The following is a 54293-nucleotide window of genomic DNA, read 5'->3' as shown; positions in this document are numbered from 1 at the left end:
GGACGCCAGCCATCGGAAGCCACATCTTTCGAACTGTAAAAACCTCGCAGGGGCCATGTTTGAGCGCGAAGGGCGGCCGTCGTTCTGATGCGCCCTGACAGCTTTCGCCCCCTTCAGCAAAGACTAGATCGGGCAGGACCACTTCACATTCATCGTGGCGAAGACCTGATGGCCTGCTGCGCAGCGATGCTGGAGTGCTGCTTCTAAGCAGCCTTCGGTGAAACGAGACGGTGCGCCAGCCCTGCGGGGCTGGCATTTTTCATTGGAAGAGGAGATCGAACGACACGCTGTCTGCGCAGCGGAACATCGCGCTCGTTTTCAGGCAATGCGGTAGACCCTTCCGCGACCCTCCTCCTTGGCGGAGGTCACCACCAGCCCCAGCTTTTTGCCCAAGGCCCCGGACATCGCTCCCCTCGCGGTGTGTGCCAACCATTGCGTCGCAGCGGTGACCTCCTCCATCGTTGCACCCTCGGGCGCCCGAAGCATCGTGATCAGCATCGCCTGCTTGGTGCCCGCTCGCGGGGTCGGCTTCGTCGCCTCTGCCGCGTCGGCCGCGTGCTGACGGATTGCTGCTACGGTCTTCACCAATACCGGTTCAATCCCGATGGCCAAAAGCCCGGCATCGGTGACGACCAGCGTCGTGCCGTGCCCATCGCCGGTCTCGCGCCAGAGCGGTTCATTGCGGCGCAGGTTGGCGTCGACCTCTTGCAGCCAGCCGTGTTCGATCATCTTCGACACAGCCATCTTGGCCGCCGCACCGGCCAGCCCCTTGGGCAGCGGCAGGGCGATGTTTTCAGGGCGCTGGGCTCCGGCGATGAGGATGATGGTCTGGGTTTCGGTCAGCTTTGTCATCTTTGGTTCCTCCTAATGGTCGTTGGCGGCAAGGAAGGCAGTGATGCGCGACATCAGGTCGTTGTGGCCGTCGGCATCTGTGCCGACAATTGCGTTGCCATCGTCGTCGCATTCCAGATCAGTGACCTCGCGCAGGAGGGCGATGGCATCATCGCAGGCGGCGAGACGTTCGGCTTCCCATGCGGCGGTGATGGCGTCCTGCTCGATCTGGTGGCGCTGGGCGGGATCAAGCGGCATGTTCACCCTCCTTAAAGGCGGCGTCGGTGATCTGGCGCAGCAGGCTGGCGTAGTGATTGAGGGTGCCCACATCGCCCCAGTTGATCTCGTCGGGGTGGGTCTCGAAGTGGTCGTCGCTGAGGGCTTTCAGGCGCTCCAGCATCGCGTCGATCTGGAACTTGGTGGTCATGAAGGCATCGAGGGCTTTAGCATTGTCGGTGGCGCGGCGGGTGGTCATGGCGTGGTCTCCGGGGGTGAGTTGCATCGTTCTGGTGTAATCACCATCGCTCTGGCAGGGCGGCTAGTGTAGGCAAATCCGAGCAATATCAGTGCTTTCTGATTGCACTCCGGGCGCATCGGCCCTTAGCACCACATGCACCCACTGGCATCCGATCCACATGCAGAGATGCGCAAACTCCCGCGTCGGGCGCGGCAGGATGCGCGGTGCACGCGGCGGGCTGAAGCAATCCAGCGCCTCGGGCGTGACCTGCCGGATTTCCCGGGCGACTAGGATGCCTCGGGCCCAGCGTGGATGACGATTTGAGCAAGGGTGCTCATGGGGATGCCTCAGATGAACTTCAGATCGACCAGCACGGCGCTGGCGGCAGCCAGTTGTGCGGTCGGCAGGTCGATCTTCAGGTGCGAGAAGAGGTCCGAGCAGTTTGCCTCGATCCCATCCTGGCAGAGTGCTGCCTCGATGGCCTCGGCTACGAAATTGGGGCGGCTGCGGTCGACGTGTTCCGGCAGCGTGTCGATGTCGATGCGTATGATGGTGGTGGTCATGGTCATGATCTGGATCTCCGGTCCAGGGTGGTGCCATGATCCGAGACTCGCACTTGTGGCAAGTATGATCAACCGAGATTGACCGATTTATCCCTTTACTTCCAATATCTTGAGGCTATCGAAATCGCAACGGAAAGCCAGCTGGAACGCCAGTATTACGGCCACTCCGGCTTGTAGCGCGGCGCGATCCAGAAGGCGTGGCGCACCACTCGGCTGGTCGTGTATGGCGACGGGTCGTGACCTTCACCATCGGACCCTCCGCTGCAGCCTCAAGGCACCGCCATTCACGCCGCGTGCACGCAGGAACAGCCAAGACCTACAACCCAATCTGCCAGGGCTGAGATCTCACAAGGCAAGCATCTTCCAAGGCCCTCAGAGAATTCTTCAAATGCGGGCAGGTTCAGCGCATTCACACCGACAACGACGGGAATGCCCTTGGAAAGCGCCTCCGCGATCACTGCCCGGAAACCGCGCCCCTCGGCCTCGTGTTTGCCGAATTTGTTCACGATCAACACGTCTGCACCTAGTACGAGGCTGCTAGAGACCAGAGCGACTGCCGCCTCAAGTGCGGCGGGGTCAAGTCTACAGCCGCGCGCAGACCGACCAAGGTCCTGGCTGATGCGCAGCACGGGGCCGTCAGGAAGGACCCGAACATCCATGTCACAGGGCCCCGTATCGCCACGCTCGGAGTTTATCTGGACCGTGCCACAGCAGCGAAGGCCACGCGCTGCCAGTGCGTTCGCCAGCTTGAACAGGATCAGGTCGGTATCGCCGCGTCCTGGCGCCATTGTGTAAGCGAGGTTCATTCTGGGCCTCCTCAGGTCCTGCAGAAGGGTTGGAATTCGACGAGCGCGCCTGCGGGCAGGAAATCGCAGTCAGCGGGCAGAAAGATCAGACCGTCCCTGTCAGGTAACGCACAGACATGGGCGGAATGGGTTTCAGCATCAACCGTCACGAACTCGCGCCCGTGGCCATCAAAGCCCGTGCAGGTGGCCGGGCGCAATTCGCAGCGACCTGCCTTTCGTGAAATTGCAGCGCTCGTGACGACATGGCGCCTTGCGCACTGTCCTGCCTCGCCGGTCAATCTGGCGACCAACGCCGTTCCGAAAAGCTGCCAAGTCACGAAGGCAGACAATGGATTGCCCGGTAGGCCCAGCCAAGTCGAGCCCCGGACGCAACCAAAGGACACCGGCTTACCTGGTTTGAGTGCAACGCCGCTGAAGTAGATGTCACCGCCCAGGGCAAGCAGCGCTGGTTTGACGTGGTCCTCTTCGCCGACCGATATGCCGCCGGTGGTGATGACAAGGTCGGCACAGGCAGCCATCTCTGCCAATTGCAGAAACAACCCGTCACGGCTGTCGAGACCCTGTTCGACGGCAACAAGATCAAGGTGGGGTTGCGTGAGGGCGGCGGACAACATTGGGGTGTTTATGTCCCAGATCTGAGCGTCGGCACGCCTCGCACCGGCCGCGCGGATTTCATCACCGGTCACCAGAAGCGCCACCCGCAATCGCCTGCGCGCTTGGATCGATCCTGCCCCGGCGGCAGCACAGGCGGCAATCGCGCGCGCGTCAAGGCGCCGACCCTGATCCAGAACCGTGCCCCCTGCCCCCATCTCGCTGCCCGCGCGGCGGATGTTGAGGCCGGGCGTCGGTCGCCGATCGATGCGGATGGTGCTGCCGGTCCGCTTGACATCTTCCTGCATCACAACGGCATCCGCACCTTCGGGGACTTTCGCCCCGGTAAAGATGCGCGCGGCCTGCAGGCCGACAAGCGGCACTGTAGAGGACTGCCCCGCCGGAACCCTTGCGACAACGTCAAGTATCCACGGTCCGTCGCCCGGCAGCGCCGCAGAGGCAAAAGCAAAGCCATCCATCGCGGCATTGTCGAAAGGCGGGGACATGACGCGTGACGTCACGGGGCTTGCGAGAATGCGACCAGGTGCCCGGTCAAGCGGAATGTTTTCCGTTCCATCGACGGCGGCTGTGCGATCTGCGATCAGTGCCAGCGCCGCATCGATGGTGATCAACTTCTTTACGACATCATGCCCGTCGCAGCCACAGCTGGACCGCGCTACTGGCTGCAGGATCGTCATTGCGCCACCTCCTCATTGAAATGCCCGGGGCCGATGCTGCAATCAAGGTCGCGCAAGAGGCCGTCCTTCAGCCCATAGATCAGCCCATGCACCCGGCAGTTCGCCCCCCGCGCCCAGGCCCGTTGCAGGATCGGCGTCTCGCCCACGCGGCGGACTCCCTCAACCACATTGAATTCGGCAAGACGGTCGCGCCGCCCTTCCATGTCTGGCTCGCGCCCCAGATCGACGGCATAGGCCCGCGCAAGCCGCCGGATCGGCTCCAGCCAGTGGTCGGTAAGTCCCTGCGGCAGACCTTCCGTCGCGGCCTTGACGCCGCCACAGCCGTAATGACCGCAGACGATAATCTCGCGCACGGCCAGCACCTCGACCGCGAATTCCAGCGCCGACAGAAGGTTCATGTCCGACGAATGGACGATGTTTGCCACGTTGCGATGGACAAACACCTCGCCCGGATCAAGGCCCGCCACCACGTTGGCCGGAACCCGGCTGTCCGAACAGCCGATCCAGAAGAATTCGGGCGCCTGCAGGGCTGCAAGACGGGTGAAATAGCCCGGCTCCTGCGCCTGCCGCTTGGCCGACCAGTCCCGGTTGCGCTGCAGAACATCATTCAGCATTCGGGGTCTCCGCAAGGTGGGTCAGCCCCCGTCGCGCCCGCATATGTGCGGACAGCCTTGCCAGATCGGTCCGGGTCAGACGGGCGCGCGCGATAGGCAACAGGATTGCGTTTTCGGCGACAAGATGACGGCGCACATGCCCCGCGAAGCTCGTCAGCATCGGACGCCCCTCGGCCGAAAGATCGGACCCGGCATCAAGGCAGCCGGCAAGCGTTGCCCGAACGTCGGGCAAGAGGCGCAGAGCTTCATTCTGATCGATCCTGATCCGGTTGATTGCGCTTTCGATGCAGTCCTCGGCCGTGCAGCGTTTCGCAAGAAGCGGAAACAGGTCCTCGGCTTCGTCGCGCAGATGCACATTCAGCTCTTCGTTCAGAAAGCGCAGCACGGTCAGCGCGGACAGTCGGTCGAGGTGCGCGGCCAGTGCAATTGCGTCAATCACCGCGCAAATCTGGCGTTCGCGCAGATGATCTTCGCTGATGAAGTCGAGAGGCCGACCAAGAAGGCCGGGATGCGTGGGCGCATCCCCGCTGCCGCGTCGCACTGGCTCTGCCGTCTTCATGATGCGCCCTTTCGCGTGGCTCAGATCGGGGCGAGGCTTGCGCCGGTAATCGTCGCCCCTTTGGCAAGCGTCTCGACGAATCCCCGTGATGCGCGCGCCCAGGCGGCCTTTTCCAATGCCTGTGCGATCTTTGGACGGACCGTTTCATAGGGCAGAACCTGCCCCTGGGCGGTAGCGTTCAGGCGGATGATGTGCCAGCCGTGCCGCGACAGGACCGGGGCGGGTGTCATGCCGCCTTCGGTCAGGGTGCGCAGCGCCAACTCGAATTCGGGCACGGTATCGCCGGGGCCAAGCTGGCCAAGATGCCCGCCCGCTGCCTTTGATCCGCAATCGCTTTCGCGGGCGGCGGAGGCAAAGCCTTTGGCGTCGCCCTTCAGCCGCGCAAGGATAGCCTGCGCGCGGGCGCCTGCCATGGCAGACTCGGCGTCGTCACGCGGATCGCAGGCGCACAGGATGTGCGAAACGTCCCACAACGGGGCCGAGCGATAGCGGCCAGGGTCGCGCGCCCATTCGGCGCGGATGGCTTCCTCCGTCACAGGCGCAATCGTAAGCGCCTCGTCCAGCAGGGCGCGGATCAGGGCTTCGTCTTCCGTCTCGACCCGGCCGGGGGACAGTTCCTCGGGGTCGGCCGCCAGCCCGCGCGCCCGCGCCTCTTGCAAGAGCAGCGCGCGGATCGCCAATGCCTGCGCCGCCTTTCGCCAGGCGATACCGGGCTTGTCCTTGGGCGCGGTGTGGTTTTGCGCCTCGGCGGCGATGGCGGCCTGCGGGATGGTTTCACTGTTCACGGTGACATCTGGAAAAAGGGCGATGTTCATGGCAGTTACTCCGCCGGAGTGGTGGCTGAAGGGCCGGGCTTGGCCTGCCGTGCGTCAAAGGCACGGCGGCGTTCTTCCAGCGGGCGGCGGCGGCGCGACCGCACGATCTGATAGCCGGGCCGCGTGAGCAGATAGCGGAAAGGAGCCGCGAAGCCGGACCAGATGTGGACCAGCCGGGTGAAGGGAAAGAGCATGGTGATGATCAGGCCAAGGAAGATGTGCAGCTTGAACAGCCAATGCACGTCCACCACCGTGACCCAGGCGTTCACGTTCCAGGTGACCACGCTTTGCGACCATTCCATGAAACGGATCATCTCGGCCCCGTCCATGTGCTGAAGCGACTGGGTGATCGTCAGCAGGCCGATGGCAAGCTGCAACCAGATCAGGATCATGATGAGGATATCCAGCGTGGTCGATGTGGCGCGGATGCGCGGATCGGTCAACCGCCGGTGGATCAGCAACGTGCCACCGATCAATGCAGCAAGCCCTGCCGGGCCACCGATCAGCACGGCCATCCACTGCTTCAGTCCATAGGGAACCCCTAACGCATCCAGCACCCAGACCGGCGTGAACAGCCCCACAAGGTGGCCGAAGAACACCGTCAGGATACCGACGTGGAACAGGATTGACCCCCAGATCAGCTGCTTGCGCCGCAGAAGCTGACTGGAGGAGCTTTTCCAGGTGAAGGGGTCGCGTTCATAGCGCGCGATGGACCCGACAAGGAACACCGTCAGCGCGACATAGGGCATGACCCCGAAGATGATGAAGTTGATGTCGAAACCTTCGAACATGTCATGCGCTCCTGTTCATTGGGGCGGGGGCCGGTTTCAGAGAGGGTGCGGGTGTGTCCATCAGTGCCAGCATATCGCGGACCTGTGGGCATCCCGCGTTCGGGTCGGGACCGAAGGTGACTTCGGTCTCTTCCCAAACGGCGTCCAGCGCTTCGAGGTCGGTGGGATCATCGTCCGGTTGCGCCAGCATTCCGGCCAGCGCGTCGGCATTCACCTGCACGTTGGCCAGCTGGGACAAAGCGGCGAACGCGGCGTCATACCTGCTGGTCCGCCGCACCAGACGGGTGCCAAGCGCGTCGAAGATATGGGCCGCGTCCGCCAAGGTTTCCTGCACTTCTGCGAAGGGACGCGTCGACAGGAATTCCAGCAAGACCGGCAGATGGTCGGGCAGTTCGGTGGTGGCGGGCTCAAACCCCGCCGCCCGGTAGGTCTCGATCAGGCTGACCATTGCCCCACCCCGATCCCGGCTTTCGCCGTGGACATGCTCGAAGAGGTTCAGCGACAGGGTGCGCGAGCGGTCGAACAGCATGACGTAGCTTTCCTGGACATCAAACAGGTCGCCTTGCCCGAGGTCATGGCTCAGCCGTTGCAGCGCCGCGCGGGTTGCGGCGGTCAGGCGGGGATCGGCGGCCAGAATGGCCCCGATTTCAGGCATGGCCGCTTGCAGTTCTGCTGTCGGATAGCTGAGCGTCAGCGACAGCGCCTTGAGTGTGCGGTCCATCATCAGAATGACTCCAACGGAAGGGCAAAAGACTTCTTCTTGCCGCCGAACATGGTGGTCTTGCCGGTGTCGCCGGAGGAACAGCCGTTGCCGTCAGTGAAGCCGCAGCCGCCACGGATGTCGGCCCCCGCCTCGTTCTGTTCGCGGTGCGCGGTGGGGATGGCGAAACGGTCTTCGTAGTCGGCGATGGCCATGATCTTGTACATGTCCTCGATCATCCGGCCCGACATGCCGACGCGGGCAGCGATGCCTTCGTCGCGCACGCCGTCCACGGTCAGGGCACGCATGTAGAGACGCATGGCCGACATCCGTTCCAGAGCGTGAACGATAGGTTCTTCATCCCCCGCCGTCAGCATGTTGGCCAGATACTGCACGGGAATGCGCAAGCTGCGCACGTCGGGCATCTGGTCGCTCATCGCGATCTGCCCGGCCTGGGCGGCGTTCTGGATCGGCGACAGCGGCGGAATATACCAGACCATAGGCAGGGTCCGGTATTCGGGATGGAGCGGGAAGGCGACCTTCCACTCCATCGCCATCTTCCAGATCGGGCTGATCTTGGCAGATTCGATCCAGTCCTCGGGCACGCCGTCGCGGCGCGCGGCGGCGATCACTTCAGGATCGTTCGGGTCCAGGAACACATCCAGTTGCGCGCCGTAAAGGTCGGTTTCGCGCTCGGCACTGGCCGCCGCCTCGATCTTGTCGGCGTCATAGAGGATTACGCCCAGATAGCGGATGCGCCCAACGCAGGTTTCCGAACAGACGGTGGGCTGACCGCTTTCGATGCGCGGATAGCAGAAGGTGCATTTTTCGGATTTGCCGGTATCCCAGTTGTAATAGACTTTCTTGTAAGGGCAGCCGGAAATGCACATCCGCCAGCCCCGGCATTTCTCCTGGTCGATCAGGACGATGCCGTCTTCCTCACGCTTGTAGATCGCGCCAGAGGGGCAGGAAGCGGAACAGGTCGGGTTCAGGCAATGCTCGCACAGGCGGGGCAGATACATCATGAAAGTATTCTCATACTCTCCATAGATCTGCTTCTGGATGTTCTCGAAGTTGTAGTCCTTGGACCGCTTCGAGAATTCGCCCCCGAGGATTTCCTCCCAGTTCGGGCCCTTTTCGATCTTCTCCATCCGCTCGCCGGTGATCTTGGACCGGGGGCGCGCGGTGGGAAAGGCGTTCATGTCGGGCGCGGATTTCAGGTGGTCATAGTCGAAATCGAACGGCTCATAATAATCGTCGATTTCCGGCATGTCGGGGTTGGCGAAGATGTTAGCCAGAATCCGCCACTTGCTGCCTTGCTTGGGGTGCAGTTTGCCCGATTTCGACCGCGCCCAGCCGCCGTTCCAGCGCTTCTGGTTTTCCCAGTCCGTCGGATAGCCGGTGCCGGGTTTGGTTTCGACGTTGTTGAACCAGGCGTATTCAACACCTTCGCGGCTGGTCCAGACGTTCTTGCAGGTGACCGAACAAGTGTGACACCCAATGCATTTATCAAGGTTCAGAACCTTGCCGATTTGCGCGCGAACTTTCATTCTCCGGCCTCCACATGCTTGGTTGCGGGCGTGTCCAGCCAGTCAACCTTTTTCATTTTGCGCACGATGACGAATTCGTCGCGGTTGCTGCCAACGGTGCCGTAGTAGTTGAAACCATAGGACAATTGCGCATAACCCCCGATCATGTGGGTGGGTTTCAGCGTGGCCCGCGTCACCGAGTTGTGGATGCCGCCGCGATTGCCGGTCTTTTCCGAACCGGGCGTGTTCACGATCTTTTCCTGCGCGTGATACATGAACAGGGTGCCCTGTTTGATCCGCTGGGACACCACCACCCGCGCGGTCAGCGCGCCGTTGATGTTGTAGGCCTCGACCCAGTCGTTATCGACGAGGCCTGCCTTCTGGGCGTCCACTTCGGACATCCAGACCACCGGCCCGCCCCGGTTCAGCGTCAGCATCAAGAGGTTGTCGGTATAGGTGCTGTGGATGCCCCACTTCTGGTGCGGCGTGATGAAGTTCAGCACGACATGCGGATTGCCCTCGGCGGCGTCGTTGTTGACGGCCTTGGTGATGGTCTTCAGGTCCACCGGCGGGCGATAGCTGACGAAGCCCTCACCAAAGGCCCGCATCCAGAGGTGATCCTGATAGAGCTGCTGGCGGCCTGTCAGGGTGCGCCACGGGATCAGCTCATGCACGTTGGTGTAGCCCGCATTGTAGCAGACCGTTTCGCTCTCGATCCCTGACCACGTGGGACTGGAGATGATCTTGCGCGGCTGTGCCGCGATATCGCGGAAGCGGATCTTGGTGTGGTGCGCGCCTTCGGCCAGGTGGGCATGGTGGCGGCCGGTAGGTTTTTCCAACTCCTCCCAAGCCTTTACTGCCACTTCGCCGTTGGTTTCCGGGGCCAGCATCAGGATCATCTCGGCCGCGTCGATGGCGGTGTCCAGCTTGGCCATGCCTTTCGACACGCCTTCATCCAGCACGACCCCGTTCAGATCGCGCAGATGCCCGACCTCGACCTTGGTGTCCCAGTTGATCCCCTTGCCGCCGTTGCCCAGCTTTTCCAGCAGCGGGCCGACCGAGGTGAACTTCCTGTAAAGATTGGGATAGTCCCGTTCCACCGCGACATAGTTCGGCGCGGTCTTGCCGGGGATCAGGTCGCATTCGCCCTTTTTCCAGTCGCGCACATGCGCCTGCGCCAGCTCGCCGGGGGTGTCGTGCAGCAGCGGAAGCTGAACGATGTCGGTTTCCACGCCCAGCACCTCGGGGGCGACTTCGCTGAACTTCTTCGCAATCGACTTGAAGATTTCCCAGTCGGATTTCGACTCATACGCCGGGTCCACCGCCGCCTGCAGCGGGTGGATGAAGGGGTGCATGTCGGAGGTGTTCAGGTCGTCCTTTTCGTACCAGCTGGCGGTCGGAAGCACGATGTCGGAATAGACGCAGGTGGTGGACATTCGGAAGTCGATGGTCACCAGAAGGTCAAGTTTCCCCTTGGGCGCGTCCTTGTGCCAGACGGCCTCCTTCGGCATCACGCCGCCTTCCTCGCCAAGGTCCTTGCCCATGACGCCGTGATCGGTGCCCAGAAGGTGCTTGAGGAAGTATTCGTGGCCCTTGCCGGATGAACCCAAGAGGTTCGAGCGCCAGACAAAGAGGTTGCGCGGCCAGTTTTCTGGGGCGTCCGGGTCTTCGCAGGACATCTGCAAAGCACCGGATTTCAATTGTTCGGCCACAAAGGCCGGAATGGCCTTGCCTGCGGCCTTGGCCGCCTTCGACACCTCCAGCGGGTTGGTCTTCAGTTGCGGGGCCGATGGCAGCCAGCCCATGCGTTCCGCGCGGATGTTGTAGTCGATCAGGGAAATGTCCCAGTCACCCTTGGGTGCTGTGGGCGACAGGATCTCGCCCGCGCGCAGGGTTTCATAGCGCCACTGGTCGGTATGGGCGTACCAGCAGGACGTCGAGTTCATCTGCCGCGGCGGGCGGTTCCAGTCCAGCGCGAAGGCCAGAGGTGCCCAACCGGTCTGCGGGCGCAGTTTCTCTTGCCCCACGTAGTGCGACCAGCCGCCGCCCTCTTGTCCGATGCAGCCGCACATCACCAGCATGTTGATGATGCCGCGGTAGTTCATGTCCATGTGGTACCAGTGGTTCAGACCGGCCCCCAGGATGACCATCGACTTGCCACGGGTCTTTTCGGCATTGCCCGCGAATTCCCGCGCCACGGCGATGATCTTTTCGCGCGCGACGCCGGTGATCTTTTCGGCCCAGGCGGGGGTGTAGGGGCTGTCGTCGTTGAAGTCCTTGGACACCCATTTGCCGCCAAGGCCCCGGTCCAGACCGTAGTTGGCGCAGAACAGGTCGAACACCGTGGCGACCAGCGCCTGTGATCCATCCGCCAGTGTAACGCGGCGGGCGGGAATGTTGCGGGTCAGGACCTCGGGGTGGTCGCATTTCACAAAGTCACCGGTGGCGACGCCGCCGAAATAAGGGAAATCAACGCCCACGACTTCGTCGTGGTGACCGTCAAGGATCTGGCTCAGGCGCAGTTGGGCCTCGACCCCCTTGGCGCGCTGTTCCAGGTTCCACTTGCCTTCCTCACCCCAGCGGAACCCGATAGACCCGTTGGGTGCCACGATCTGGCCGCTGGCTTCGTCATAGGCGACAGTTTTCCAGTCGGGGTTGTTGGTTTCGCCCAGCTTTCCGTCGAAATCATCTGCGCGCAGCATGCGACCGGGGACGAGGTGACCGTCGCGGTCCTCAAGCCGGACGAGCATCGGCATGTCGGTGTATTTGCGGGCGTAATCCTCGAAGTATTCGGCCTGCCGGTCCAGATGGAATTCGCGCAGGATCACATGGCCCATGGCCATCGCCAGTGCGGCATCAGTGCCAGCCTGAGGATTCAGCCAGATGTCACCGAACTTGGCGGCTTCGGAATAGTCGGGGCTGACCACGGCGGATTTGGTGCCACGATACCGCACTTCGGTATAGAAATGCGCGTCGGGCGTGCGGGTCTGCGGCACATTCGACCCCCACAGCATCAGGAAGCCCGCGTTGTACCAGTCGGCCGATTCCGGCACGTCGGTCTGTTCGCCCCAGGTCTGGGGGCTGGCAGGCGGCAGGTCGCAATACCAGTCGTAGAACGACATGCAGGTGCCGCCCAGCAGCGACAGATACCGCGACCCGGCGGCATAGCTGACCATCGACATGGCCGGGATGGGCGAGAAACCGAACACCCGGTCGGGGCCATAGGTCTTGGCGGTGTAGGCGTTGGCCGCCGCGATGATCTCGGTCGCCTCATCCCAGGTGGCGCGCACGAAACCGCCCTTGCCGCGCGTCTTGGTATAGCTTGCGCGCAGCACCGGATCGTTCTGGATCGCGGCCCAGGCGGCGACCGGCGTCATCGTGGGGCGCATCTTGCGCCAGGCCCGCATCAGAGCGCCACGGATCAGCGGGTTCTTCACCCGGTTGGCCGAGTAAAGGTACCAGCTGTAGGACGCGCCCCGCGCACAGCCGCGCGGTTCGTGGTTGGGCAGGCCCGCCCGGGTGCGGGGATAGTCGGTCTGCTGCGTCTCCCACGTCACGATGCCGGATTTGACGTAGATTTTCCACGAACAGGACCCGGTGCAGTTCACCCCGTGGGTCGAGCGGACGATCTTGTCGTGCCGCCAGCGGTTTCTGTAGACGTCTTCCCAATCCCGGTTTTCGCGTGTGGTCTGGCCCCAGCCGTCCGAGAATTGCTCAAGCTCTTTGCTTTGGAAGAAGTTCAATCTGTCGAGAAGGTGGCTCATCTGGGCGTCCTTTCGTTATTCTGCGGGATGCGCGGCGGCGGGGGTCACACGGCCGCGCTCGATGTCATGGAGAAGCCCGCCGGGGCGCGTGTAGACGGCCCAGGTGATGGCAAGGCACAGCACATAGAAGATCAGGAACAGCCACAGCGCGCCGATCGGGCTGCCGGTCATGGCGATCGACGACCCATAGGCCTTGGGGATGAAGAACCCGCCATAGGCCCCGATGGCGCTGGTGAAAGCGACGATTCCACCCGACTCCATGGCGATCTGGCGGGCACGGTCGACACCAGTCAGTTGTGGCATCAGGCGCGGCACTTCACGGCCCATGATGACCGGGATCATCTGGAAGGTGGAGGCGTTGCCCACGCCGGTGAAGAAGAACAGCGCCATAAAGCCCGCGAAGAACCCGGCGAAGGACCCGGCCTGCAGTGACAGGATCACGGCCAGAACACTGACGATCATCCCCACGAAGACCCAGAAGGTGACGCGCCCGCCGCCGAACTTGTCAGACACCCAGCCCGTGCCTGCACGCGACAGCGCGCCAACCAGCGGACCAAGGAAGACGTATTGCAGGGCGTTGATATCGGGGAAGGCGATCCGGCTGAGCAGCGGGAAGCCCGCCGAATAGCCAATGAAGCTGCCAAAGGTGCCGATGTAGAGAACGCACATCAGCCAGTTATGGGTGCGACCGAAGATCACCGACTGCTGGGCAAAGCTGGCCTTGGCATCGGCGATGTCGTTCATGCCCAGCCAGGCGGCGACGGTCGAGATCAGGATGAACGGCACCCAGATGAAGCCCGCGTTCTGCATCCACAGGCTGGCGCCGGTTTCCGCCACAGTTTGCGGCGCACCACCCACGGTGCCGAACACGCCCACAGTGATAACCAGCGGCACAAGGAACTGCATGACGCTGACGCCGAGGTTCCCCAGCCCAGCGTTCAGGGCCAGCGCATTTCCCTTTTCGGCCTTGGGAAAGAAGTAACCGATGTTAGCCATGCTCGAGGCGAAGTTGGCACCGCCCAGACCGCAAAGCAGCGCCAGCACCAGGAAGATGAAGTAGGGGGTTTCGGGATTCTGCACTGCATAGCCGATGCCGATGGCAGGCAGCATCAGCGAGGCGGTGGACAGCGTTGTCCAAAGCCTGCCGCCGAAGATCGGCACCATGAAGCCGTAGAAGATGCGCAGCGTGGCACCCGACAGGGCGGGAAGGGCCGCCAGCCAGAACAGCTGTTCCGGGGTGAAGGCAAAGCCGATCAGCGGCAGCTTGGCCACGACCATCGACCACACCATCCAGACCGAGAAAGCCAGAAGCAGCGCCGGGATCGAGATCCAGAGGTTGCGGCGCGCGACGACACGTCCCTTCTCGGCCCAGAAGGCCTGATCTTCGGGGCGCCAATCCTCCAACACGCGGGGCATGGTGGTGCGTTCGGGCGAGTGGATCGACTGCATCTCAGGGAGTTGCGGCAGGCGGTCCAGAACCTCGCCATGGGCGGCGCGTTCCATCGCACGGATCGACAGGTGCATCCAAGTCAGCGCGATGGCGACCAGAATGAAAAGCAGCGCAAAGCATGAGGTGTAGATGCCGGTCAGGTCCAGCAGAGCGCCGAAAGCGATGGGCAGGACAAAGCCGCCAAGGCCGCCGATCATGCCAACAAGCCCGCCAACCGCGCCCACGTTGTTGGGATAGTAGACGGGGATGTGCTTGAACACCGCCGCCTTGCCCAAGCTCATGAAGAAGCCAAGCGCAAACAGCGTGGCGATGAAGGGCCAGAGCCCCATGCTGGTCGAGAAGGCGATGACGCCGTCCTTGCCCTGAATGACATAGTCGGTCGGCGGATAGGACAGCATGAACAGGAACAGCATGGAAAAGCCAAAGGTCCAGTACATGACTGACCGTGCGCCGAACTTGTCGGACAGATGCCCGCCATAGGCGCGGAACAGCGAGGCCGAGAGGCTAAACGAGGCTGCCGCCATGCCCGCCGTGCGCACGTCAACGCCATAAACGTCGATCAGGTAGTGCGGCAGCCACAGCGCCAGCGCCACGAAGGCGCCAAAGACGAAGAAATAGTACATCGAGAAGCGCCAGACCTGCAGGTTCTTCAATGGCGCGAACTGCTGGGCAAAACCGGGCGCCTGGGCACCGGTCCGGCGCCGTTCGACCAGCGCCGGGTCGTCCTTGGCGAAGACGAAGAAGATCACGCCCATCAGCGCAAGTGCGGCCGCCCAGACGTTGGCCACACCTTGCCAGCCGTAGGCCACCATCACGAAAGGCGCCACGAACTTGGTCACCGCCGCGCCGATGTTGCCAGCGCCGAAGATGCCGAGCGCCGTGCCCTGATGGCCCGCGTCGTACCAGCGGCTGACATAGGCGACGCCGATGATGAAAGACCCGCCAGCAAGGCCGACGCCCAGTGCCGCGACCAGATACATGATGTAGGTGTCGGCGAACGTCAGGGCCCATGTGGCCAAAGCCGCAAGGATCATCTGCGCTGAGAACACCAGCCGTCCGCCGTATTTCTCGGTCCAGACGCCGAGGAAGATGCGAGTCAGTGACCCTGTCAGGATCGGCGTGGCGACCAGCAGGCCGAACTGGGTGTCGTTCAGGCCCAGTTCGCCCTTGATGGCGACGCCGATGATGGAAAAAATCGTCCAGACCGCGAAACAGGCAGTAAAGGCGATGGTACTCAGGCCCAAAGCGCGGTTCTGATCGGCGCGCGAGGCGGTGGCGTGGGACTGCATGGCAGGGGCCTCCGGCGGAATGGCGTGGTCACCCCGAGGCGGGGATTGGCACCAGACCTGCGGGCAAGGCGGCCCAAAGAGTTTGATCTAGATCACATCTCACAAAATGTGCTGCGAAATAAATGAGTTATCGGAAATTGTCATCTGCGCGCGCAGGCTTGGTCAAGTATAATTCTGCGCTGGTCAATTCATCTCTTGACAAATATCAAGCGCCGAATGGATGCTGGCGTCGTTCGACAGGGGAGTGCAGCCATGCCAAAACAGCATTACCCCGAAGTTCGGGCACTTGGCCTGTTTTCAGGAATGACCGATGAGAATTTCTTTGCGCTGATGCGGGGCGCTTACGTGCAGAACTTCCCCCCGCAGATCGAATTGATCAGCGAGGGCGAGCCAAGTGATTTCCTGCATGTCGTCCTGTCGGGATCGGTCGATCTGTTCTCGCAATGGAACGGGCGCGACACCAGCCTTGCCACTGTGCGGCCGATTTCGACCTTTATCCTTGCGGCCACGATCAAGAACGCCCCCTATCTGATGTCGGCGCGAACACTGGAGAAAAGCCGAATTGTCCTGATCCCCAGTCAGGATGTGCGTTCCATATTCGACGTCGACGGCAACTTTGCACGTGCGATCGTGACAGAGCTTGCACAATGCTATCGCTCGGTCATCAAGTCGCAAAAGGACCTCAAGCTGCGAACCTCGCTTGAACGGTTGGCGAACTATCTTTTGCGGCAGCAGAAGCGCGCCGGTGGCGGTGCGGCGTTTGATCTGGACTTCGAAAAGCGCAGACTGGCTTCCGTACTTGGGATGACGCCCGAAAACCTGAGCCGCGCGTTCAAGGGGTTGCTGCCTTATGGTGTGTCAGTCGAGGGCACGCGGATCACCATAAATGATCAGGCGGATCTCGAACGATTTGCCAGGCCCAACCCGCTGATTGACGATTTTTCGACCTGACGCTCAGGGCAAGGGACTGACGCCGATCACAGCCGGATGCAGCCAGATCAGCGCGGCATAAAGGACAAGGCCCGCAACCAGTCGCAATGCATCGTCGCCGGTCAGGGATGTCGGCCAAAGTGGTGTGCTGGCGACTTCGCGGCCCAGCTTTTGCCACGTGTCTCCCATCTCGCGCTGCCGCCTGCGGTCGACGAGGCGCGTGCCGAGGGTGGCAAAGACGGCAAAGGTGCCGAACAGGATAAGGTGCGCCAGATCACCATTCGGAACGGCATGGGCGGTTGCCCAGAGCACGAGGGCCAGAAGCAGGGGGTGGCGGTGCAAACGGACGATGCCAGGACGGGCGGGGTCGAACAGATCGTTTCGCGCGCCGCCAAAGGAAAACGGGTTGGGTCGCGCGATGGCCAAGGCAAGGATCAGGCAGACCGGCAGCATGGCAATTAGTGGCACATGCACCTGCCACGGCGCCCAGTCCCATAGCGGCACAAAAGGCGCCCGGCCCGCTGCGATTATCAGCCAAGCCAGGGCGACCAGAGACAGCGCAGAATAGCCCAGCGTAAAGCCGCGCCGTCCAAGCGCTGTCTGCAACAGCGGTCGCAAGGGGGCCCGCACCGGCACAGAATGTGTTATGAAGAACGCGGCATAGGCAGCGGCAAATTCCAGCCAGCCCACGATCCCTATATCCGCTTGGTTGCAGGAAGGCGCAGCAACAGGGGGCCATAGATCAGGGCAAAGCTGCCGAAGGCAAAGATCCACCCCGCCCCTGCAACCATGTGCAGCAGATGCGCCTGATCCGGCCAGATGCCCGCCGCCAGCCTGGCCAGCACTGCCCCGACAAGAGCGGCATAGATGCCCACCGTCCCCGGCCCGGCGGTCAACGCCTGCCCGGTATGGCCCAGCGTGGCCCGCGTCATCACCGCCAGCGTCATCAGACATGCCGCCCCACTCATCCACAGATGCTGTGCGGATGCCATCCCAAGAGGCCCGGGCATCAGGATTTCGGCTGCAATCGCCACGGCCCCCAGCGGAAGGAAGACATAGCCCAGATGCAGGACGGCGACCAAGGGCTCGGCAAGGGTCCGATCGCCCGCCCAACGGGCCAGCCGGACAAGGTGCAGCCCGCCCGCCAGAAGCAACAGGATTGCCGTCACGGGATGGTCTGGCAAGGCAATCCAAGCCAGCAGTCCCAGCAAGAGAACCATGAGCGCCACCTTATCGAACCGTTGCATCGGCGGCACCGGCAGACGCCCGGGGGCGCGCTTTGCCAGCCAGTTGCGGGTGAAGGACGGCACGATCCGCCCCCCGATCACTGCGATCATCATGATCACGGCTCCAAGGCCGATGCGCAGGCCGTAGCCCCCCGCCGCATAGTCGCCCCGCGCTGCCTCCCAATGAAAGACGGCGTTGCCGAGGGTCAGCACGCCCAGCATCGCCAGCACGATCAGGTTGCGCCAGTTCTTACCCGCCACGATTTCCCGGCCGATCACGGCGGCAAGCGCTAGGGGCAAGGCTAGGTCAGCCAGGGCCACGCCAAGCGGCGGCAGATACAGCGACACCGCCACCGCCGCCCGACCGATCAGCCACAGAGCAAACAGCCCGCCCAGTGGCCAACCGACAATCGGCAGCCGTCCGGTCCAGTTCGGCACGGCGGTCAGCAGGAATCCCGCGATGACGGCCCCCAGATAGCCGAACAGGAATTCATGCGCATGCCATGACACAGGGTCAAAGGCGGTGGGCAAGGTCAGATCGCCCGACAGCATCGGCACCCAAAGCACCATTGCCAAGGCGGCCCAGACCCCAGCCCCAAAGAAAAAGGGCCGAAAGCCATAGGTCAGGATCGCGGGCCCTGTCCAGGCGCGCATCTGTTCGGTGGATGTGGTCATGGCCCCTCGCGGTGGAACTGAACCCCGGCCTCGGTCAGGATGACGTCCATCGCGATGTCGTGGGGTTGGGGAAAGATCGTGGCAAGGCGCGCGGATTGCAGGCCAATGCCTATGGTGAACGGGCGCGGCGACAGCGCAGCAAGTGTCCTGTCAAAGTAGCCCCCGCCATAGCCCAGCCGAAAGCCCGCCCCGTCCCATCCGACCAACGGGGAAAGGGCGATGTCGGGCGTCAGTGTTTCGGCATCGGGCGATGGCACGGGGATGTTCCAGTCGCCCCGCACCATGGCCATGCCGGGCATCCAACGGCGAAAGACCATCGGGGCGGCCTTTAGCTCGACCACCGGCAGCGCGAGGGTCACACCCCTGCCGTGCAAATCCGCCATGAGGTCGCGCAGATCGGGTTCGCACTTGATCGGCCAGTAGGCAGACAGGGTCAGTCCCACCGCCCCGGAAAGCTGCTGGGCCAGAAAGTGACGCAAATGCGCGGATAGAGCGACACCTGCCGCTTGCCGGTCTGCTACGCTCAGCGCGTCCCGTGACGCACGCAGGCGGGTGCGTTCCGCATGGCGCCAGCGCGCAACATCCCGGGCCTGTTCGGGGTCCACCGCCAGCGGGTCGAACCCATCTGGGGCGATTTCGTCGGCCAGACAGGGGGACGAGGCGAGCCTGCGTCCCTCAGGCATCGGCCCGCCCAGCGGGTTCAAACTGCGGGAACAGCACGTCGTTTTCCAGCCGCATATGCTCGGTCAGGTCGGCGGTGAACTCTGCCAGACCCCGGTAAAGCGTGGTCCAGGTGCCACAGGCCCCATCTGGCAACGACAGGTTCCCGGTCAAGCGGCGAATTTCGGCCACCTCGCAGTCATGCCCTGCATGATCGGCGCGCATCACCGCGATCGGGTTTTCGATCCCGGGCATTCCGCCTCGACGGATGGCCGGAAACAGGATCAGCTCTTCCTTCTTCATATGCACCTCCATCTCGCCGATCATCCGACGCAACAGGATGGACAGGCCCTCAGGGACACCGTCATCGCCGAAATGCACATCTTCGACCCGCTCGGCCATGTCGGCCAGCACCGGCAATTGTTCCCGGTGGCGGGCGTGATAGCGGGTCTCGATGTGACGGGTCAGGGCGGTGGCGTCTGTCGGGGCGACATCTTCGGTCATGCTGGGTCTCCTCTCATCAGAACAGCCGTGGTGGGGCCGCAGGTTCGGCTTGTGCGGTTGCCACGGCGATGTGCAGCGATCTGGCGATGCGTTCGGCGCGTTCGATGACATGGGTCGCGCCCGCAGGGGTGCAGGTGTCAGTTGCAGTGGCGCGGAACAGCGCAAGCCAGCGGTCGAAGTGGGCGGCGTTGATCGGCAACGGCGTGTGTGCGGGCACCGGGCGGCCATGATACTGCCCGGTCATCAACGCGACCGAGCACCAGAAGTCCACCATGCGGTCCAGATGCGGGGCCCAATCGGTGATCCGCGCGGCAAAGATCGGCCCCAGAACCGCATCGGCACGGACGCGGCCGTAGAACCGATGCACCAGATCGCGCAGCACGTCGGCGTTCAGCCCGGTTTCCGCCACCAGTGCTGCCGTGATTTCGGGCCGGGCCGAGGGCGGCGGGGTCTTGATTGCACCCATTTCCATCTGAGTCTCCGTCTTGCAGTCTGGCTTAGACCTGCTAATAGGTATTGTAAATACCCATTCCAGGATTGCGACTGACATGCGCCTCACCTCCTTCACCGACTTTGGCTTGCGGATGCTGATGCGGATGGCGGGCGATCCATCCCGCGCCTTTTCCAGCGCCGAACTGGCAGCGGATCTCGGCCTGTCGCGCAACCATTTGGCAAAGATCATCCAGCATCTGGCGCGCGCCGGTCTGATCGACACATGGCGCGGCGGTGGCGGCGGGGCCATGCTGGCCCGCTCTGCGGCCGAGATCCGGCTGGGCCAGATCATCCGGCTTCTGGAGGAAGGCCAGCCGCTGGTGGAGTGTTTCGGGACAGAGGGCGGCACCTGTTCCATCGAGGCCCGCTGCCGCCTGAAAACCCGCCTGCGATCGGCCGAAGCCGCGTTCCTGGCCGATCTGGATCGCTCAACCCTGGCCGATATCGCTCTGGCCCCGCAGGAGAAGTCAGCGGGCACTCTGGTGGTCCCGCAATGACAGAGGTGGAACGCGATGGCGCGGACTTTGTCGTATCCGCAGCCCTGCTGGCCCACGCTTTCGAGACGACCGAAGACAGGATACGGCAGGCCATGCGGGACAGTAGCCTTACCTCGATCTGCGAGGCTGGCGTGGACGCCGACGCCGGGCGCTGGCGCCTGACCTTTCGCCATGCAGGCCGCGCCTGCCGGTTCACGGTGGATGAAGCGGGCACGATCCTGTCAACGTCGCGCTTTCCTGTCCGAGCCCGGTCGTCCGTCACGCCAGATTGACTTAGTCTGACAATTAAGTTAGTAATCAATTACTCACTTATAAGGAGCGTAGCCGTGCGCAAAACATCCGATCTGCGGAAGGCTGAAATCGTAGCGACGATCCTTGGCCTTGCTGACCGGATTGGGCCGGACCGGGTGACGACAGGTGCGGTGGCGACCGAGGTCGGCGTGACGCAAGCGGCCATATTCCGGCACTTTCCGACCAAGGCCGCGATGTGGAACGCGGTGGCCGATCATGTGGCGGAAACGCTGACCACGGCCTGGGATGCGGCGCTGGCAAAGGCCGACATTCCTGTTGAACGCGTCAAGGCGCTGATCGGGGCGCAACTGGGCCAGATCGCGGCGACGCCCGCGATGCCCATGCTCCTCTTCTCGCGCGAACTGAATGTCGAGAATGCGGATCTCCGGGCGGCTTTCCGGGGGCGGTTGGCTACCTTTCAGGCCCATTTGACGCGCGAGGTGGCAGAAGGTCAGCAGACCCATGCCCTGCGCAGCGATGTGGCGGCAGCAGATGCGGCATTGCTACTGGCCTCACTGGTTCAGGGGGTGGCTATTCGATGGTCGCTCGGCGCGCGCGATTTTGCCCTGCACGCCGAAGGGTTGCGCCTGCTGGATGTCCAGTTGCGCCTGCTTGCGGCAAAGGGGGTCTGACTGATGCGCAAGATCTGGCTATATGCAGTGGCGGTTGTCGTGGCGGCAGGTGCCGGAGCGGTATTCCTGACCGAGCGTCCGCTGACGGTGGCGGTGGTTCCGACCGAAACCGACGTGGCCCTGCGCATCTACGGTCTTGGCACAGTCGAGGCGCGAGTGCTCGCAGGCGTGGGGTTCGAGGTTGGTGGGGCGCTTCTGTCGCTGTCAGCCGATGCCGGGGACCGCGTGTCACAGGGCCAGGACCTAGCCGCACTGCATCAGGCCGAGCAAGAGGCCCGCCTCGCAAGAGCGAGCGCTGCCATTGAGGCCAATGCCGCCAATCAGGCCAAGGCCGAGGCGGCTGTAGTCCGCGCGCAGGCTATTCTGGCGCAGCGCGAAGCCGCCAATCGCCGTCAAGTCGAACTGACGCGGCAGGACAACGCGCCTGTCCAGCGGGCAGAGGAAGCACAGCGCGATGAAGATGTCGCCCGCGCCGAGTTGGCTGTTGCCGAGGCCGAACTGGCAGTCATCCGCGCGCAAGGGCAGGATGCTGCCGCGGCTCTGGAACTTGAACAGACGTTGCTTGATCACCACCGCCTGATCGCGCCCTTCGACGCGTTAGTCGTGTCCCGCCTTGCCGAGGCCGGGGCCGTGGTCCGCGCGGGCGACCCGATTTTTACGCTGATCGATCCCGCTACGATCTGGATTCAGGCCTATATCGACGAAGAACGCGCGGGCCAGTTGGCAGTTGGTCAGCCTGGCATTATTCGCCTGCGGTCACAGCCTGCTGGCGAATACAACGGCACCATCGCCCGCATAGGCCTCGAAAGCGACCGGGTGAACGAAGAACGCCGCGTCTGGCTCACCTGCACGGATTGTCCGACCCAGATGTTCCTCGGCGAACAGGCCGAGGTGCGCGTCCTGACCGGCATGCGCGCCAGCGCCCTGATGGTGCCCGAGATCGCCATCTCGGGCTTTGACGGCCATCGTGGCACTGTCTGGATCGTGCAGGATGGACGGCTGGCACGAGCTCAGCTGGCCTTTGGCGCGCGGGATGATCGCGGTCGGGTCGAGGTGACGGGCGGTCTGCCAGACGGCGCGCAGATCGTCGCTGCTCCGCCACAGGGCGCGGACGAGGGGCGGTTGGCACGCATCGAGGCCGCGCCATGAACCTGGCCATCAAGGACATTCGCCACGGCCTTTTCCGTTTTGTGCTGACCTGTTTCGGGCTTGGCCTTCTGATGACCGTCGTGCTGGCGATGATCGGCATCTACAACGGCCTTGTCGCCGATGCCCTGGCGGTGGTGAAAGCCCCCGCCGCCGATATCTGGGTGGTAGAGGCGGGAACGCAGGGCCCATTTGCCGAAGCCTCGGCCATCCCGGCAGACACCCGCGACGCCGTGGCCCGCATGCCCGGGGTGGCCGAGGCTGGTGCCATCACCTACCAGACGATCGAGGCCGCGCATGCGGGCAAGACGCTGCGCCTTTACGTTATCGGCTTTGAACCCGGACGCCCCGGCGGGCCGCAACGCATCGCCGAGGGGCGCAGCTTGGGCACGAGCCATTTCGAACTGCTGGCCGACCGCAAGACCGGGCTCGTGCTGGGTGACACCATCCGTCTTGGCCGTGACCGGTTCAGTGTGGTGGGGTTGGTGGAAGACGCGATGAATTCAGGTGGCGATCCGGCCGTCTACGTGACCTTGGCCGACGCGCTGTCCCTGCAGACCGCGCTTGACCCCGCGGCCGCTCGCGTGCAGGTCGCCCGCGGGGATCAGGGTATCCGTCCCGCAACCGTGGCCGCCGTGATTGCCCGGCTTGAACCGGGGGCGGATGTGGCGCTTCTCACGGCCACGGTGCGACAATGGAAACACCTCGCCGCCCTCAGCCAGGCCGAACAGGAAGACCTCCTGCTCGCATCGGTCGTGGATCGGGCACGGCGACAGATCGGACTGTTCCTGGGCATCCTGTTGTCGGTCAGCGCCGTGGTCATAGCGTTGATCATCTACACGATGACGATGGAGAAGCTGAAGCAGATCGCCACGTTGAAACTGATCGGCGCGCCGGACCGCACCATCGTGGCGCTGATCGTGCAACAGGCGATGATCCTTGGCATCTCTGGCCTAGGTATCGGTCTCGCCCTGATCCTTCTGGTCAAGGACAACTTCCCCCGCCGCGTTGTGCTGGAGCCCTTCAACGCACTCGTGCTGACCGGCATCATTCTGGTGGTCTGCCTTGTCGCATCGGGACTTGGCGTTCGCGCGGCACTGAAAGTCGATCCCGCTACTGCACTCGGGGGCTGACACATGACCCCGGGCGATATTCTGGTCAATGTGCAGGGCGTAGCTAAACACTATGGCGAGGGTGAGACCCGTGTCGATGCGCTGCGCTCCATTGATCTGCGCGTGCACGCGGGCGAGGTCATCGCCTTGCTAGGCCCATCGGGGTCCGGGAAGACAACGCTCTTGAACGTCATAGGTTGCATTCTTGCCCCGACCGCTGGCCGGGTCGAACTGGACGGGGACGCGGTGTTTGACGGCAAATGGCTGCGCAGCGATCTGCGGCGGCTGCGGCTGGACAAGATCGGCTTCATTTTCCAGGCACATAACCTTCTGCCCTTTCTGACGGCAGAGGAAAATGTCTCGGTCGTATTGGATCTTGCCGGTTGGCCTGCGGAGAAGGGCCGCGCCCGTGCGCGCGAACTTCTGGATTATCTGGAGGTCGGACATCGCGCCAAGGTCAAACCCGCTCTCCTGTCAGGGGGAGAGGCCCAACGTGTTGCCATCGCCCGCGCGCTGGCCAACAGGCCCCGCATCATTCTGGCCGATGAACCCACCGCCGCGCTCGACAGTGGTCGGGCGCAACTTGTGATGGATCTCTTGCGTAAACTCGCAACCGAACAAGAGGCCTGCATCATTGCCGTGACCCATGACGAAAAGATCTTCGACCGCTTCGACCGCCTGATCCACCTGCGCGATGGTCGCCTTGTGGACGCCTGAACAAAGGAGAAGGCCATGCCCACCCGCACCCGTTCCCTGACTGTCGCTGCCATCGTCGCCATCGCTTTCGGTCTGCTGACCATCGTTTCGGGCGCACGCGCGCTTTTCTTCACAACTCAGAGCAATCCAGCGCTAGTAAAGTCTGGCAAAGTCTGGCAGCTTCACTCTAAACATTTCGAGAAGGAGCAGGTCCATGGCGGACCCTATTCTCACTTTGCCAGAGGTTGCGGTTTTGTTGAAGGTTGCCGAGAAAACTGTCTACACGATGGCGCAGACGGGCCAGATTCCGGCGTTCAAGGTGCGTGGGCAATGGCGGTTCAAACACGACGACCTTGACGCGTGGATCGACGAGCAAAAGGCTGCAACGAAAGCGAACATCGGAAAAGGTTCTTCGGATGTCTGAGCAGTTTTTTGAGAAGCCAATTCTGAATTCACCATACGCCTACCCAGCTAGGCATTGGGAACTTGATCCCGATGGCCAGCCGACCAATCGCATTCTAGACAATCGGCGACGCTCGGACCTCATCACTCCAGTTCCAAAGACCAAAAAGCAGCGGCAGAACACGAAACAGGGCGCACTGCTTCTTGGTGCAAACGACGATCTTTCGACGACAGATCAGGAATACAACCCAACCCCGATCATTAACGAGATCAGGGGCTATGTCGAAACCTGGCGCGGCCTGCCAAACCCTGATCAATGGCTGGTCACACCAGAGACCGCCCGCTTGTTGGAACATTGGCGGCACCACAAGTTCGAGGGCATCCGTCCGTTTTTTTGCCAGATTGAAGCGGTGGAAACTGCCATCTGGCTGACCGAGGTTGCGCCCAAGATGGGGCCGCGTGTCGCCAAGTTCTGGGCGCATATCAAGGGGGCGAACGAACAGGCCAATCCGGAACTGATGCGTCTTGCACTGAAATTGGCGACCGGTGCGGGCAAGACTACCGTGATGGCAATGCTGATCGCCTGGCAGACGGTCAACGCCGTGCGTCACCCGAACAGCAAACAGTTCTCGAGCCGGTTCCTTATTGTTTCGCCAGGCATCACGATCCGGGACAGGTTGCGTGTTCTGCTGCCGAACGATCCCGAAAGCTACTATCGCAGCCGCGAGATAACGCCGCCCGACATGCTGCGCGATATCCAGAGCGCCAAGATTGTCATCACCAACTACCATGCGTTCAAACTGCGCGAGAAACTTGTGATCGCCAAAGGTACGCGACAGGCACTTGAGGGCTGGCGCGGCGAGAAGGTTCAGACGCTGGAAACCGAGGGCGAGATGATCCAAAGGGTCATGGGCGACCTGATGGGCCAGAAGAACATCGTCGTTCTGAACGACGAAGCGCACCATTGCTATCGCGAACGCGTGAAGGATGCTGTCGGCGAGACAGAGGACGAGCTGAAAGGCGATGACAAGAGCGAAGCCAAGGAGAACAACGAAGCTGCCAGGATGTGGATTTCGGGGCTAGAAGCGGTCAAACGCAAGCTGGGGATCAGCCTGGTCTACGATCTGTCTGCGACGCCGTTCTTCCTGCGCGGTTCTGGCTACATAGAGGGAACGCTGTTTCCCTGGACGATGTCTGACTTCTCCCTGATGGACGCCATTGAGTGTGGCATCGTGAAACTGCCGCGTGTGCCGATTGCTGACAACATCCCAGGCGGCGACACGCCGAAGTTCCGCAATCTTTGGGAGCACATTGGCAAGAAGCTTCCAAAGAAAGGGCGATCTGCAGGTAAAGCACTCGATCCGCTCAGCCTGCCAGTAGAATTGCTGACCGCGCTTGAAGCCCTTTACGGTCATTACGAAAAGACCTTCCACCTTTGGGAGGAAGAAGGGATCGGCGTTCCGCCAGTTTTTATCGTCGTTTGCAACAATACGGCGACATCCGAACTGATTTACAAATACGTCTCAGGCTTTATTCGCGAAAAGGATGACGGAGAAAGCTCTGTGTTGGAAAATGGGCGACTTGCGCTGTTTCGCAACTACGACGACTTCGACAACCGGCTGCCGCGCCCAAACACCATCCTGATCGACTCCGCCCAGCTTGAATCCGGGGAAGCTTTGGACAAGGATTTCCGCGAAATGGCTGCGACGGAAATTGAACAGTTCAAGCGCGAAATGATCGAACGCACAGGCGACCTGCACGCTGGCGACAAGATCGATGAATCCACCCTGCTGCGCGAGGTGATGAACACTGTCGGCAAGAAGGGCAAACTCGGCGAACAGATCCGTTGCGTCGTATCCGTTTCCATGCTGACCGAAGGCTGGGACGCCAACACCGTCACACATGTTTTGGGTGTGCGCGCGTTCGGAACCCAGCTCTTGTGCGAACAGGTCGTCGGCCGGGCGCTGCGGCGTCAGTCCTACGAGTTGAACGATGACGGCCTTTTCAACGTCGAATACGCTGATGTCCTTGGCATCCCCTTCGATTTCGCCGCCAAGCCAGTGGTGTCACCTCCGGCCAAACCGCGCGAAACCGTCCGCGTGCACGCCGTCAAACCCGACCGCGACGCGCTAGAAATCACCTTTCCTCGAGTCGAGGGTTACAGGGTTGAGCTGCCGGATGAACGGCTCGAGGCAGATTTTGGCCCGGATCACGTTCTCGAACTGACGCCTCAGCTGCTTGGCCCATCCACAACCACCAATCAGGGGATCATAGGCGAAGGTGTGGACCTAAATTTGGAACATCTGGAGGACATGCGCGCGTCCACCATCCTGTTCCACTTGGCGCGACACTTGCTCTACACGAAGTACCGCGACCCGGGCGAGGAACCGAAGCTGCACCTGTTCGGCCAGCTGAAACGCATCACCCGCCAGTGGCTGGACGGTGGTTATCTGAAATGCACAGGCGGCACCTATCCCGCCCAACTGGTCTACAAGGAAATAGCCGACATGGCTGCCGAGCGGATCAAGGCGGCCATCACCTTGACCCTCCAAGGCGAACACCCGGTCAAGGCAATCCTCGACGCTTACAACCCCACCGGCACCACCGCCTTCGTCAATTTCACCACCTCGAAGGAACTTCGCTGGCAGACCCGCCGCGACAAGTCGCATGTCAACTGGGTGGTCTGCGACAGCGACTGGGAGGCAGAGTTTGCCCGGGTCGCCGAAAGCCACCCGCGCGTGATGTCATACGTGAAGAACCAGGGGCTGGGCCTCGAGGTGCCTTACCTCCACGGCTCCACCCCGCGCAAGTATATCCCAGACTTCATCGTCCAGATCGACGATGGCAGCGTCACTTCCGAAGGCATGCCCGACCCGCTGAACCTGATCGTCGAGGTCAAAGGCTACCGCGGCGAGGATGCCAAGGACAAGGCCAACACCATGCGCAGCTACTGGGTACCGGGCGTCAACAACCTTGAGAAATTCGGGCGCTGGGCCTTTGCCGAGTTTACGGCTGTCTATGAGATGGAAGAAGAGTTCAACAATCTGATAAAGAAGCATATTTCCGAAGGGGTACTGGCGTGAAAACCGAAGTCATTCAGCAACTCACCGTCAGTTTTGAAGTCCACGCACAGCAAACCGAGTCGGGAGTCGAGTATTGGCTCGCCCGCGATCTCCAGATTTTGCTCGGATATGCCAAGTGGGACAACTTCCTGAATGTGATCACCAAGGCAAAGACGGCCTGCGAGGTGTCTGGCCATGACGTCCGTGACCATTTTGCCGACGTCGGGAAAATGGTCGAACTCGGCTCCGGCAGCCGCCGCGAGATCGACGACATCATGCTCACCCGCTTTGCCTGCTACCTGATCGCCCAGAACGGCGACCCCGCAAAGTCCGAGATTGCCTTCGCCCAGACCTACTTTGCCATCCAGACCCGCCGTGCCGAACTGATCGAGCAGCGCATGCTGGAATCCGAACGCCTTGCTGCTCGCAAGAAGCTGACGGAAACCGAAAAGGAACTGTCAGGCGTCATCTATGAACAGACGGGTGGCAACCAGGACTTCGCAACGATCCGCAGCAAGGGCGACCACGCCCTGTTTGGCAAGTCCACTGCAGCGATGAAGTCGCATTGGAAGGTGCCGGACAATCGCCCCCTGGCGGATTTCGCGCCGACGATCATCCTGAAAGCCAAGGATTTTGCGACGGAAATCACGATTTTCAACGCCCGCGAACATAACATGCAGTCCGAACGGGCAATCTCGTCGGAACACTTCACCAACAACGACGCCGTGCGCAAAACGTTGCTCAGCCGCGGCATCCGTCCAGAATCCCTTGCACCCGACGAAGACATCAAAAAGGTGGAACGGCGCCTCGTCTCGGACGAGCGCAAGTCCCTGACAAAACCTGAACGACTGGAAGACTGACCCCATGGCCAAGAAACCCATCGAGGTCGAAACCCTCACCCACGACGCCACGCGCAAGAACATCCCGACGGCCGAGTTCGAAAGCCTGATGCGCGATCAGGACAAGACCCCCATCCAGCTTGCCTACGAACGCCGCAACCGCGATCTGGACCCGCAGTTGGTGTGGCGCGGCAAGGATGAGCAGGACTGGTCCGACCTGATCGTTCAGGCGCCCCCCTTGTATATCCAGGAAAAGGTCCACCCGAAGGTCATCATCGACGACCTGAAACGCGAAAGCGCCAACCGGGCCAAGGCGGCCAAAGACGCCCCGCAGTTCGACATGTTCGCCGATTTCAACGGCCTGCCCGATGCCGAGGCCGCGACCGAGTTCTACCAGCACGATCAGCACTGGTCGAACCGGATGATCTCGGGCGACAGCCTGTCGGTGATGGCATCCCTGGCCGAGCGTGAAGGCTTGCGCGGTCAGGTCCAGTGCATCTATTTCGACCCGCCCTATGGCATCAAGTTCAACTCCAACTTCCAGTGGTCCACCACCAGCCGCGACGTGAAGGATGGCGACAAGACCCATGTGACGCGCGAACCCGAACAGGTCCGCGCCTTTCGCGACACCTGGAAGGACGGCATCCATTCCTACCTGACCTACCTGCGCGACCGGCTGACCGTGGCGCGCGATCTGCTGAGCGACAGCGGCAGCATCTTCGTGCAGATCGGCGACGAGAACGTCCACCGCGTGCGGGCGCTGATGGACGAGGTGTTTGGGGATGACAACAACGTATCTCAGATCACATTCAAGAAGACCGGTGGCCAGAGTTCGGGTGCATTGGCAAACGTAGTGGACTTCATTCTTTGGTATTCAAAATCTGCATCAAAACTCAAATATCGACAGCTATTTGATGCAAAAAATCCAGGCGATGAAGGAGCCACAAACTACACTTGGATCGAAACTGAAATTGGCGAACGCAGACCGCTCACCGCAAAAGAAAAGCGTGGTGAGGAACCAATCCCTGATCGATCCAAGATCATGCAGCCATATCCGATGTTCTCTGATGGCCCGTCTGCACGGGATCAGCCAATGAAATGGCGTGGATCAGTCTATGAACCTTCAAGCAATTCGCACTGGAAGACTCACACCGCAGGCTTGAAAGTCGTCGCTGCGGCGGATCGGTTCGTGGCACAGGGAAAGACTCTTCGCTTTGTGAACTATTTAGAGGACTACAACGTAACTCCTCTCTTCAACATCTGGACTGATACGCAAACGAGCGGATTTGGCGCGGATCGACTATATGTCGTGCAAACTCTGCCCAAAGTCGTCGAACGCTGTATCCTGATGACCACCGACCCCGGCGATCTGGTGCTCGATCCCACCTGCGGCTCGGGCACCACCGCTTACGTCGCCGAACAATGGGGGCGGCGCTGGATCACCATCGACACCTCTCGCGTCGCCATCGCCCTCGCCCGGTCCCGCCTGATGGGCGCGCGCTATCCCTATTACCTGCTGGCCGACAGCGTCGAGGGGCAGCAGAAAGAGGCCGAGGTCACACGATCAATCCCCAAATCCACCCCCACCCACGGCAGCATCCGCCAGGGCTTCGTCTACGACCGCGTGCCGCACATCACGCTCAAATCCATCGCCAACAACGCCGAGATCGACGTGATCTGGGACAGGCTCCAGCCCGCCGTCGAAGACGCCATCGCCACCCTGAACGCCGCCCTTGCCGGCCACCCCACCCAATTCAAGGTGGAAACCGGTGGCCGCGCAGGCGCAAAGATCGACTTCACCGCGACGGGGCAGGTCAAGCTCCCCTCCGGCGAAATGGCCCCGGCGAACAGCTTCATGGAATGGGAAATCCCACGCGAGGCCCCTTCCGGCTGGCCCGCTACCGCGCAAGCCGCCCTGAAACAGTTCTGGGAGGCGCGCATCGCCCGCCAACGCGAAATCGACGCCAGCATCAGTGCCAAGGCCGAGTTCGAATACCTCTACGACAAGCCCTTCTCCGACAACGGCAAAACCCGCGTCGCAGGCCCCTTCACCGTGGAAAGCCTGTCGCCCCACCGCACCCTTGCCGTCGATTGGGATGACGAGCTGATCGACACCTACGAGGCCGCCGAGGGCAAGCGCAAGGCCGCCGAGGCCCCGCGCGACTTCACCGACTTCGCCCACATGATCCTGGAGAACCTGAAAGCCGCAGGCGTGCAGCAGGCGCACAAGGAGGACCGGATCACCTTCACCAGCCTGAAGGGCTGGCCCGGCAACTGGATCGCGGCCGAGGGCACCTTCATGGAAGGCGACACCCAGCGCCGCGCGGGCGTGTTCATCGGGCCGGAGTTCGGCACGGTGTCCCGCCCCGACCTTGTGGCCGCCGCGCGCGAGGCGGGCGATGCCGGTTTCGACGTGCTGATCGCCTGCGCCTTCAACTATGACGCGCACAGCAGCGAGTTCGACAAGCTGGGCCGCATCCGCATCCTGAAGGCCCGGATGAACCCCGACCTGCACATGGGCGGCGACCTGAAGACCACCGGCGTGGGCAACCTGTTCGTGATCTTCGGCGAGCCAGACATCCGGATCACCGCTGCTGGCGACGGCATGGTGCAAGTCCAGGTCTTCGGCGTGGACGTGTTCAAGCCCCAGACCGGCGAGGTGCAGAGCGAAGGCACCGACGGCATCGCCCTGTGGATGCTGGACACCGACTATAACGAGGAGTCGTTCTTCGTCCGCCACGCCTATTTCCTCGGCGCCAACGACCCCTACAAGGCGCTGAAAACCACGCTGAAGGCCGAGATCGACGAGGAGGCCTGGGAGAGCCTGTATTCGGATACGTCGCGTCCGTTCGCGAAGCCGAAGTCAGGCCGGATCGCGGTGAAGGTGATCAACCACCTCGGCGACGAGGTGATGAAGGTGTTTGCGGTGGAGTGATGAAAATTGGCGCGCTGATCCAGCACTACATCCCGATCATCTTTGAATACTGCGAAAAGCGGGATCATTCAGAGTTTGATCGGCTGTGTGATCGCGCCTATTCGAAGGCCACGCTGGACGTCAACTTTCCGTTCTGCAAGCCGGTCGAAGACATCTCGGCCGTGGAAAACCGGCGGTACTGGTCACAGATCTATGTCGTGCGCGGCAGAACCGTCCGCGTCACCAGCCAATGGTTCGACCCTCCGACCAGCAAGAGCCGATCCAGCCTCGTCCGGTATCTGGAACGACAGGGCATCGATGTGATCGAAGCTGCCCGCGCCGCGCCTGGGGGTGCAAGCAGTGACACCATGTCCGTCGACAGAACCGTGCGCGCTTCTCGGGGCCGGTTCAAAGGCAATGCCATCGGAAACGCCCAGAACCTGCTGGTGCGCAACATCCTAAGCAACTTCGGCGACGAGAGTTTTGGTCCAGAGCAATGGCAACAGGTGATCGACGCCTTTGGCAGGCGCTGCGCTTATTGTGGGCAGGACGGCGAGTTGCTGATGGATCATGTGGTGCCGATCAACAAGCAATCGCTTGGCGAACATCGGCTCGGTAACCTTGTCCCGAGTTGCAAGCCTTGCAACGCGAACAAGGGCGACAAGGATTTCCGCGCCTTCCTGTCCAATTATCCAGATCGGATTGCGCAGATCGAATCGCACATGGAACGCCACAACTATGTTCCGATCAGCGAAAACGAACAAATCCGGCAGATCATCGAGTTGGCGCACAAAGAGGTCGCGCAGGTTGCGGGCCGCTACATCGACATCATCAACACCCTGATGGCTGGACAGCGTCGCGCAGGGGGCGAGGACTGATGGAATTTCGGATCGCCGACACCTTTACCGACAGCCTCGGCCGCCTGACTGCGCAAGAGCAGAAGGCGGTCAAGACTACCGCTTTCGACCTGCAGCTCGACCCAACCTCGAACGGTCTGTCCTTCCACAAGCTCGACCGCGCCAAAGATACGAACTTCTGGTCCGTGCGGGTGAATGCAGACATCCGGATCATCGTCCATCGCACGGCCGCCAGCATCCTGCTTGTCTATGTCGATCACCACGACGATGCCTACAAATGGGCGGAACGGCGCAAGATCGAACGACACCCGACCACCGGCGCCATGCAGCTTGTCGAGGTGCGCGAACGGGTCGAAGAGGTGGAGATCTTCAAGCCGAGGGAAGTGGTCGCCCCAACACCTACCGCCAAACCTGCCGCTCGCTTGTTCGACAACCTGCGCAAATTCGAACTGATGGCCTTTGGCGTTCCCGAGGAATGGGTGAACGACGTCCGGGCGGCTACCGAAGAAACCCTGTTCGACCTCATCGAGCACCTGCCGCAAGAGGCGCAGGAAGCGCTGCTGAAGCTGGCCGTGGGCGAGAAAGTGCAACCACCCGAGCCAGCACCGGTTGAGGCGGACCCCTTTGCCCATCCCGATGCCCAGCGCCGTTTCCGTGTGCTGACCAATGCAGAAGAACTGAAGCAAGCGCTGGATTACCCTTGGGACAAATGGGCGGTATTCCTGCACCCCGCCCAAGCCGACCTGGTCGAGCGGTCCTTTAACGGCCCGACCCGAGTGTCTGGATCGGCAGGAACTGGCAAGACAATCGTCGCATTGCACCGTGCGGTCTATCTGGCGCGCGTCAACCCCAACTCCACTGTCCTGCTGACGACCTTTTCAAAGGCGCTGGCAAATTCCCTGCGGATCAAATTGGCCAGCTTGGTGGGTGGCGAGCCAGCCATCGCCGCCCGAATTGTCGTCAAGGCGATCTCGGCGGTTGGCTATGACCTCTATTCCGAACAGTTCGGCCAACCACAGATCGCGGCACCCGCGATGGTCCGTTCACTGATCATCAAGGCTGCATCGGAAATCGAAGGCCACCGCTTCTCAGCTCACTTCCTTGTGGGTGAATGGGAGGACGTTGTCGACGCATGGCAGCTGCGCACATGGGACGAATATCGGGACGTCTCGCGCCTTGGTCGAAAGACCAGGATCGGCGGCAAACAGCGCGAAGCTCTCTGGGCAATTTTCGAACGCGTGAGGGCGGGCCTGTTGGAACGACGCATTGTGACGTGGGCCGATGTATTTGGTCGATTGTCGGAAAGCATGGCCGCGAAGGGTAGCGGCCCCTTTGATTTTGCAGTGATAGACGAAGCGCAGGATCTGGGTGTGGCTGAAGCGCGGTTCTTCGCAGCAATCGCTAAAGGCCGAAATGATGGCCTCTTCTTCGCGGGCGATCTCGGCCAGCGCATCTTCCAGCAGCCGTTTTCGTGGAAGGCGTTGGGCCTTGATGTTCGCGGCCGTTCGCACACGTTGCGAATCAACTATCGCACATCGCATCAGATCCGGCTTCACGCTGACAGACTGTTGCCAGCGACCGTCTCTGACGTTGACGGAAACGCTGAGGGACGGCGTGGCACAGTGTCGATGTTCGACGGCCCGCCGCCTATAGTCGTGGCGTGCACGGATGCTAGCAATGAGTGCAGCATCGTCGGCGATTGGATCAGCGCACGGCTGAGGGAGGGCTGTGCGCCCAGTGAGGTGGGCGTTTTCGTGCGGTCCGATGCGGAACTGAAACGCGCTCGGGCTGCGGTGAAGGCTGCAGGTGCGCGCGCCGTTGAACTGAACGACAAGGTCGAAGTCGAAAATGGAGCTGTCGCCATCAGCACGATGCATTTCACCAAGGGCCTGGAATTCCGATCAGTCGTCGTCATGGCCTGCGACGACGATGTTATTCCGCAATCGGACCGCATTGAATCGGTGGCTGATGATGCTGACCTTGAAGAGGTCTACAACACCGAACGGCACTTGCTTTATGTCGCATGCACCCGTGCGCGCGACCATCTTTTGGTAACGGGCATCACGCCGGTGTCCGAGTTCGTCGATGATTTCCTCAAAGGGTCTTGATCAGACCGATTGATCAGGCAGGGTAGTGGCTCGGTGAAAGCTGAGGCCCCCCGGCATGGTTCCTCCCGGGCGCAATCTGTATACGGGGGGGCTGAGCGCGGCATTTCGCTAGCGACTGGCTTCTTCACCGGGGAATCCACTTGGAAGCCACCCCGGCGGCCCTGCGGGAAATTGTGACTCAATTTCAGAACCTTACCCGACAGCATCGGTGGCCAGGGTGGATTCCTTTTGGAAGCCACGGAGTCCACTTGGTGGGTTCATTTGGCCAGAAAAGCCATCTTCGGAAGCCACCCTCAGGCCAGATCGGCAGAACACCTTGATTCCACGCCACAAAATGGATTGACATTTCTAGCCCCCTTGACGTACCCCTTGATTGTCGAAGAGTTGCGCCCGGAGGAAACCCCTCGCGGGCGCTTTTGCTTTCCCCCATCGCGGACCCTGACACAGCAACCGGCGTTTGCCGGGGCTTGCATTGGTCTGTCCGCCCTGCCCCGGATCCGAACCCCAACCATGGACCTTGTCTTTGCGCCGAGCCAGATCGAGAGCTGGCCGATCGACCGGCTGCGCCCCTATGCCCGCAATGCCAAGATCCACGGCACGGACCAAGTCGCCAAGATCGCGGCAAGCATGGCCAAGTTCGGCTGGACCGTGCCTTGCTTGGTGGCTGACGATGGCGATCTGATTGCGGGCCACGGTCGGGTGCTGGCCGCCATCATGTTGGGGCTGACCGAGGTGCCGGTGATCCGGCTTGGCCATCTGGATGAAGCGGAGCGCCGGGCGTACCGGATCGCGGACAACAAATTGACCGAGTTGGGCGAATGGGACGAGGCAATGCTGCGCGACGAGATCGCGGGGCTGCTGGCCGAGGATTTCGACCTTACGCTGCTGGGCATCAGCGAGGATGATCTCGATGCGCTGTTGCGGGATCCCGATGCGCTGGGCGGCGATGGCCCCGTCGAGGGCGAGGACGACGTTCCGGAGTTACCGGTCACCCCGGTCTCAGTGGCGGGTGACCTTTGGCAGCTTGGATCGCACCGGCTGATCTGCGGCGACAGCACCTCTGCCGATGTCGTCGGGCGGCTGCTCGGCGGCGTGAAGCCGTTGCTGATGGTGACGGACCCGCCTTACGGCGTGGAGTATGACCCAAGCTGGCGCAACCAGGCAGGAGCGGCCAATACCAAGCGCACCGGCAAGGTGCTGAATGACGACCGTGCCGATTGGCGCGAGGCTTGGGCACTGTTCCCGGGCGATGTCGCCTATGTCTGGCACGGCGCGCTTCACGCGGCGACGGTTGCTGAAAGCCTCTTGGTTGCAGGCTTCGCCATCCGCTCGCAGATTATCTGGGCCAAGGACCGGCTGGTCCTCAGCCGCGGCGATTACCACTGGCAGCACGAACCCTGCTGGTATGCCGTCCGCGCCAAGGGCAAGGGGCACTGGGCGGGCGACCGCAAGCAGACCACGTTGTGGCAGATCGCCAACCGCGATCAAGATGCCGACACGGTGCACGGTACGCAGAAGCCTGTCGAATGCATGCGGCGCCCGATCCTGAACAACTCCAGCCCCGGTCAGGCGGTATTTGAACCCTTCATGGGATCCGGCACCACGCTGATCGCGGCCGAAACTACCGGGCGCGTCTGCTTCGGCGTGGAACTGAACCCGGCCTATGTCGACGTGGCCGTGGAGCGCTGGCAGTCATTTACCGGCCAGGAGGCCGTGCTGGTGGAAACCGGCGATAGCTTCGCCGACCTGAAGGCGAAAAGGCTGGCGGCATGAACGCGCCCCTGCTGCCGGGCCGGATTGAACATTGGCCACTCGCCCGGCTGAAACCCTACGCCCGAAACGCCAAGACCCACGACGCCGGTCAAGTCGTGAAGATCGCCGCAAGCATGGCTGAGTTCGGCTGGACCGTGCCAGTGCTGGTGGCGGCCGACGGGGAGTTGATCGCGGGCCATGGTCGCATCCTGGCCGCCGCCCACCTTGGCCTGTCCGAGGCCCCGGTCATCGTGCTGGGGCATCTGACCGAGGCGCAGCGCCGGGCGTATCGCATCGCCGACAACAAACTGACTGCGTTGGGCGGCTGGGACGAGGCCCTGCTGCTGCAGGAACTGCAGGCGCTGCTGGCCGAGGACTTCGACCTCGGGCTGATCGGTATCCCCGAGGATGAACTGGATGCCCTGCTGCGCGCGGGCGACGAGGACAGGACGGTGATCGACGACGATGCCGCCGATGCCATCCCCGATCCACCTGCCGAACCCATCACCAAGCCGGGTGACATCTGGGCGCTGGGCAAGCACCGGCTGTGCTGCGGCGACGCCACCGATGCGGACGCCGTCGCTAGACTGATGCAGGGCGAACGGGCCACGCTCATGTTCACCTCACCGCCCTACGCCCAGCAGCGCGACTACGGCGCCGCCAAGGAAAAGGTCGGCGATTGGGATGCGCTAATGCAGGGCGTGTTCGCCACGGCACGGGTCAAAACGGACGCGCAACTGCTGGTCAACCTCGGCCTCGTGCACCGCGACAGCGAATGGCAGCCCTATTGGGAAGGATGGGTCGAATGGATGCGCGCCTCTGGCTGGCGGCGATTTGGCTGGTATGTGTGGGATCAGGGCCCCGGTTTGCCGGGCGACTGGAACGGCCGCCTGGCTCCGTCGCACGAGTTCATTTTCCACTTCAACCGCAGCCCGCGCAAACCGCACAAGACGGTCCCGTCCAAACACGCGGGCGAAACCCTCGGCGGCGGTGGGCTGCGCGGAGCCGACGGCACCGTCCACGCCAAGACCGGCACCGGCAACGCGATCCAAAGCCATCGCATTCCCGACAGCGTCTTCAGAATCATGCGCCACAAGGGCGGGCTGGGCGCGGCCGGATCGCACCCGGCGGTCTTCCCTGTAGCGCTGGTCGAGGCCGTGCTGACAGCGTTCTCGGATCCGGGCGACCTGATCTACGAGCCGTTTTGCGGCTCCGGCACCCAGATCGTTGCCGCCGAACGGGCTGGGCGGCGGTGTTTCGCAATGGAATTGGACCCGGTTTACTGCGACGTCGCCGTGCGGCGGTGGGAGATGGCGACGGGGCGAAAGGCGCAGTTGGAAGATCGCAACAAGACCACCATTGGCAAGGAGACACGAAAGACATGATCATCGATAACCCGATCTGGCGAAACGCCGACCTCATTCGGATCATTCCGATCACACGCGCGGACCTGAACCAGGCCATATCCCGAAACGACTTTCGGCCTGAAAACACACCCAAGCCCGGAAAGCCGCGCTGGTACGGCTGGAGAGACGTGGTGTTGGTTGCTGCCGCACAGGACTTGCGCAAACTTGGCTTTGGTCCGTCGATCGCATTTGGGCTGGTGCAAAACTATCTGTCACCGTTTCTGCGGGCTAGCATAGACGCCCCGGACGATTGCGCAGGAGTGCTTTGGCTTATCCACCCAAGTGACGACCATCTCAACATTGAGACCCCGTGTGAGTTCCTGCGGCACACCGAATACGAGGAACTCCTTGTCACGCCAGACGAGAGCGCTTGCATCATCGTGAATATCGGTCGCATTGCAGCCCGCGTTCGCAATGACCTGCAGGCGACCGAGACTGCCAAGGTCATCCGTGAGGAATTTCAAATCACAGGACCGGTGATGTGACCCAATCGCGCCGCATGTCGCTGATCGAAGCCGTCACCAATGTGGCGGTGGGCTATGTGCTCGCCGTCACCACGCAGATCTTGGTGTTTCCACGGTTCGGCCTAAACTCGAGCCTTTGCGAGAACCTGGCGCTGGGCGCGGTCTTCGTCGGCATATCGCTCCTGCGCAGCTACGCGCTGCGCAGGCTGTTCGAGCAATGGCGATAACAGCGGGGCATCAGGCAGCCTCGATTTTGTACACGGTGCCTCTGCCCGCGACCTTCTCCGAGGTAATCGGCAGGTTCAGCTTCTTCTTGAGACCGCCCGAGATCAGGCCTCTCGCCGAATGCGCCAACCACCCCGTCGCTTCGACTATTTCGGCGATGGATGCGCCCTCGGGACGCTGAATGAGTGCGATGATCTCCGCCTGCTTGGTGCCGGCGCGGATGGCGACCGGCTTCGGCGTGGAAGGGTTCGGGGAAGCTTCGGACGCATCCTTAGGCCCAGTGACCAGCTCCAGCTTTGCCTTGCGCGCGCTGGCGACGGCGCTGGCCACCACCGGCTCGATCCCGATGGCTTGCAGCCCGGCCTCAGTCGCGATCAGCGTGGTGCCGTGGCCGTCGCCGGTTTCACGCCACATCGGCTCGCCGCGCCGCAGGTTGGCCTCGACCTCTTCCAGCCAGCCGCGGGTGATCATCGCGGTGACCGCCTTCTGGGCGGCGGCGCCATGCAGGCCCTCGGGCAGTGGCATGGCGAGATTGCAGGGGCGGGTCGCGGCGCGGCTGAGGACGACGGTTTGGGTGTCGGTGAGTTTGGGCATCTTGGCCTCCTGTCATGGAATGGGGCACGGGGTGGGCCGGAACGGCGCACGCAAGTGGTCGAACTGGCCTCAGGCGATGAAGAGCGCAACGCAAGCTGGGCCAATTCGCGCCGCCGCTATGATGTCGCCTATGGCATCCGTCGCGCCGATGATCTCGCGGCGGTGGTGGCGTTCTTCGAGGCCCGCAACGGCCGCCTACACGGCTTCCGCTACAAGGACTGGGCCGACTACAAATCTGCCCTGCCGTTGCAGGCGATCACTGCAACCGACCAGCAGATCGGCACCGGGACCGGTAGCCTGCAAACCTTCCAACTGGCGAAACGCTACACCTCCGGCGCGCAGACATGGGTGCGGACCATCGCCAAGCCTGTTGCCGGAACTGTCCGCGTAGCGCTGGGCATGGTCGAACAGATGTCAGGCTGGACCGTGGACACGACGACTGGCGTCATCACTTTTACCACCGCGCCTGCCAATGGCGTCATCGTCCGCGCTGGCTTCGAATTCGATGTGCCGGTGCGCTTCGACAGCGACAGCCTCGACGTGACCCTCGATTTTGAACGGCTCGGATCGATCACCGCCATCCCGCTTCTGGAAATCCGCAGATGAAAAACCTCTCGCCCGCGCTGCAGGCCCATCTCGATGACGGCACCACGACCTTGTCCTGGTGCTGGCGGATCAGCCGCGCCGACGGCGTGGCCCTGGGCTTCACCGATCATGATCGCGCACTGGCATTTGATGGCACCGCGTTTGAACCCGAAAGCGGGTTTGCCGCCTCGGAAATCCGCGCGGGTTCCGATCTGGCCGTTGATGCGCAGGATGCCACCGGCGTGCTGACCTCCGACCGGATCACGGAAACCGACATCCTCGACGGGCGCTGGGACAATGCGGCGGTCGAGCTGTGGCGGGTCAATTGGGCGGATACTAGCCAGCGCGCGCTTTTGCGCCGGGGCGCGGTCGGGCAAATCCGGCGCGGGCGCATGGCCTTCGTGGCTGAGGTTCGTTCGCTGGCGCATGTGCTGGGCCAGACCGTGGGGCGCACGTTTCAGGCGGGATGCGATGCAAAGTTGGGCGATATGCGCTGCGGCATCGATCTGGAGAACGCAATCTACAAGGGCAACGGTGCCGTCACCGACCTCTTGCGCGACCGGGCGTTCATGGCCTCGGGGCTGTCTGCGTTTGATGCGGGCTGGTTCACCTCCGGCACCCTGACCTGGACCAGCGGGGCAAATGCAGGGCGCGTCACTGAGGTGCTGGCGCATGGGCTGGATGGCAGCATCGCCAGCCTGACCCTGCTGGAAGCGCCGGTGCGTGCCATCGCCGAGGGTGAAGGCTTTATCGCCCGGGCAGGTTGCGACAAGCGGATCGCCACCTGCAGCGCCAAGTTCGCGAATGTCCCCAATTTCCGGGGCTTTCCCAACATCCCAGGCCAAGACGCCGTGCTGCGTTATGCCAGCCAGGACGGCGGCCATGAAGGAAACGTTCTGTGAATTGCGCTGATCCCGTCTTGGTTATCGCCGCCGCCCGCAGTTGGCTTGGCACGCCCTACCATGATCAGGCCAGCCTGCGTGGCGTCGGTTGTGATTGCCTCGGCCTCGCGCGTGGCGTCTGGCGCGAGGTGGTCGGCGACGAGCCATTCCCGATCCCACCCTATAGCCGGGATTGGGGCGAAACCGGACCGCGAGAAGTGTTGGCCGAAGGCGCGCGGGCGATGATGCCGGAAATCTTACCCGCTGAGGCTGGACCCGGCGCGCTGGTACTGTTCCGGATGGCCCCACGCGCCATCGCCAAGCATGTCGGGATCCTGACCGCGCACGACCGTTTCATCCACGCCTATGAACGCCTCGGCGTCGTCGAGGAAGTCCTGACCCCTACATGGGCGCGCAAGATCGCCTTCACCTTCCTCTTCCCACAAGACTGAGACCTCACATATGGCAACTCTTGTTCTCGGCGCCGTCGGCTCCGCGATTGGCGGCGCATTTGGCGGTGCCATACTCGGCTTTTCCGGTGCCGCGATCGGTGGTTTCATCGGGTCCACCATTGGGTCGGTCGTCGACAACTGGATCGTGTCATCCCTTGCCCCGGCCCAACGGATCGAGGGCGCGCGGCTCGACAGCCTGCGCATCACGTCCTCCACCGAAGGGGCCGTGATTCCGCGCCTGTTCGGCCGGATGCGCATCGGCGGCAACATCATCTGGGCCACGGATTTCCGCGAAGAGGTCAACACAACCAGCCAGGGCGGCGGCAAGGGTAGCGGGCCAAAAGTCACGACCACCGAATACCTCTATTACGCCAGCTTCGCGGTGGCCCTGTGCGAGGGCGAGATCACCGGCATTGGGAGGGTCTGGGCCGACGGCAAACCAATGGACCTAACGGGGATCACTTGGCGCTGGTATCCCGGCGACGAGGTGCAGGGCCCCGATCCGTTCATCTCGGCCAAAATGGGTGCCGCCAGCACCCCCGCCTACCGTGGCACCGCCTATGTCGTGTTCGAGGAACTGAACCTCAGCGCCTTCGGCAACCGTCTGCCGCAGATCAGCTTCGAGGTATTCCGCCCGCTGGCCGATCCCGACACTGCAGAGGGGCTGGTGAAAGCGGTGACGATGATCCCGGCCTCGGGCGAGTTCACCTATGCGACCGCCCCGGTCAAAAAGACCACGGGTTCAGGTGGTGCCACTTTGGCCGAGAACCTGAACGCAATCACCGACACCGCCGACATCGTGGTGGCGCTGGACCGGCTCCAGTCCCTCGCTCCGGCGGTGGAAAGCGTCAGCCTGGTGGTCGCGTGGTTCGGCGATGACCTGCGCGCCGGGAACTGCATGGTGCGTCCCGGCGTCGAGGTGGACACAAAGACGACGACGCCGTCGGCTTGGGTTGTGAACGGCGTCAGCCGTGCGAGCGCGTTTCTGGTTAGTCGCGACGCCGAGGACCGTCCGGTCTATGGTGGCACGCCTGCGGATTTCGCGGTGGTGCAGGCAATCCAGGAGATGAAGGCGCGCGGGTTGCGGGTCACCTTCTATCCCTTCCTGCTGCTGGACGTCCCGCCCGGCAACACGAAGCCCAATCCCTACAGCGCCGATGCGGCCACCTCGGGCCAGCCGACATTCCCCTGGCGCGGCCGCATCACCTGTTCCCCGGCGGCTGGCTTTGCCGGATCGGTCGACAAGACTGCAAGTGCGGCGACGCAGATTGCAGCCCTGTTCGGGACGGCGACACCCGCCAACTTCAGCGTGTCGGGCACCACTGTCAGCTGGACCGGCCCTGTCGGGGAATGGTCGCTGCGCCGGATGATCCTGCACTATGCCCATCTGTGCATAGCCGCCGGGGGCGTCGATGCCTTCCTGATCGGCTCAGAAATGCCCGGCCTGACCACGATCCGCTCGGGCGCCAGCATCTATCCGGCGGTCACCGCGTTCAAATCCCTCGCCGCCGATGTGCGGGCGATCCTCGGCGCTGGGCCCAAGATCGGCTATGCCGCTGACTGGTCGGAGTACTTCGGCCACCATCCGGCCGATGGGTCGGGCGACGTGTTCTTCCACCTCGACCCGCTCTGGTCGGACGCCAACATCAACTTCATCGGCATCGATAACTACATGCCGCTGTCCGATTGGCGCGACGGTTTCGATCATGCCGATGCGTCGCTTGCCCCGGCGATCTACGACCAGGACTATCTGCAATCCAACATCACCGGCGGCGAAGGCTTCGACTGGTTCTACGCCAGTGCTCTTGACCGGACAGCGCAAATCCGCACGCCGATCACGGACGGCGGTGTCGGCAAACCGTGGGTCTTTCGCTTCAAGGATCTGCGCGCCTGGTGGCAAAACCCGCATTTCAACCGCCCGGGCGGGGTGGAGAGCGGCACGCCGACGGCATGGATACCGCAATCCAAGCCGATCTGGTTCACCGAACTGGGTTGCCCGGCGATTGACCGCGGGACCAATCAGCCCAACGTGTTCTTTGATCCCAAGTCGTCCGAGAGCTTCACGCCCTATTTCTCGCGCGGCTGGCGCGATGACGCGATCCAGCGGGCTTACCTGGAAGCAACCTATCTGTTCTGGGGTGCCGGGGCGAACAACCCGACCTCCTCGGTCTATGGCAACCGGATGGTGCATATCTCCGAATGCGCCGCCTGGACCTGGGATGCCCGGCCCTATCCGTTCTTTCCTGGCCTCACCGACGTCTGGACCGATGGGCCGAACTGGCGGTTGGGGCATTGGCTGACTGGGCGGCTGGGGGCTGTATCGCTAGCAGCCCTTGTCCGTCACCTCTGCCTGCGCGCGGGAATGCCGGAAGAGCTGATTGACGTCTCCGGCCTCTGGGGTGCGGTCGAGGGCTATGTGATCTCGGCGCTGGAAGCCCCGCGCGCCTCAATTTCCACGCTGGCCAGGCATTTCGGCTTCGATGCGGTCGAAAGCGAGGGCCGCATCAAGTTCCTGATGCGGGGCCGGATTGCCGGTCTGACCATTACGCCCGACAGCATGGTGGCACCCGCCTCCGCGCAGGGCGATGTGATGGAACTGACCCGCGCGCAGGAAACCGAACTGCCGCAGGCGCTGAAGTGGCAAGTCGCGCGGGCCGACGAGGACTATGACGCGGCACAGGTCGAAGCGCGGCGCATCACTGTCGACACCACCCGCATCGCCTCTGAATCCTTCCCGATGGCCATTCCGCCCGAAGAAGCCGAGCGCCGCTGTCGCCGCGCTCTGATGGAGGCGTGGGTTGGCCGCGAAAGTGCCGTCTTTCGCCTGCCGCCCTCGCGCCTGGCGCTGGATCCTTGCGACGTGATCCTCTTGGACCACAATGGCCGCCTGACGGAACTGCGCCTGGTGTCCATCGCGGACTCCGACCTGCGCAGCATCGATGCGGTGCGGCAGGACCGGGCGGTCTATGATCTGCCGCCCGGCGAACCACGCCCTGCGTCCTTGTCGACGCCCACGGTCTTTGGCGCACCAGACATCGTGCTGCTGGACCTGCCGCAGCTGCGCGAGGATCAGCCTGCACACCGGCCCTTGGTCGCGGCCCATGCCAAGCCATGGCCCGGCGAAGTGGCGGTCTACCGCAGTGCCGCGACGGATGGCTTTGCCCTACTGACCACCTTTGGCACCCGGGCGCGCATGGGTGTGCTGGCGGCAGATTTCTACGCGGGGCCGGTCTCGCGCTTCGATCTTGGCAATGCGCTGGTCGTCGATCTCAATTCTGGCACGCTGGAGAGCGTCACGGACATCACCTTGCTGGGTGGAGCCAACGCGCTGGCCGTCGAGACCGGCGCTGGGCAATGGGAAATTGTCCAGGCTGGTGTGGCCGAGTTGATCGCGCCCGGGCGTTATCGGCTGACCCGCCTGCTGCGGGGCCAGCGCGGAACAGAAGGTGCCATCGTCAGCATGGTGCCAACCGGCGCGCGGGTGGTCGTGCTAGACACGGCCGTGACACCCTTGCCGATTTCCGAGGCCGATCTGGGTCTGCCATGGAACTGGCGCATCGGCCCTGCGTCGCGCCCTGTCAGCGACGAGACCTTTGTCGCCACCACCTTCACGCCCGAGGGCGCGGGGCTCCGGCCGTTTTCGGTCGCGCACGTCGAGCAACCGTGGCGCATCGCCCGCAGCCCCGGCGATTTGACGATCCGCTGGACGCGCCGGTCGCGGTCGTTGGCCGCCGATACCTGGGGCGCTGGCGAGGTGCCCCTGGCTGAGGACAGCGAGGCTTACGCGGTCGACATTCTGGACGGGTCAGTTGTCAAGCGATCCTTGACGACTGCCACGACCAGCGTCCTCTACACCGCCGCGCAGCAGACCGCCGATTGGGGGGCGCCCCTCGGCCCCGGCCAATCCCTCGCCATCCGCATCTACCAGCTCTCTGCCTTGATCGGCCGAGGCGCTGGGCGATCTGTCACACTCAGCTTCTGAAAGCGTACCCATGTCCGACATCACCACCCACCTCCTGCTGCCCTACATTCTGGCATCGCAGGCGCAGAAGCATGTCACCCACAACGAGGCGCTGCGGCTGCTGGATGCCATGGTGCAGCTGTCGGTGCTGGATCGCACTCATACCGCGCCGCCCGCCAGCCCAACCGATGGCGACCGGCATATCGTGGCATCCGGGGCGACCGGCCTTTGGACTGGCTGGGATCTGAACATCGCCTTCTGGGTCGATGGGGTCTGGATGCGTCTGGTGCCACGCCCCGGCTGGCTGGCATGGATCGCGGATGAGGCGGTCTTCGCCGTGTGGAATGGGTCGACCTGGGATCCAGTCGGCGAACCGGTGGATGTGTCGGATGCCGTGTTCAGCTTGGTGAACGACGCCGATCCGACAAAGAAGGCACTGTTTTCGCTGTCCGGGATCACGACCGGCACGACACGGACCTTCACGCTGCCGAACACCTCGTCGGAACTGGCAATTCTTGCTGGCACGCAAACCTTCAGCGGCAACAAGACCTTCTCCGGCACATTGACCGCCTCGGGTACAGTTACCGTGTCGGCGGCAGCGGCCACCATCGGCACGGCGACAACGACTGCCACCTACGGGATGGGCACAGGTGCCACGACCACTGGCGTCACCAAGACCCTGAATCTCGGGACCGGCGGGGCTTCGGGGTCTACCACCGTCGTGAACATCGGCTCCGCCACCGCTGGGTCGGGCGGCACGACCGTGGTGAACACTCCCACAGTCACCTTCGCCAATGCGGTGACGCAGGTTGGCATGCCCCAGGCCAACCTGACTGCGCAATTGCTGGGCCTCGGCGGGGCGACAGCTGACAGCTACAATCGCTTGTCGATGAACACCCCGGCGGTGCTGATCAACAACGCAGGCGCCGGGATCGAGGCGACAGTGAACAAGGCGGCGGCCGGGAACGATGCTGCCTTCGCCTTCAAGACCGGCTTCTCAGCGCGGGCGTTGATCGGCCTCCTGGGCAACGATGATTTCAGCTTCAAGGTCAGCCCGAACGGCTCAGCCTTCTTTGACGCGATCCGGATCGACCGCACCTCGGGCCGGGTCGAACTGCCTGAACCGGTGGTGATGCCTGCCCTCTCCGCCGCTCCGGACCCGCCGCCTGCAGGCAAGCTGGCCGTCTATGCCCGCGACCGCGCCGGGGCTGGATGGCTCGATGTGCAGCGCCCCTCGGGCCGGTTCTTTCCGCTGCAGCCGCACTTCGGGGTCAACCGGATTGCGACATGGGCGCCCTCGACCAGCACCACCATCAACACCAACGGCATGCCGCGCACCGCCGTCGGCACCGTCGCCACGCCGACACTGACCACCACCAACCTGTCGACCAGCATGCGGCGCTGGCGGGTCACAAGCGCAGCGACAGTCGATGCGGTGGCCGAAGAACGCTCGGCAGGCTGGGTCTGCTGGCGCGGCAATGCGGCAGGCTTGGGCGGGTGGAGCTATGTCAACCGCCTGTCGCTGACGACCCTTCAGGCAACAGGCATGGGGTTCTTTGGCCTCTATGGCTCGACGGCGGCACTGGCGACGACTCTGACCTTGGCAGCCGCGATCAATGCGGTCGGCATCGGCTTCCAGCGCGGCACCCATACCAACTGGCAGCTGGTGCACAATGATGGCGCGGGCGCGCCGACGCTGATCGACCTTGGGGCCAGTTTCCCGGTGGCCAGCATGACCAACGTGCTGACGCTCTACATCGCCGCCGCGCCAAACGGGGCCGACATCGGCGTGCGGGTGGTCGAGGAGGTCAGTGGGGCGGCCGTCGAGTTCACCATCACCACCGACATGCCCGCTGCCACCCAACTGCTCAGCCCACGCAACTACATGAACACCGGCGCGACAGCGGCCGCCGTCGCCTACGACTGCGCGGGCGTCTACGTCGAGACCGATTATTGAACCGCAGGTCCGCGAAAGCGAAGGATATCAACATGACTGAACGAACGTCGCTTCTGCATGAGGTCGGCCAGGCCTTCCGCGAAAACGGCCTGACAGCCGCCATCACTGCGCTGGTCGGTGGAAGCCTGGCCGTCGCCGCCACCGTCAACCGCGCCGTCGGCGGGGCCCCGGCCTCAAAGCACATGCTGGGCACAGCGTTTGACATTGCCATGTCGAACCACGATCCCGTGGCTTTCGCCGAGGCCGCTCGCGCGGTCGGTTTCCTCGGCTTCGGAACATATCCTCGGTCGGGCTTCATGCACATCGATCTCGGACCAGCCCGCAGCTGGGGAGAGCCGTTTCCAGTGCGCCGGGTGCCCTTTGTCGTGGAGACGCGCCCAGCGCGCGAGGCGCTTGCCGAGAGCCGCACCCTGCGCGGCACCGGGGCCGCGGGCGTGGCAACTGTGGGCGCAGCTGGCGTCGAGGTCGCGCAGGAGGTGCTGGCCGAGGCGCAGGGCGCGGTTCTGCCGCTGCTGCCCTATCTCGACACGCTACGCTGGCTCTTTATCGCGCTGGCGCTGGGCGGGATCGCGGTCGCCGTCTGGGCGCGGGTCGATGACTGGAAGAAGGGCCTGCGCTGATGTGTGGCTCTTTGCTGATCGGAGCCCTCTCCCGGCCATGGGCGCGGCAAATGGTGGCCCTCGCCCTTGCCGCACTCACCATCACCCTGTTCATCCTCAACTTTCGCCGCACAGCCGAGCGCGCTGGCCGCGCCGCCGAGCGGTTAGACCAACTGGAGCGTCACGATGCCGTTCACCGCCAGATGCTGGACGCAGCCGCGCGCCGCCCTCGCAGCCGCGACGATCTTCTTGACCGCCTGCGCGGCGGGGAATTCTGACACCCCGCGGCGAGCCTGCCCGCCTCTGGTGGAGTACAGCCGGGCCGAGCAGGCGCGCGTCGCGACAGAAGTGGCCGCGCTGCCCGGGGGGGCCGTGATTGCTGAATGGCTGGCCGATTATGCTGTGCTGCGCGCGCAGGCGCGGGCGTGCCAGACACCTTGAACCCCGACACATCAAAATCGCCTTGGCCGGACGGCCCAGCGCGCACTAAGCTGGCCACATGGACCCCGACGATGAGAAGCGTATTGCGGCAAAGCTGGCCAAGATCATGGCCATGCTTTGCGTGCGCAACACGCAGCTCGAAACGCTGCATGCCGGCCTGACCCCCATCACGCGGACCGGCGACTACTCTGACGTCGTTGTTCTGGATGCCGATGGCCGCCGCATCCCTTGGACCGAAGTCTCGCGCTTCGATGAAGATGAAATGCGCGCGCTGATGCGCGACATCGTCAACCGCCTTTATACGTTTCACCTGCATGCAGACGAACCCAAGCTCCAAGCGACCATCGAACGCTGGATGGGCGTTGCGGACAAGTGGGATGCACCGGAGATCGATCCAAGGATGATCAGCAGCAGCGCGAAGCCTCTATAAGGCGCGATGAACCCTGCAAGTGCGGCTGTTCATGGCAGGACGGCCGGGCATGGTTCACGCAGGCACGAATTGGGAAAGGCAGTGCTTCAGTTAGGACCTACAGGCACAACTTCGGCCTGGTTCCAACATCCTGAAATTCGTGCCTTGCCTGCACCTTGCGATCACGCGCTGCCCGGGAAGCCAGCTTTGCCCGAGAGCACTCAGAGTTCGAAACGTTTCAGATAGGCTTCAATCTCTCCGACCAATCCCTGATCAACCCCTGCCTTTGCGCGCAATTCACCCAGAGCGGCCTGCGCTTTCGCCAAGCCCGTCCATTCGATGTCCGGCGCATTGGGCGCAAACCAGCGTTCACGAAGCCAGGCATCAAATTGACCGCGCTCTTTCGGGGAGAGCAGAGCAGGCGCATGGAGCGCCACAAGGCGTCTACCCAGCTGACGCAGACGCGCGTCTGTGAGGGTCGCAGCAATCTCCTGACGCCGCAACCAGTCAGCGCGCTGGAACTCGGTTAGCAGGGCTTTGTCTGCGTGGCTGTAGAACCCGCCGAAGATCTGCTTTTCAACCGGGGGCGGTGGGGCTTCCGGATCCTGCGGGAAGCGCGCGGCCAGCGCATTGCCCACGCGGCCTCTGAAATCGGGTGACTGCGCGATGACCTCTGCGCGTTGGATTTGCACGGGGCTCGGGGTGTGCACAGCGAGAAGCGCGGGCGATTTGTTGGTGGCAAGAGAGCGGATGATCTTCGGCGTTGCGTCCACTGCTGCAAAGATCGTGGCATCATCGGCGGCCAGCAGATCGGCGGGGTCGGCAGCGTCGAGGTCGAAGAACGCAGCCTGATTGGCATTACTGGCCGACGTGCCGCAAAAGCAGCCGATCGTGGCGCGGGGCGGGCCGCCGCCAAAACGCTCGACCAGCGCCATGGGCTGGAAGCTGGCAAGCCGGGTCTGCACGGCAGTTTTGTCCCGGTTGGACAGGATCTCTGCCCAAAGCTCTGGCGCGCGCTGGGCGATCAGCCGTCCGAGATGAATTGTCGCCTCAACATCACCAAGCGCATCATGGGCGTTATGAGCGACGAAACCGTTCAGCGGGGCCAAAAGGTCAAGCTTGAAGCGCACGCGACCCGTCTCATCCACCGGCCACTCGAACAGATCAGGATGTCGGTACCAGACGGCATAAAGCGATGTCAGCACATCAAGCCGCGTGTTGCCATTGAATTGGGTCGCGAAAATATCCGGCTGCAAGTTCTGGAAAAAAGCCTGGCGCAGCATCTCCTCGTCGAAATGGATGCTGTTAAACCCGGTCCATGTCGCGGGCGACCACCGCTCGATCAGAGCGGCGATCTCTTGGGTGAACTCAAAGTGGCTCGGTAGGGTCGGATCAACGAGTTGCGCTGGGCGCAGGCCCGTGACTGCCAGCGCCCAAGGCGATGGAATGATATGCGGCGCGATCCGGCACCGCAGATTGACCCGCTCGATCTCCCGGAATGCGTCATCCGTCAGAATGGCCGCGAATTGCAGGGGCTGGTCGAATGCGGGCGAAATGCCGGTGGTTTCGAGATCGTAAAAGGCGAAATGCATGGCGGCAGCCTAGCGTATGACGTGTGAGCCGTCATCCGGCAAACGGTAAGGATCGGTCGAACACTCGACGCACCCGGCCCATAGCGGCCATTCGGCAGCCTTCGTGCAAGCGTCCGCTTGTTCTGTCGATGAACGGCGCGAAGGCAATCCAAGTGGTTTGTGTATCTCCGTTGGGCCTGCAAGATACACCTCTACTATCCGATCCGGATAAAGCATAAGGAGCCATCTGCGACTGGTCGCCTGATGCTTCGCGGCGATGACGAGAAAATTGGGAGGATGATACTTGGGAAACGTCGGACAGTTCTTCCAGCCACCGCTCTACTGGCAGGAATTCGAAGAGCTCTGCTCGGGACTTCTGACAGAAGTCTATGACGTTCCCAATGCGCAGCAGGTTGGCCGCCCCGGTCAGGCACAATGTGGCGTAGATGTTTTCGGCAAATCGCCCCGCTTTGGGCGGATAGCCGAGCTTTACCGGATCGAGGCCGAGATCCGTGGCATGGACCCGGGCCAGCGGCTGTCGGCCCGCCAAGCGCGCAGTGCGCCGCTGATCGCCGCATTCGGGGAAGGGCTGCATCTGCAGTGTCGGCGCATATCGATGAGGTCGCGCCTCGGGGAGAAGCTGGCCTATATCCATCGTCACTGGGGCGGGTTGCAGACCTTCTTGCGCGACGGCCGGGTCGAGATCGACTCCAACAACGTCGAGAACCTGATCCGGCCGATCGCGCTGACGCGAAAGAATGCGCTCTTCGCAGGCCATGACGAGGGTGGCCGATCCTGGGCGCGCATCGCATCCCTGATCGCCACCGCAAAGGTCAACGGCGTCGAACCCTTCGCCTACCTCAAGGCAACCCTGGAAGCGGTGGCAGCCAGCCATCCTCAGGCAAAGATCGACGACCTGCTGCCCTGGAACTTCAACCCGTCAAGCTGAAACCAGGTGAGGCGGCGCCGCCGCTTACTGATCGTCGAGGTTCTGGCCCGCAACGGCCTGGTCTTTGCCTTCCTGTTCGTGGGCGGCGTCATGTGGCTGTCCTATCAGCTGTCCGACCGGCTGACGGCTGGTCGGCTGCACGGATCGGCAGTGGCCATCATCATCGGTCTGATCCTGGCCTGGATCGGCGGCATGATGACCGGGGGCAGCCGCGGGCTGGCGGATGTGCCGCTGTTCACCGGGATCGGGCTGATGGGGGGCGCGATGCTGCGCGACCTGGCCATCGTCTCGACCGCTTACGGCGTCGACATGCGCGAGATCCGCAAGGCCGGCGCGGCGGGGGTCAGCGCGCTGGCCTTGGGGATCGTGGTGTCCTTCGCGGTGGGCGCGGCGATCGCGGCGGCCTTCGGCTATACCGATGCGGTCAGCATGGCGACGATCGGCGGGGGTGCGGCGACCTATATCGTGGGTCCGGTGACCGGCACCGCCTTGGGCGCCAGTTCCGAGGTCATCGCCCTGTCGGTCGCTGCGGGGCTGCTGAAGGCGGTGCTGGTGATGATCGGCACGCCGCTGGTCGCGCCGCTGATCGGGCTGAACAACCCGAAATCGGCCATGGCCTATGGCGGGCTGATGGGCACGACCAGCGGCGTGGCCGGGGGGCTGGCCGCGACCGACAAGCGGCTGGTGCCCTATGGCGCGATGACGGCGACCTTCTTCACCGGGCTGGGCTGTCTGATGGGGCCGTCGGTCCTCTATCTGGCGCTGCTGGCCGTGACGGGCTGACCGTCTCGACCGCCAGCACCACGAGGCCCAGCCCCGCGGCCAAGGCCCACAGATGCCACAGGATGGGCGCGATCTCGGGCAGGGTCGCGCCCATCTGCATGACCCGCACCAGCCCGTCGATGGCCGCCGTCGACGGGATCAGCTGCGCCAGCGCGTTGAGATGGGCCGGGATCGCCTCGACCGGCCAAGCGAAGCCCGACAGGAAGAAGAACGGCATCCCGAGCGCCAGCAGCACGACCTGCACGACCTCGCCCCGCCGGAACAGCGCCGCGACCAGCTGCGCCAGAAACCCGGCCGCCAGCAGGAAGGGCAGGCCCAGCATCATCAGCGCCCCCGGCCCGCCCAGGATCGGCAGGCCATAGAGCACCGGCAGCACGATCAGATAGACCGGCAGCAGCCCCGCCCAGATGGCCAGCCACGCCCCCGCCCGCCCCATCAGCCGCCAGACCGGATGGCCGGGCAGCGGCCCCCGGCGCGTCGCGGCCAAGGCCAGGCCCATCATCATCGTCTGCTGCAGGATCAGCACGAAGGCCGCGGGCAGCACATAGGTCGCGTAGCCCGCCGCGGGGTTGAACAGCGGCACCTCGATCTGGTTCGCGGGGCTGACCTGGGCGGTGGCCACGGCGCGGGGCGTGCCTTGGGCGATCAGGCGCCCGGCCTCGACCTCGGCGCCCATCTGGCGCAGGGGGACGGCGGCGCCCTGCATCACGCGCTGATACATCAGGAAATAGCTGGCATCGGCATAAAGCGCGACGGGGCTCTGATCGCCGCGCAGCAGGGCGCGTTCGAACCCGTCGGGGATCAGCATGACGCCATAGGCGCGGCGTTCATGGACCAGCCGCGTGGCCTCGGCCATGTCGGGGGCGAGATGGGTCAAGGCAACGGCCTCCGACGCGTCCACGCGCCGCGCCAGATCGGCCGAAGCGGTCGATCCGTCCTGATCGACCAGCACCACCGGCACATCGCGCAGAAGCTCGGCCCGATAGGGCAGCGGATAGATCACCGCATAGAGGACCAGCGCCAGCAGCACGATCATCCGCACCTGCTTGTCACCCAGCACGGCGGCCAGTTCCGCGCGAAAGGCGGTGGCAAGCGGGCTCATGGCGTCGCCTCCTGCCGGGCCAGGCGCGACAGCTGCGCCAGGATCAGCGCGGCCAGAACGCCCGCGATCACCGCCAGCCACAGGACCGACATGGAGGATATGTCCAAGGGCGTCGCGCGCAGCGACTGGTCGATGCGCAGCTGCACATACCAGGTGCCGGGAATGGCCGCGCCCCAGGCCTGGGCAAGGGTCGACATCGCCTCGCGCGGGAAACCCAGCCCCATGAAACCAAAGGCCGGCGCGGTGATCAGGGCGATCATGCTGGCCGCCCGGCCCATGTCGCGGGTCAGCACGAAGGCCAGCGCGCCGATCATCTGCGACGCCAGCACGAACAGCACCGCGCCAAGCGCCATCAGCCACAGAGACCCGCGCAGCGGCACCGCCAGCCAGCCGTACAGCGCCACATCCGACAGGCCCAGGATCAGCAGGAAGATGACCGTATAGGGCAGGATCTTGCCCAGCATCGCGGGCAGGATGCCGCCCGCCATCCGCATCAGCACGCGCGGATGCCGACCCGGCCCGAAATCCAGCGACACCGCATAGGCGGTCGCGGCGGCGGCGATGATCTGCAGCACCGTGGGGATCAGCGCGGCCAGCAGGAAATGCACATAGTCGAAGGCCGGGTTGAACAGCGCATGGGCCTGCATCGGGATCGGCTGCAGGGCGACCATGGCCTGCACGGGGGCCTCTCCCTGGCCCTGACGCACCGACAGGCGCAGGCCCGCCAGCGCCGTGTCGATGGCGTTGCGGGCACCGCGGGCGACCAGCGATCCGGCGCTCATGTGCTGGTTGTCGTAGAAGGTCACGATCTCGGGGCGCGCGCCCCGGGTGATGTCGCGTTCCAGGTTCTGGGGCATCAGCACCGCGCCGCGCACCGCGCCCGAGACGATCAGCGCGCGTGCCTCGGACAGGTCGGATGCGCGATGGGTCACGGTCAGCTCAGGCGCCGCATCCAGCATCCGCGTGACGGCCCGCGACAGATCAGAGCGGTCCAGGTCGATCACCGCCACCGCCATGCCCGTGGGAATGCCTGCGCGAAAGATGCCGCCCAGGACCAGCAACATGATCAGCGGCAGCACGATCACCAGCCCCGCCAGCGCCGGGCGGCGCGGCAGCAGGCGGATCTCGCGCGCCATGACGGCCAGCATGGCCCTAGCGGTCCAGCTGGATCAGCGCGGACATGCCGGGGCGCAGACCCTCCAGCGGCTCGACGGGCCGGGCGCGCAGCTCAAAGCTGCGCAGGTCGAAATCGCCCGTCGCGCGGGTGGCGCGCCAGCTGGCGAACTGGCCCTGCACGTTGATCAGGGTGATCTCGGCCTCGGCCTCACGGTCCAGGGCGGGGATGCGGATCGTCAGCCGGTCGCCCATCTCCAGTCCCGCCAGCAGGTCCTCGCGCAGGTTGAAGGTGAACCAGGCCTGGTCCAGATCGACGATGGTGAACAGCGGCGCGCCGGGGCCGACATTCTCGCCCAGCTCGATCATCCGGCCCGAGACCTCGCCGGAGAGGGGCGCAAAGATCTCCAGCTCGTCCAGATCCGCCTGGCGTTGGGCCAGCGCGGCCTCGGCCTGGGCGACCTGGGCCGCCGCGACCTCGCGCTCCTCGGGCGAGGCACCGGCGCGGGCCAGGTCCAGCTGCGCTTGGGCGGCCTCGACCCGGCCTGA

General features: G+C 63.3%; 50 protein-coding genes and 1 pseudogene. 27 read left to right on the top strand and 24 right to left on the bottom strand.

What is annotated here, in order from left to right; genetic code table 11:
- Positions 1 to 318 precede the first annotated feature (318 nt).
- From DRF71_RS15025 to DRF71_RS14955, 14 genes are all read right to left on the bottom strand, one after another.
- Positions 319 to 852, bottom strand: coding sequence for a DUF3489 domain-containing protein (locus DRF71_RS15025; RefSeq protein WP_112311396.1), 534 nt, complete (start codon positions 850 to 852; stop codon positions 319 to 321).
- Between the two features lie 12 nt (positions 853 to 864).
- Entirely contained in the window at positions 865 to 1089 is a 225-nt protein-coding gene (locus tag DRF71_RS15020; protein WP_112311395.1) for a hypothetical protein, read from the bottom strand.
- Entirely contained in the window at positions 1079 to 1306 is a 228-nt protein-coding gene (locus tag DRF71_RS15015; protein ID WP_112311394.1) for a hypothetical protein, read from the bottom strand. Before DRF71_RS15015 ends, DRF71_RS15020 begins: the two co-directional genes overlap by 11 nt.
- Before the next feature lie 329 nt (positions 1307 to 1635).
- Positions 1636 to 1857, bottom strand: a complete 222-nt coding sequence (locus tag DRF71_RS15005; RefSeq protein WP_112311393.1) for a hypothetical protein — start codon at positions 1855 to 1857, stop codon at positions 1636 to 1638.
- A gap of 278 nt (positions 1858 to 2135) precedes the next feature.
- On the bottom strand, positions 2136 to 2657 hold the full coding sequence (locus tag DRF71_RS15000) for a DUF2478 domain-containing protein (protein ID WP_112311392.1): 522 nt from the start codon (positions 2655 to 2657) through the stop codon (positions 2136 to 2138).
- An 11-nt stretch (positions 2658 to 2668) separates the two neighbouring features.
- The gene (locus DRF71_RS14995) at positions 2669 to 3946 is read right to left on the bottom strand and encodes a molybdopterin molybdotransferase MoeA (RefSeq protein WP_112311391.1); all 1278 of its coding nucleotides are present in this window, start codon (positions 3944 to 3946) and stop codon (positions 2669 to 2671) included.
- A complete protein-coding gene (locus DRF71_RS14990; RefSeq protein WP_112311390.1) occupies positions 3943 to 4560 on the bottom strand; it encodes a carbonic anhydrase in 618 nt (205 codons plus the stop codon). Before DRF71_RS14990 ends, DRF71_RS14995 begins: the two co-directional genes overlap by 4 nt.
- Positions 4550 to 5119: a hemerythrin domain-containing protein gene (locus DRF71_RS14985; RefSeq protein ID WP_112311389.1), complete on the bottom strand. Its 570-nt coding sequence runs from the start codon at positions 5117 to 5119 to the stop codon at positions 4550 to 4552. Before DRF71_RS14985 ends, DRF71_RS14990 begins: the two co-directional genes overlap by 11 nt.
- 20 nt (positions 5120 to 5139) lie before the next feature.
- Entirely contained in the window at positions 5140 to 5934 is a 795-nt protein-coding gene (locus tag DRF71_RS14980) for a peptidylprolyl isomerase (protein ID WP_112311388.1), read from the bottom strand.
- Positions 5935 to 5939: 5 nt separating this feature from the next.
- Positions 5940 to 6725 carry a respiratory nitrate reductase subunit gamma gene (gene narI, locus DRF71_RS14975; RefSeq protein WP_112311387.1) on the bottom strand — a complete coding sequence of 262 codons (786 nt, stop codon included), beginning with the start codon at positions 6723 to 6725 and terminating at the stop codon, positions 5940 to 5942.
- 1 nt (position 6726) lies between these two features.
- Positions 6727 to 7446 carry a nitrate reductase molybdenum cofactor assembly chaperone gene (gene narJ, locus DRF71_RS14970; protein ID WP_112312090.1) on the bottom strand — a complete coding sequence of 240 codons (720 nt, stop codon included), beginning with the start codon at positions 7444 to 7446 and terminating at the stop codon, positions 6727 to 6729.
- A gap of 2 nt (positions 7447 to 7448) precedes the next feature.
- Positions 7449 to 8975, bottom strand: a complete 1527-nt coding sequence (narH, locus tag DRF71_RS14965; RefSeq protein WP_112311386.1) for a nitrate reductase subunit beta — start codon at positions 8973 to 8975, stop codon at positions 7449 to 7451.
- Positions 8972 to 12718, bottom strand: a complete 3747-nt coding sequence (locus tag DRF71_RS14960) for a nitrate reductase subunit alpha (protein ID WP_112311385.1) — start codon at positions 12716 to 12718, stop codon at positions 8972 to 8974. The genes narH and DRF71_RS14960 overlap by 4 nt, the downstream gene beginning before the upstream one ends.
- A 15-nt stretch (positions 12719 to 12733) precedes the next feature.
- Positions 12734 to 15457, bottom strand: a complete 2724-nt coding sequence (locus DRF71_RS14955; RefSeq protein WP_112311384.1) for a nitrate/nitrite transporter — start codon at positions 15455 to 15457, stop codon at positions 12734 to 12736.
- 252 nt (positions 15458 to 15709) lie between these two features.
- Between DRF71_RS14955 and DRF71_RS14950 the strand changes: the two genes are divergently transcribed.
- Positions 15710 to 16408, top strand: coding sequence for a cyclic nucleotide-binding domain-containing protein (locus DRF71_RS14950; protein WP_112311383.1), 699 nt, complete (start codon positions 15710 to 15712; stop codon positions 16406 to 16408).
- A gap of 3 nt (positions 16409 to 16411) precedes the next feature.
- On the opposite strand, the gene DRF71_RS14945 is transcribed toward DRF71_RS14950, so the two are convergent.
- From DRF71_RS14945 to DRF71_RS14925, 5 genes are read right to left on the bottom strand one after another with little or no spacing between them, the layout of a single operon-like run.
- Complete coding sequence (locus DRF71_RS14945; RefSeq protein WP_232831536.1) at positions 16412 to 17077, bottom strand: NnrU family protein; 666 nt, start codon at positions 17075 to 17077, stop codon at positions 16412 to 16414.
- A gap of 5 nt (positions 17078 to 17082) precedes the next feature.
- Complete coding sequence (locus DRF71_RS14940) at positions 17083 to 18288, bottom strand: NnrS family protein (RefSeq protein WP_112311382.1); 1206 nt, start codon at positions 18286 to 18288, stop codon at positions 17083 to 17085.
- The gene (locus DRF71_RS14935) at positions 18285 to 18971 is read right to left on the bottom strand and encodes a 5-formyltetrahydrofolate cyclo-ligase (RefSeq protein ID WP_112311381.1); all 687 of its coding nucleotides are present in this window, start codon (positions 18969 to 18971) and stop codon (positions 18285 to 18287) included. Before DRF71_RS14935 ends, DRF71_RS14940 begins: the two co-directional genes overlap by 4 nt.
- A complete protein-coding gene (locus DRF71_RS14930) occupies positions 18964 to 19452 on the bottom strand; it encodes a hemerythrin domain-containing protein (protein WP_112311380.1) in 489 nt (162 codons plus the stop codon). The genes DRF71_RS14935 and DRF71_RS14930 overlap by 8 nt, the downstream gene beginning before the upstream one ends.
- A gap of 16 nt (positions 19453 to 19468) precedes the next feature.
- Positions 19469 to 19924 (bottom strand): group III truncated hemoglobin, encoded by a 456-nt coding sequence (locus DRF71_RS14925; RefSeq protein WP_332872066.1) that lies wholly within the window; start codon positions 19922 to 19924, stop codon positions 19469 to 19471.
- A gap of 76 nt (positions 19925 to 20000) precedes the next feature.
- Here DRF71_RS14925 and DRF71_RS14920 point away from each other — a divergent pair, with 76 nt between their 5' ends.
- The 16 genes from DRF71_RS14920 (at position 20001) to DRF71_RS14845 (ending at position 38349) form a co-directional block, all read left to right on the top strand.
- Complete coding sequence (locus tag DRF71_RS14920) at positions 20001 to 20441, top strand: RrF2 family transcriptional regulator (protein WP_112311379.1); 441 nt, start codon at positions 20001 to 20003, stop codon at positions 20439 to 20441.
- Positions 20438 to 20713: a DUF6522 family protein gene (locus DRF71_RS14915; RefSeq protein WP_112311378.1), complete on the top strand. Its 276-nt coding sequence runs from the start codon at positions 20438 to 20440 to the stop codon at positions 20711 to 20713. Before DRF71_RS14920 ends, DRF71_RS14915 begins: the two co-directional genes overlap by 4 nt.
- A 54-nt stretch (positions 20714 to 20767) precedes the next feature.
- Complete coding sequence (locus DRF71_RS14910; protein ID WP_198672231.1) at positions 20768 to 21364, top strand: TetR/AcrR family transcriptional regulator; 597 nt, start codon at positions 20768 to 20770, stop codon at positions 21362 to 21364.
- A gap of 3 nt (positions 21365 to 21367) precedes the next feature.
- Entirely contained in the window at positions 21368 to 22513 is a 1146-nt protein-coding gene (locus tag DRF71_RS14905) for an efflux RND transporter periplasmic adaptor subunit (RefSeq protein WP_112311377.1), read from the top strand.
- The gene (locus tag DRF71_RS14900; protein WP_112311376.1) at positions 22510 to 23643 is read left to right on the top strand and encodes an ABC transporter permease; all 1134 of its coding nucleotides are present in this window, start codon (positions 22510 to 22512) and stop codon (positions 23641 to 23643) included. The genes DRF71_RS14905 and DRF71_RS14900 overlap by 4 nt, the downstream gene beginning before the upstream one ends.
- A 3-nt stretch (positions 23644 to 23646) precedes the next feature.
- On the top strand, positions 23647 to 24339 hold the full coding sequence (locus tag DRF71_RS14895) for an ABC transporter ATP-binding protein (RefSeq protein ID WP_112311375.1): 693 nt from the start codon (positions 23647 to 23649) through the stop codon (positions 24337 to 24339).
- Between the two features lie 193 nt (positions 24340 to 24532).
- Positions 24533 to 24742 carry a methylation-associated defense system helix-turn-helix domain-containing protein MAD1 gene (gene mads1 / locus DRF71_RS14890; protein WP_112311374.1) on the top strand — a complete coding sequence of 70 codons (210 nt, stop codon included), beginning with the start codon at positions 24533 to 24535 and terminating at the stop codon, positions 24740 to 24742.
- Entirely contained in the window at positions 24735 to 27803 is a 3069-nt protein-coding gene (locus tag DRF71_RS14885; RefSeq protein ID WP_112311373.1) for a BPTD_3080 family restriction endonuclease, read from the top strand. The genes mads1 and DRF71_RS14885 overlap by 8 nt, the downstream gene beginning before the upstream one ends.
- On the top strand, positions 27800 to 28642 hold the full coding sequence (gene dinD / locus DRF71_RS14880) for a DNA damage-inducible protein D (protein ID WP_112311372.1): 843 nt from the start codon (positions 27800 to 27802) through the stop codon (positions 28640 to 28642). The genes DRF71_RS14885 and dinD overlap by 4 nt, the downstream gene beginning before the upstream one ends.
- 4 nt (positions 28643 to 28646) lie before the next feature.
- Positions 28647 to 31556 carry a site-specific DNA-methyltransferase gene (locus DRF71_RS14875; protein WP_112311371.1) on the top strand — a complete coding sequence of 970 codons (2910 nt, stop codon included), beginning with the start codon at positions 28647 to 28649 and terminating at the stop codon, positions 31554 to 31556.
- The gene (locus DRF71_RS14870; RefSeq protein WP_112311370.1) at positions 31556 to 32413 is read left to right on the top strand and encodes an HNH endonuclease; all 858 of its coding nucleotides are present in this window, start codon (positions 31556 to 31558) and stop codon (positions 32411 to 32413) included. Before DRF71_RS14875 ends, DRF71_RS14870 begins: the two co-directional genes overlap by 1 nt.
- Positions 32413 to 34500, top strand: a complete 2088-nt coding sequence (locus DRF71_RS14865; protein ID WP_112311369.1) for a UvrD-helicase domain-containing protein — start codon at positions 32413 to 32415, stop codon at positions 34498 to 34500. The genes DRF71_RS14870 and DRF71_RS14865 overlap by 1 nt, the downstream gene beginning before the upstream one ends.
- Before the next feature lie 510 nt (positions 34501 to 35010).
- Positions 35011 to 36273, top strand: a complete 1263-nt coding sequence (locus tag DRF71_RS14860) for a site-specific DNA-methyltransferase (RefSeq protein ID WP_112311368.1) — start codon at positions 35011 to 35013, stop codon at positions 36271 to 36273.
- A complete protein-coding gene (locus tag DRF71_RS14855) occupies positions 36270 to 37637 on the top strand; it encodes a site-specific DNA-methyltransferase (protein ID WP_112311367.1) in 1368 nt (455 codons plus the stop codon). Before DRF71_RS14860 ends, DRF71_RS14855 begins: the two co-directional genes overlap by 4 nt.
- Positions 37634 to 38143, top strand: coding sequence for a hypothetical protein (locus DRF71_RS14850; RefSeq protein WP_112311366.1), 510 nt, complete (start codon positions 37634 to 37636; stop codon positions 38141 to 38143). The genes DRF71_RS14855 and DRF71_RS14850 overlap by 4 nt, the downstream gene beginning before the upstream one ends.
- Complete coding sequence (locus tag DRF71_RS14845; RefSeq protein ID WP_112311365.1) at positions 38140 to 38349, top strand: DUF7220 family protein; 210 nt, start codon at positions 38140 to 38142, stop codon at positions 38347 to 38349. The genes DRF71_RS14850 and DRF71_RS14845 overlap by 4 nt, the downstream gene beginning before the upstream one ends.
- Before the next feature lie 10 nt (positions 38350 to 38359).
- Here the strand turns inward: DRF71_RS14845 and DRF71_RS14840 are convergent, their stop codons facing one another.
- Positions 38360 to 38941 carry a DUF3489 domain-containing protein gene (locus DRF71_RS14840; RefSeq protein WP_112312086.1) on the bottom strand — a complete coding sequence of 194 codons (582 nt, stop codon included), beginning with the start codon at positions 38939 to 38941 and terminating at the stop codon, positions 38360 to 38362.
- Between the two features lie 9 nt (positions 38942 to 38950).
- Between DRF71_RS14840 and DRF71_RS14835 the strand changes: the two genes are divergently transcribed.
- From DRF71_RS14835 to DRF71_RS14795, 8 genes are all read left to right on the top strand, one after another.
- A complete protein-coding gene (locus DRF71_RS14835; RefSeq protein ID WP_232831584.1) occupies positions 38951 to 39547 on the top strand; it encodes a phage distal tail protein, Rcc01695 family in 597 nt (198 codons plus the stop codon).
- Complete coding sequence (locus DRF71_RS14830; protein WP_112311364.1) at positions 39544 to 40428, top strand: DUF2163 domain-containing protein; 885 nt, start codon at positions 39544 to 39546, stop codon at positions 40426 to 40428. Before DRF71_RS14835 ends, DRF71_RS14830 begins: the two co-directional genes overlap by 4 nt.
- Complete coding sequence (locus DRF71_RS14825; RefSeq protein ID WP_112311363.1) at positions 40425 to 40859, top strand: NlpC/P60 family protein; 435 nt, start codon at positions 40425 to 40427, stop codon at positions 40857 to 40859. The genes DRF71_RS14830 and DRF71_RS14825 overlap by 4 nt, the downstream gene beginning before the upstream one ends.
- Before the next feature lie 10 nt (positions 40860 to 40869).
- A complete protein-coding gene (locus DRF71_RS14820; protein WP_112311362.1) occupies positions 40870 to 44841 on the top strand; it encodes a baseplate multidomain protein megatron in 3972 nt (1323 codons plus the stop codon).
- A 10-nt stretch (positions 44842 to 44851) separates the two neighbouring features.
- Complete coding sequence (locus DRF71_RS14815; protein WP_112311361.1) at positions 44852 to 46777, top strand: DUF2793 domain-containing protein; 1926 nt, start codon at positions 44852 to 44854, stop codon at positions 46775 to 46777.
- A gap of 32 nt (positions 46778 to 46809) precedes the next feature.
- Complete coding sequence (locus DRF71_RS14810) at positions 46810 to 47397, top strand: YcbK family protein (RefSeq protein WP_112312084.1); 588 nt, start codon at positions 46810 to 46812, stop codon at positions 47395 to 47397.
- Between the two features lie 50 nt (positions 47398 to 47447).
- Positions 47448 to 47654, top strand: coding sequence for a hypothetical protein (locus DRF71_RS14805; protein WP_232831535.1), 207 nt, complete (start codon positions 47448 to 47450; stop codon positions 47652 to 47654).
- A gap of 221 nt (positions 47655 to 47875) precedes the next feature.
- Complete coding sequence (locus DRF71_RS14795; protein ID WP_112311359.1) at positions 47876 to 48247, top strand: hypothetical protein; 372 nt, start codon at positions 47876 to 47878, stop codon at positions 48245 to 48247.
- Between the two features lie 200 nt (positions 48248 to 48447).
- Here the strand turns inward: DRF71_RS14795 and DRF71_RS14790 are convergent, their stop codons facing one another.
- Complete coding sequence (locus DRF71_RS14790; protein WP_112311358.1) at positions 48448 to 49818, bottom strand: exonuclease domain-containing protein; 1371 nt, start codon at positions 49816 to 49818, stop codon at positions 48448 to 48450.
- A 454-nt stretch (positions 49819 to 50272) separates the two neighbouring features.
- Here DRF71_RS14790 and DRF71_RS14785 point away from each other — a divergent pair.
- Positions 50273 to 50746 (top strand): annotated as a pseudogene (locus tag DRF71_RS14785) (IS66 family transposase); the annotation flags it as partial.
- Positions 50747 to 50752: 6 nt separating this feature from the next.
- On the top strand, positions 50753 to 51529 hold the full coding sequence (madM, locus tag DRF71_RS14780) for a malonate transporter subunit MadM (protein WP_226341282.1): 777 nt from the start codon (positions 50753 to 50755) through the stop codon (positions 51527 to 51529).
- On the opposite strand, the gene DRF71_RS14775 is transcribed toward madM, so the two are convergent.
- From DRF71_RS14775 to DRF71_RS14765, 3 genes are all read right to left on the bottom strand, one after another.
- Entirely contained in the window at positions 51462 to 52631 is a 1170-nt protein-coding gene (locus DRF71_RS14775) for an ABC transporter permease (RefSeq protein ID WP_112311357.1), read from the bottom strand. The two genes, madM and DRF71_RS14775, sit on opposite strands and share 68 nt — an antisense overlap.
- A complete protein-coding gene (locus tag DRF71_RS14770) occupies positions 52628 to 53779 on the bottom strand; it encodes an ABC transporter permease (RefSeq protein ID WP_035746756.1) in 1152 nt (383 codons plus the stop codon). Before DRF71_RS14770 ends, DRF71_RS14775 begins: the two co-directional genes overlap by 4 nt.
- Positions 53780 to 53783: 4 nt before the next feature.
- Positions 53784 to 54293: HlyD family secretion protein (locus DRF71_RS14765; RefSeq protein ID WP_157971102.1), on the bottom strand; the 510-nt coding region annotated here is incomplete at its 5' end.

Source organism: Pseudogemmobacter bohemicus (genome assembly GCF_003290025.1).
GTDB lineage: Bacteria > Pseudomonadota > Alphaproteobacteria > Rhodobacterales > Rhodobacteraceae > Pseudogemmobacter > Pseudogemmobacter bohemicus.
The sequence above is the reverse complement of the archived record's forward strand: the minus strand, read 5'-3'. Positions and strand labels throughout refer to the sequence as shown.

What these genes read in the sequence shown, in the direction of transcription:
- DRF71_RS15025 (WP_112311396.1), bottom strand. Translation starts at nt 852, where the DNA reads ATGACAAAGCTGACCGAAACCCAGACCATCATCCTCATCGCCGGAGCC.
- DRF71_RS15020 (WP_112311395.1), bottom strand. Translation starts at nt 1,089, where the DNA reads ATGCCGCTTGATCCCGCCCAGCGCCACCAGATCGAGCAGGACGCCATC.
- DRF71_RS15015 (WP_112311394.1), bottom strand. Translation starts at nt 1,306, where the DNA reads ATGACCACCCGCCGCGCCACCGACAATGCTAAAGCCCTCGATGCCTTC.
- DRF71_RS15005 (WP_112311393.1), bottom strand. Translation starts at nt 1,857, where the DNA reads ATGACCATGACCACCACCATCATACGCATCGACATCGACACGCTGCCG.
- DRF71_RS15000 (WP_112311392.1), bottom strand. Translation starts at nt 2,657, where the DNA reads ATGAACCTCGCTTACACAATGGCGCCAGGACGCGGCGATACCGACCTG.
- DRF71_RS14995 (WP_112311391.1), bottom strand. Translation starts at nt 3,946, where the DNA reads ATGACGATCCTGCAGCCAGTAGCGCGGTCCAGCTGTGGCTGCGACGGG.
- DRF71_RS14990 (WP_112311390.1), bottom strand. Translation starts at nt 4,560, where the DNA reads ATGCTGAATGATGTTCTGCAGCGCAACCGGGACTGGTCGGCCAAGCGG.
- DRF71_RS14985 (WP_112311389.1), bottom strand. Translation starts at nt 5,119, where the DNA reads ATGAAGACGGCAGAGCCAGTGCGACGCGGCAGCGGGGATGCGCCCACG.
- DRF71_RS14980 (WP_112311388.1), bottom strand. Translation starts at nt 5,934, where the DNA reads ATGAACATCGCCCTTTTTCCAGATGTCACCGTGAACAGTGAAACCATC.
- narI (WP_112311387.1), bottom strand. Translation starts at nt 6,725, where the DNA reads ATGTTCGAAGGTTTCGACATCAACTTCATCATCTTCGGGGTCATGCCC.
- narJ (WP_112312090.1), bottom strand. Translation starts at nt 7,446, where the DNA reads ATGGACCGCACACTCAAGGCGCTGTCGCTGACGCTCAGCTATCCGACA.
- narH (WP_112311386.1), bottom strand. Translation starts at nt 8,975, where the DNA reads ATGAAAGTTCGCGCGCAAATCGGCAAGGTTCTGAACCTTGATAAATGC.
- DRF71_RS14960 (WP_112311385.1), bottom strand. Translation starts at nt 12,718, where the DNA reads ATGAGCCACCTTCTCGACAGATTGAACTTCTTCCAAAGCAAAGAGCTT.
- DRF71_RS14955 (WP_112311384.1), bottom strand. Translation starts at nt 15,457, where the DNA reads ATGCAGTCCCACGCCACCGCCTCGCGCGCCGATCAGAACCGCGCTTTG.
- DRF71_RS14950 (WP_112311383.1), top strand. Translation starts at nt 15,710, where the DNA reads ATGCCAAAACAGCATTACCCCGAAGTTCGGGCACTTGGCCTGTTTTCA.
- DRF71_RS14940 (WP_112311382.1), bottom strand. Translation starts at nt 18,288, where the DNA reads ATGACCACATCCACCGAACAGATGCGCGCCTGGACAGGGCCCGCGATC.
- DRF71_RS14935 (WP_112311381.1), bottom strand. Translation starts at nt 18,971, where the DNA reads ATGCCTGAGGGACGCAGGCTCGCCTCGTCCCCCTGTCTGGCCGACGAA.
- DRF71_RS14930 (WP_112311380.1), bottom strand. Translation starts at nt 19,452, where the DNA reads ATGACCGAAGATGTCGCCCCGACAGACGCCACCGCCCTGACCCGTCAC.
- DRF71_RS14925 (WP_332872066.1), bottom strand. Translation starts at nt 19,924, where the DNA reads ATGGAAATGGGTGCAATCAAGACCCCGCCGCCCTCGGCCCGGCCCGAA.
- DRF71_RS14920 (WP_112311379.1), top strand. Translation starts at nt 20,001, where the DNA reads ATGCGCCTCACCTCCTTCACCGACTTTGGCTTGCGGATGCTGATGCGG.
- DRF71_RS14915 (WP_112311378.1), top strand. Translation starts at nt 20,438, where the DNA reads ATGACAGAGGTGGAACGCGATGGCGCGGACTTTGTCGTATCCGCAGCC.
- DRF71_RS14905 (WP_112311377.1), top strand. Translation starts at nt 21,368, where the DNA reads ATGCGCAAGATCTGGCTATATGCAGTGGCGGTTGTCGTGGCGGCAGGT.
- DRF71_RS14900 (WP_112311376.1), top strand. Translation starts at nt 22,510, where the DNA reads ATGAACCTGGCCATCAAGGACATTCGCCACGGCCTTTTCCGTTTTGTG.
- DRF71_RS14895 (WP_112311375.1), top strand. Translation starts at nt 23,647, where the DNA reads ATGACCCCGGGCGATATTCTGGTCAATGTGCAGGGCGTAGCTAAACAC.
- mads1 (WP_112311374.1), top strand. Translation starts at nt 24,533, where the DNA reads ATGGCGGACCCTATTCTCACTTTGCCAGAGGTTGCGGTTTTGTTGAAG.
- DRF71_RS14885 (WP_112311373.1), top strand. Translation starts at nt 24,735, where the DNA reads ATGTCTGAGCAGTTTTTTGAGAAGCCAATTCTGAATTCACCATACGCC.
- DRF71_RS14875 (WP_112311371.1), top strand. Translation starts at nt 28,647, where the DNA reads ATGGCCAAGAAACCCATCGAGGTCGAAACCCTCACCCACGACGCCACG.
- DRF71_RS14870 (WP_112311370.1), top strand. Translation starts at nt 31,556, where the DNA reads ATGAAAATTGGCGCGCTGATCCAGCACTACATCCCGATCATCTTTGAA.
- DRF71_RS14865 (WP_112311369.1), top strand. Translation starts at nt 32,413, where the DNA reads ATGGAATTTCGGATCGCCGACACCTTTACCGACAGCCTCGGCCGCCTG.
- DRF71_RS14860 (WP_112311368.1), top strand. Translation starts at nt 35,011, where the DNA reads ATGGACCTTGTCTTTGCGCCGAGCCAGATCGAGAGCTGGCCGATCGAC.
- DRF71_RS14855 (WP_112311367.1), top strand. Translation starts at nt 36,270, where the DNA reads ATGAACGCGCCCCTGCTGCCGGGCCGGATTGAACATTGGCCACTCGCC.
- DRF71_RS14850 (WP_112311366.1), top strand. Translation starts at nt 37,634, where the DNA reads ATGATCATCGATAACCCGATCTGGCGAAACGCCGACCTCATTCGGATC.
- DRF71_RS14840 (WP_112312086.1), bottom strand. Translation starts at nt 38,941, where the DNA reads ATGCCCAAACTCACCGACACCCAAACCGTCGTCCTCAGCCGCGCCGCG.
- DRF71_RS14830 (WP_112311364.1), top strand. Translation starts at nt 39,544, where the DNA reads ATGAAAAACCTCTCGCCCGCGCTGCAGGCCCATCTCGATGACGGCACC.
- DRF71_RS14820 (WP_112311362.1), top strand. Translation starts at nt 40,870, where the DNA reads ATGGCAACTCTTGTTCTCGGCGCCGTCGGCTCCGCGATTGGCGGCGCA.
- DRF71_RS14815 (WP_112311361.1), top strand. Translation starts at nt 44,852, where the DNA reads ATGTCCGACATCACCACCCACCTCCTGCTGCCCTACATTCTGGCATCG.
- DRF71_RS14810 (WP_112312084.1), top strand. Translation starts at nt 46,810, where the DNA reads ATGACTGAACGAACGTCGCTTCTGCATGAGGTCGGCCAGGCCTTCCGC.
- DRF71_RS14805 (WP_232831535.1), top strand. Translation starts at nt 47,448, where the DNA reads ATGGTGGCCCTCGCCCTTGCCGCACTCACCATCACCCTGTTCATCCTC.
- DRF71_RS14795 (WP_112311359.1), top strand. Translation starts at nt 47,876, where the DNA reads ATGGACCCCGACGATGAGAAGCGTATTGCGGCAAAGCTGGCCAAGATC.
- DRF71_RS14790 (WP_112311358.1), bottom strand. Translation starts at nt 49,818, where the DNA reads ATGCATTTCGCCTTTTACGATCTCGAAACCACCGGCATTTCGCCCGCA.
- DRF71_RS14775 (WP_112311357.1), bottom strand. Translation starts at nt 52,631, where the DNA reads ATGAGCCCGCTTGCCACCGCCTTTCGCGCGGAACTGGCCGCCGTGCTG.
- DRF71_RS14770 (WP_035746756.1), bottom strand. Translation starts at nt 53,779, where the DNA reads ATGCTGGCCGTCATGGCGCGCGAGATCCGCCTGCTGCCGCGCCGCCCG.